Here is a 55,021-nt window from a genome sequence, read left to right on the forward strand (position 1 = left end):
TCAAATTTGGTTTTCCAATGGCTTATACAGCTACGATGCTGGCCTGGTCGGTCTATGAATACAAGGATGGTTACGTGCAGTCCGGCCAGTTGGATGAGATTCTGGATAATATCCGCTGGGCTACCGACTATTTTGTCAAAGCCCATACAGCTCCAAATGAGCTATGGGGACAGGTAGGGAACGGAACGGCCGACCATAATTGGTGGGGAGCAGCGGAAGTGATGCAAATGCAGCGGCCCTCCTACAAAATTGATGCAACTCATCCCGGCTCTGATCTGGCGGCAGAAACCGCAGCGGCGCTGGCTTCGGCATCGATTATCTTCCGGGATTCGGATGCTGTCTATGCGGACAAGCTGTTACTGCATGCCAAACAGCTGTATCAATTTGCGGACACTTACCGCGGCGCCTATTCGGACAGTATTACCGACGTCAAGCAGTATTACAATTCATGGAGCGGTTATGCCGATGAATTGAGCTGGGGCGGTGTATGGCTCTATTTGGCGACCGGTGAGCAGACGTACTTGGATAAGGCAGTAGCCGCAAGCAGTCTGTGGGGAACGAACCAATCGGGATTATGGGGTTACCAGTGGACACAATCCTGGGATGACAAGCATTACGGTGCGCAGCTGCTGCTGTCACGGATTACCGGGGATGCTAAGTTCATTCAATCTACGGAACGCAACATGCAGTATTGGACAACTGGCGTAGGCGGGACTAGCGACCGGGTCGCCTATACACCTGGAGGATTGGCACATCTGGATCAGTGGGGAGCCCTGAGATATGCCGCCAACCAGGCATTTTTGGCGTTTGTTTACGCGGACTGGGTAAGCGACCCTGTCAAAGGCGAAACGGCCCGTTCTTTCGCGGAACGGCAGATTACGTATATGCTGGGCGACAACCCGCGGAACAGCAGCTATGTGATCGGATATGGCAACAATTCGCCGCAGCATCCGCATCACCGGACCTCACATGGTTCATGGAGCGACAGCCAGTCTACTCCGGCAGATCATCGTCACGTTTTATACGGAGCGCTGGTCGGGGGTCCATCCAAGACGGACACGTATACTGATTCGATCAACGACTATGTCTCGAATGAAGTGGCAACCGACTACAATTCCGCCTTTACAGGGGCGCTGGCCAAAATGATGCTGCTCCACGGGCAAGGGCAGCAGCCGCAACCACAGTTTCCTGCGGCAGAGACCCCTGAGGATGAAATGTTCGTCGAGGCTTCCGTAAATGCCAGCGGCAGCAATTTTGTAGAGATCCGGGCGCTGCTCAACAACCGTTCCGGCTGGCCGGCACGGGTCAGCAAGTCGATGTCCTTCCATTATTATCTGGACCTCAGCGAAGCAATTGCCGAAGGGTACGGTCCGGAGGATATTACGGTCACTGCCGGTGGCTACAACCAGGGAGCAACGGTATCCGCACTTCAGCCTTATGATGAAGAACATCATATTTATTACACCAAGGTTGATTTTACCGGCACTGCGATCTATCCGGGCGGTCAATCCGCTTACCGGAAGGAAGTCCAGTTCCGGATTGCCGCTCCGCTCAACACGCTCTTTTGGGACAATACAAATGACTATTCATTCAAAGGCGTGGCAACGGGAGGAGCGCTTCCGGTAAAAACGGCGTATATACCGGTATACGACGCCGGGGTGCTTGTGTTCGGTGAACTGCCTCCCGGAGGCGGACATCCGGGTGAACCGAATGTGCCCGCAAGGCCTTCCGGTGTAGCGGCTGTTGCTGAGAACGCCAGCGTAAAACTGTCATGGAACACAGTCAGCGGGGCAACGGACTATACAGTTAAACGGGCTGTAACGAGTGGCGGGCCTTACACTGTAGTTGCAAGCACAACAGGGGCTGTGTACTCCGACAACGGGCTGGTTAATGGTACTACCTATTATTATGTAATCACCGCCTCGAACAGTGTTGGCGAGAGTACGCCATCTCTGCAGGTTAGTGCCCAGCCGCGTGAAACACCTATTCCGGCAAAAGGTGATTTAAGGGTGGAATACCGTACTAATGACAACAATCCCGGGGACGGACAGATGCGCCCGCAATTCCGGATTGTGAACACGGGAACTGCTGCGGTACCGCTGAGTGGTCTTAAGCTCCGCTACTATTTTACCGTGGACGGAGACAAAACCCAGCAATTCCACTGCGATTATGCCGTTGTCGGCAGCGGAAATGTAAGCGGTTCCTTTTCAAGACTTAATCCGGCCCTAACCGGAGCGGACTACTATCTGGAGATCACTTTTGCTGAAGGTGCCGGAAGCCTTGCTCCCGGAGGGAACAGCGGAGAAATTCAGGTGCGCACCAATAAAGAGGACTGGACGAATTATAGCGAGGGCAATGACTATTCCTACAGTGGAACGCAGCTTGCCTTCGCCGAATGGGAAAAGGTGACACTATATCGTGACGGAACACTTGTGTGGGGTTTAGAACCATAATTTATCTACAGAGAGGGAGCTAGCCAAAATGATGAAATTGAGCTTAAGCAAGAAGCCTATTTCCGCTATAATGGCCTCGATTCTGTTTCTCTCACTCATAACCGGATTGTTTACTGGTAGCCCCGGAACTGCAAAGGCAGCTTCGGCGGAGGAGACCCGATTTCTGCAATTATATGCTCAGCTAAAGGATCCGGCGAACGGCTATTTCTCGGCTGAAGGCATTCCCTACCATGCGGTAGAGACATTGATGAGCGAAGCGCCTGATTACGGGCATATGACCACCTCGGAAGCTTACAGCTACTGGATGTGGCTCGAGGTGCTGTATGGCCATCATACTGGCGACTGGAGCAAGCTGGAAACGGCTTGGGACAACATGGAGAAATACATTATCCCTGTTAATGAAGGCGACGGCAAGCAGGAGCAGCCGACGATGAGTTATTACAATGCGAACAGCCCGGCTACCTACGCTTCCGAGCATGCGCAGCCGGATCAGTATCCAAGCCAGCTTAGCGGAAAGTACACGGCAGGCAAAGACCCGCTTGATTCCGAACTGAAAGCAAGCTATGGCAACAACCAGACCTATCTTATGCATTGGCTGGTGGATGTGGACAACTGGTACGGCTTCGGCAACTTGCTGAATCCTACACATACAGCCGCTTATGTAAATACATTCCAGAGGGGCGAACAGGAATCGGTGTGGGAAGCTGTCCCGCATCCGTCCCAGGACGACAAATCATTCGGCAAGACAGGTGAGGGCTTTATGAGCCTGTTCACTAAAGAAAGCAATGCGCCTGCAGCACAGTGGCGTTATACCAATGCTACCGACGCAGATGCACGTGCAGTTCAGGCTATGTACTGGGCCCAGGAGCTTGGCTATAATAATTCAGTTTATCTGAATAAAGCCAAGAAAATGGGGGATTATCTCCGTTACGGCATGTACGACAAGTATTTCCAAAAGGTCGGCAGCGCAGCTGACGGCACACCGGAAGCGGGAACCGGTAAGGATTCCAACCAATACCTGCTTGCCTGGTATACCGCTTGGGGCGGCGGGCTTGGTTCAACCGGCAATTGGGCCTGGAGAATCGGCGCCAGCCATGCGCATCAGGGTTACCAGAATGTCGTGGCAGCCTATGCGCTTTCCAATCCGGACGGCGGTCTGGTTCCGGCATCAGCAACAGCAGGGCAGGACTGGAGCAATTCGCTGAAGCGCCAGCTGGAGTTCTACACCTGGCTGCAATCTGCCGAAGGCGCGATTGCCGGCGGAGCAACGAACAGTTACGACGGTGCTTATAAGGCTTATCCTGCCGGCACAAGCACCTTCTACGGCATGGCATATGATGACGCGCCTGTCTACCATGATCCGCCGTCCAACAACTGGTTCGGAATGCAGGCCTGGAGTGTTGAACGTGTGGCCGAGCTGTATTACATTCTGGCTGCAAGCGGCGACACAACCTCCGAGAACTTCCAGATGGCCAAGCAGGTGGTGGAGAACTGGGTGGACTGGTCCACGGACTATGCCTTTGCAGGCAGCCGGCCGGTTACGGATGCAGAGGGCTATTATCTGGACAGCCAGGGCAACCGCATTCTTGGCGGTGATAATCCCCAAGTGGCTACAGTTGCTGCTCCGGGAGAATTCTGGATTCCGGGCAATGTGGAATGGCAGGGGAAACCGGATACCTGGACCAGTTTTGCAAGCAGTGACGGCAACAGCAATTTAAAGTCAGTCACCAAGAGCCCGAGCCAGGATACCGGTGTACTCGGCAGCTATATCAAAGCGCTCACCTTCTTTGCCGCAGGTACTGAGGCAGAAAACGGCAGTTATACCGCGCTTGGCGGGAAGGCTCAGCAGCTGGCTAAATCCTTGCTGGATACAGCCTGGGGATATAATGATGGTGTCGGAATAGCAACTAAGGAGAGCCGTGGCGATTATGCCCGTTACTTCACCAAGGAGGTCTATTTCCCAAGCGGCTGGACGGGTACCTTTGGACAAGGCAATACGATTCCGGGAACAGCGACAGTACCTTCCGATCCTGCCAAAGGCGGAAACGGTGTCTACGCCAGCTATACTGACATCCGGCCGGATATTGTGAATGATCCCGATTGGCAGTACCTGCTTAACAAATATAATTCGTCATATAATACGGCCACTAAGCAATGGGAGAATGGAGCCCCTGAATTTACGTATCACCGCTTCTGGTCCCAAGTGGATATGGCCACGGCCTATGCCGAATATGACAGGTTAATCAACAACAGCAGCGGTCCGGTCGAGCCCGTTGCCCCGAAAGCGCCCTCCAAACCGGCTGTTGTTGCCGGCGACGGTGTTGTACAGCTTAGCTGGAACAATGTAACTGCTGCCGACAATTATACGGTTAAGCGGGCCACTGTCAGCGGAGGTCCTTACAGCGATGTATCAGTAGTTACCCAGGCCACTTACAGCGATATCTCTGTAGTCAATGGAACGACCTACTTTTATGTTGTCAGTGCGGCTAACAAAGTAGGAACAAGCCCGAATTCACCCGAGGTCAGCGCCAAGCCAGCAGCGGTTCCTGAGCCGCCTGTGGGGGATCTGATCGTGCAGTATCGGACCAATGATACGAATCCGGGCGATGCCCAGTTCCGTCCGCAGCTGCGGATTGTGAACAGCGGGGACACTTCGGTTGCACTTAAGGATGTAAAGCTGCGCTACTACTACACGGTAGACGGCGAGAAGGCGCAGCAGTTCAATGTAGACTATGCCGCTATAGGCAGCGGCAATGTGCAGGGAACATTCGTGAAGCTGACTCCCTCTGTGACAGAGGCAGATTATTATGTGGAGATCTCCTTCACTGCGGGTGCGGGCAGCCTAGCTCCCGGAGCCAACACCGGTGAAATTCAGCTGCGGATCAACAAAACCGATTGGAGCAATTATAACGAGATCGGCGATTATTCTTACGACCCGGCCAAAACCTCGTTCACTGACTGGGCACGTGTACCGCTCTACCTGAATGGAACGCTGGTCTGGGGATTAGAGCCTTAAAAGTGCAGTAGAAGGTAAAATGAAAAGCCGCAAATCCCCAATACTCCGGGACATTTGCGGCTTTGTTATTAATATCACATTTCATGTACGAAACTGTGAAAATATATGACAAAAAAATCTAATCGATGAGTCGAATTTTGTCGTATTTGTCATGTTACTTAACACAACAAAATTTTTTATGGAAAAATCATTGATAATTTACCATAAGTCAATTAGAATAAACTCTAACATTCAGGGATTAATTCCAATATAATCCTAAAAGGCAATTCGCAGTTGATAGATAGGGTTACTGTATATCACATAGGTGCTCCTTGCTAAAAAAATCCTAGTGTTAGGGTGATGAACTTGAGTGAAGATTTGCTGCGTATTGAGAATTTAACGACATCCTTCAAGATTGCAGACGAATATTACGCTGCGGTTGATGATGTGACGCTCACGGTGAAGAAGAACGAAATCCTCGCCATCGTAGGAGAATCCGGATCAGGCAAAAGTGCGTTGGCTTTCTCAATAATAGGGCTGCACACCAAAGCAAAAATTGATGGACATGTGTATTACAAAGGTCAGGATATTGTCAAAATGTCCCCAGGCATGCTGAATAAGGTCCGCGGCAAGGAAATGTCGATGATTTTCCAGGACCCCTTGGCTGCACTAAATCCGCTTATGATTATCGGACGGCAGATTGAAGAGGTACTTCTCCTTCATGATTCCGGCCTCTCCAAGAAACAAAGAAAAGCAAAGGTCATCGATTTGTTGACCAAGGTTGGAATTCCCCGTCCCGAGCATACATATCAGCAATACCCTTATGAATTATCCGGCGGAATGCGGCAGCGGGTGGTTATTGCCATCGCAATCGCCAACGGACCACAGCTGCTAATCGCCGATGAACCAACAACCGCACTGGATGTAACGATTCAACTGCAAATTCTTGAACTGATCAAGAAGCTCAAAAATGATATGCAAGCGGGAATTATCCTCATTACCCATGATCTGGGCGTAGTCAGTGAAATGGCAGATCGCGTGGCTGTTATGTACGCCGGGCAAATTGTCGAAATTGCTGATATTTATACGCTGACCTCCAACCCGCAGCATCCTTATACAAGATCTTTATTTAATTCGATACCTACGGTCAAGGAAGCGAAGTCCAGACTGCATGTGATTCAGGGAATCGTCCCGTCGCTCAAAAACTTGCCGCGTACGGGCTGCCGTTTCTCTGCCAGAACCCCATGGATTGATGAATCAGCCCATGAGGAGAATCCACAGCTGCACGAAATCGCTCCGGGTCATTTGGTCCGCTGCACCTGCTACAGACATTTTCATTTCCCCGAGAGCGTTGAGGAGGCTGACAGCCATGGCACTGCTTGAAGTTAAGGATTTACAGGTTCATTTCCCGATTAGAGGTGGCATATTCAGCAGAGCGGTCGGTGAGGTAAAGGCGGTCGACCGGGTCAATTTCACCATTGAGGCCGGGCAGACTTACGGATTAGTCGGTGAATCCGGCTCAGGTAAGACAACGACAGGAAGAGCGATTATCGGGCTGAACGAGATTACGGGCGGCAGCATTCTTTTTGAAGGCGCCGATTTAGCCCTGAAGAACTCACGCAAGCTGAACAATGTCCGCCGCGACGTTCAAATGATCTTTCAGGATCCCTATTCATCGCTCAATCCCAAGAAGCGTGTGCTCGACATCATCGCTGAGCCGCTGCGTAATTTCGACAAACAGTCCCCCCAGGAAGAGAAACGGAGGGTTCAGGAGCTGCTGGAGCAGGTCGGCCTGAGTCCGGACAACATTTATAAATATCCGCATGAATTTTCCGGCGGACAGCGTCAGCGGATCGGAATCGCCAGGGCGATTGCGCTGAAGCCCAAGCTGATCATCGCCGACGAGCCGGTGTCCGCGCTGGATGTCTCGGTTCAGGCACAAGTGCTTAACTTTTTACAGGACATCCAAAAGGAATTGAATTTAACCTACCTATTTATCAGTCACGATCTCGGAATCATCAGACATATGTGCGATCATATCGGCATTATGTACAAGGGACGTCATGTTGAGCAGGGGACACCTAAGGATATTTTTGACAATCCGCGACATATTTATACGAAACGTCTGATTGCCGCAATCCCGGACATTGACCCATTGCAGCGTAACGAACGGACCCGGTTCCGCAAGTCCGTAAGTGAGGAGTACGAGGGAGCCTACCGGAATTATTTTGACAATGACGGTTTAGCTTATCCTTTACAACCCATTTCCGATACCCATTTGGTGGCCATGCCCGAGAAAGGTTGAGACGTATGTGGAAGATTATTGCACGAAGAATATTGATTATGATCCCTCAAGTATTTCTGCTCAGCATTCTGGTATTTCTTATGGCCAAAGCCATGCCCGGAGATGCGCTCACCGGTATGCTCGATCCGAACATTGATCCGGCCGCCATTGAAGCGATGCGGGAACGGCTCGGCCTGAATGATCCGTGGTACATCCAGTATTGGGATTGGATCACTAATGCCCTGCAGGGAGACATGGGCCAGTCCTTCCGCTTTAAAATGCCGGTAACTGAGCTGATTGGCCAGCGGCTGATGAACACGGTGTGGTTATCTGTGACGACTCTGGTCATTACCTATTTAATTGCAATACCGCTCGGCATCATTAGCGGACGTTTCAATGACACCTGGGGCGACCGGTTGATTACAGGATATACCTATGTCGGTTTTGCGGCCCCCTTGTTTATCGTAGCCTTGGTTATGCTCTGGATGTTTGGTTTCTACTTTCATTGGTTCCCTACCGGAGGAAGCGTATCACCGGGCGAGGTCCCCGGGACGATGAGTTACATTCTGAGCAAGTTATATCATTTGCTGCTTCCGGCCATATCCATCGCGCTGATTACTACCGTCGGGACGGTCCAATATCTGCGGAACGAAATCATTGATACAAAGCAGAAGGATTTTATCCTTACGGCAAGAGCAAAAGGCGCCTCGGAATCACGGGTGTACAACCGCCACATCTTACGCAACTCCCTCCTGCCGATTGCCGCTTTTTTCGGGTATGAGCTTACGGGATTGATTGGCGGTACCATCTTTGTAGAGAGTATTTTCAGCTATCCCGGCATGGGCCAGTTGTTCCTGAGCTCCATCGTTATCCGTGATTTCACCGTTGTAACGGCACTTGTGCTGCTGTATGGGATTGCTCAAATCATCGGATCCCTGCTCTCGGACATCATATTAGGCATTGTTGATCCCCGTATCCGGATTAAATAATGATCAGAACTTGTTGAGGTGAATGTAATGGCAAAATCAAGCGCTGAGCTGTCGCTCCCGCAGGATATGGAGAAGAGCCCATCCGGATGGAGAATCCTCTGGAAGGAAATTTTCAGAGATAAACTGGCTTTGGTCTCCCTGATTTTTCTAGGTGTAGTTGTATGCGGAGTATTTGGCATCGCCCTGTTTCTGGATCAAAAGCAGATTGTAACCGTCGATCTGTTCGCCTTATATGAGAAGCCTTCGGCTAAATTCTGGCTGGGCACCGATTACGGCGGACGCGATGTGTTCGGCCAGCTCATTATCGGTACGCGCAACTCGCTGAGTATCGGTATTATGGTCACTCTGATGACGGGTGTTATCGGTATTCTGGTAGGTCTGATCTCCGGCTATTTCGGTGGATTCGTCGATAATATCTTTATGCGTTTCGTGGATTTCTTTATGATCCTGCCGATGCTGATGATTGTCATCGCGTTTGTTACGGCGGTTCCCAAATATAATACCTTGTCCTTTTCACTGATCATGACGGCATTTCTATGGATGGGCATCGCGAGGCTAATACGCTCGAAGACACTGCAGGAGAGGGAACTGGAATACGTCCAGGCCTCAAGAACGCTGGGCTCCTCCCATCTTAAGATTATGTTCAACCAGGTACTGCCGAACTTAAGCTCCATCATTATCGTTACGATGACGCTGAATTTGGCCGCCAACATCGGCCTGGAGTCGGGACTCTCGTTTCTCGGCTTCGGTTTTCCTGAAAGCACGCCTAGTCTGGGGACGCTGGTCAGCTATGCCCGAAATCCGCAGACGCTGCAATCGAGATGGTGGATATGGTTACCCGCATCACTGCTGATCCTGGTATTGATGTTGAGTATAAATAATGTCGGTCAGGCGCTTAAGCGTGCGACGGATGCAAGACAAAGAAAAGGATAATAAGGGAGGAAGAAACAAGAATGAGAAAAAGAAACTCTGGCAAGACCATGCTCTTCACATTGATGCTTGTCCTGACGCTTGCGGTTACGGCCTGCGGCTCAGGCAACAACGAAGCGGCTGAGCCTTCGGCAACAGCCAAGACAGATGCAGCTGCTACAACTGCTCCAACTGCAGCACCGGCAGCAGAAGACGGGCTGTACAACATCGCAGATTTCAGCAATGTTAAGACGAACCAGGGTGAAGCCATTGAAGGCGGCACACTCAACTTTGGCCTTGTATCCGATACTCCCTTTGAAGGAACTTTGAACTACAATTTCTCCTCCGGTGTTCCGGATTCTCAGGTGCTGGACTGGTTTGACGAAGGCTTGCTGACCTGGGATAAGAACTATGTGTATACCAATGACGGGGCGGCTACCTATGAAGTCTCTGAAGATGGACGTACCTTCACTTTTACCATCCATGACAATGTAAACTGGCATGACGGCAAGCCTGTTACTGCCGAAGATTGGCTGTTTGCCCATGAAGTTATTGGTAATCCGGCCTATGATGGCCCTCGTTACGGCTCTGATTTCACTAATATTGTAGGTATGGAAGACTACCATGCCGGCAAATCAAAGACCATTTCCGGAATCAAAGTACTTAGTGAGAAAAAACTGGAAATCACTTATGTGAAATCCACTCCATCCCTGCTGACAGGAAGTATCTGGATTTATCCGCTGGCTAAACATATTTTCGGAAATATGGATGTAGCCAAAATTTCCGCTTCCCCTGAGGTCCGTCAAAAACCAATTGGTTTCGGTCCATTTAAAGTAGAAAGCATTGTACCTGGTGAATCCGTAGTATTTGTCAAGAATGACGACTACTGGCGCGGCGCTCCGAAGCTGGATAAGGTTGTCCTGAAAGTAATTCCACCGACTACGGTTGTGCAGGAGCTGAAAGCCGGAAATATCGATTTGGTCGACAGCTTCCCGATTGACCAGTTCCCTGATAACTCTAAATTGTCCAACGTTGAATACCTTGGAGCAATTGACCGTGCCTATACTTACATTGGCTTCAAGCTTGGCAAATGGGACGCAACCAAAAAAGTGGTTGCTCCAGATCCGAAGGCGAAGATGGGCAATGTAGCTCTGCGTAAGGCGATGTGGCAGGCGGTTGATAATGATGCTGTAGGCAAGAAATTCTATCATGGTCTGCGCTGGAACGCGACTACGCTGATTCCGCCATCCCATCCCGAATTCCATGATGACAGCAATCCTGGGGTAACGTTTGATCAGGAAGCAGCAAAGAAAACACTGGATGATGCAGGCTATAAACTTAACGGAGAATTCCGTACCAATCCGGACGGCACACCGCTGACGATCAATTTCATCTCCATGACAGGTTCGGATATCGCTGAGCCGCTGGCCCAATATTATGTGCAGTCGTGGAAAGCCATCGGTCTGAATGTAACGCTGGAAATGGTGGAGTTCAACACCTTCTATGACCGCGTAGGTTCCAATGGTGAAGATGATCCTTCTGTTGATGTATACCAAGGCGCTTGGACAGTCGGTATCGACGTGGATCCACAAGGACTGTATGGCCGCGACGCTATCTACAACTTCCCGCGTTACGCAAGTGAAGAAAGCGACCGCCTAATGAAAGAAGGCGTATCGGAAGCAGCATTTGATGTAGCGAAGCGCAAAGAAATCTACAAAGAGTGGCAGCAGCTGATGGTTGACGAGATTCCTGTATTCCCAACCCTTTATCGTGCAGAACTCGTTCCGGTTAATAACCGCGTTCTGAATTACGCTATTGGCGATGGAACGGGTATTTACAAAAATGAGCTTGCACTGTCCGCCGACAAGGGGATTGCTGCACAGTAATTTTCGGGGATTTAGCAACCTGTAATTCAAAACCTCCTTGCGGCTTTTACAGTCGCAAGGAGGTTTTTGTATACACATATGGCTAAACGCTATCGCTTTAGCCATATAGAAACGGCTGCCGACCTTGGTATGGTCAGCAGCCGTTTTTAGGTGCGTTCATTCGGTTCTTATTGCTGCGGCTGCGGTACTACCTTCTCTGCAGCTTCAATCGTGCCTCCGCCAAGGCATTCCTCGTCCAGATAGAAGACAACAGCTTGGCCCGGCGTGATCGCCTTTTGCGGCACATCGAAGGCAACATGCACGGTACCGTCTTCCTGTGCTGTCAGTGTTACGCCCTGATCAGGCTGGCGGTAGCGGAACTTGGCGGTGCACTTCAGCGGTGCATCCGTAAGGGTAAGGCCGTCTATCCAGTTGACCCCGGAGGCGATCAGACTGGTGGAGTAGAGGCTGTGGTGCTTGTCCCCTTGGACTACATACAGGATGTTGCGGTCCAGATCCTTCTCAGCCACAAACCACGGCTCACCATTGCCGGAGCCGCCAATTCCCAGCCCCTGGCGCTGGCCCAGCGTATAGTACATCAGGCCCTCGTGGCGGCCCTTCACCTCGCCTGTGGCGATATCGACCATGTCTCCGGACTGGGCAGGCAGATACTGGCTTAAGAATTCACGGAAGTTACGCTCACCGATGAAGCAGACGCCGGTGCTGTCTTTTTTCTTAGCTGTGTACAATCCGGCTTCCTCGGCGATTCTCCGTACTTCAGGTTTTGGCAGATGTCCGATCGGGAACATCGCTTTGGAAAGCTGGTACTGGCTCAGCGCGTTCAGGAAGTAGGTCTGGTCTTTATTGCTGTCCACGCCGCGCAGCAGCTTGAACTTGCCGTCTTCTTGAATGACCCGTGCATAATGCCCGGTAGCCACGTAATCGGCGCCCAGTTGTAGTGCCTTATTCAGGAATTCTCCGAATTTGATCTCGCGGTTGCACATCACATCCGGATTTGGTGTGCGTCCGGCCTTATATTCATCGAGGAAATAGGAAAAGACTTTATCAAAGTACTCCTTCTCGAAGTTAACGGTATAGTAAGGAATATCGATCTGCTCACACACGCGGCGGACATCCTCTGCGTCAGTCTCGGCCGTGCATACGCCAAACTCATCGGTGTCGTCCCAGTTCTTCATGAAGATACCGATGACGTCATAGCCCTGCTGCTTCAGCAGAAGTGCCGTAACGGAGGAATCGACCCCTCCGGACATGCCGACGACGACACGTGTGTCCTGGTTTGCCTTTGTCATCGTAATCACCATTTTCTATGCAAAAAATACCGGTTATGATACAAACACCCGGCTCATTTTGTATTATAACACACCTGTCCAGCTTAAACTGCCCGTGAGGACGGGAAAATACAGCAGAAAAGACGTTAAAATTGACAATTTGTCCACCACTGGCGAACATTCATGTGAAAAGTTACGTTTTTGGCTCCAAATATGTCCATAAATATGATAACATAAGCTGAGAGCAAACATCGGAATACCTTGATATGACATATCTCATGTCGTAACAATGGATTATGATTCTATCAGCAACTAAACCGAAAGAGGTGCCCCTTGAAGATATCGACAAAAGGACGTTACGGATTAACCATTATGATGGAGCTTGCCCTGAAATTTGGCGAAGGTCCAACCTCACTTAAAAGCATCGCCGAGAAAAACGGACTATCCGAGCATTACCTGGAACAGCTCATTGCCCCACTGCGCAACGCAGGGCTTGTGAAGAGCATTCGTGGTGCTTACGGCGGCTATATCCTTTCACGCGAATCCATCACCATTACAGCCGGCGATATTATCCGTGTGCTGGAAGGCCCCATATCGCCAGTTGATTTTACAGAAGAAGATGATCCGGCAAAACGCGACCTCTGGTTGCGCATCCGCGACAGCATTGCCGATGTGCTGGATTCCACCACATTGTCCGACTTAATCAACTATAAGGAAGAAAGCAAGGCTGACAACTATATGTTTTATATCTAACAGGAACTAAAATTCCGTTGATTTCAAAGGGATTTTTGAAAAACGTTACCCACAAATTACCCACACTTTATTGATTAATAGCCCATTCAAAGTCGTCTGCGATTTCAAATTGACGCTGCTTTGTAACGTGGAGATAGATCAGTTCAGTTACCTTAGAGTTACTCTTATGCCCAATGCGAGCCTGAATTTCTGGCAGACCTACGCGCGGATTAGATGCGAGAAGCGAGACATGAGTGTGACGCAGACTGTGCGGTGTAAGATTAGGTGGAAGCCCGGCCATCTCAAGTACCGCACTCATAATTTTTCCAACACCGGTGACCGCGATTGGATAACCTGGTAAGGATGGACACCAGAACAAAAAATCATCATTCGGGTTGAAAAACTTCGCGGACAAGCGTTCTTCTTGCTGCCACTCTTTCAGTAGCTCAAGTGCCTTAGCTACGGTGTCTCCGAAACTTATCACTCGTTCACTTTGATCATTTTTTGGCGGAATGAAAGAGTAGTTTCGTACACTTGAACCGTATAGCTGTTTGTTTACATCAATTGTTCTTTTCTTCATATCAATGTCTTCCCATTGGAGACCGGCTGCTTCGCTGATTCTCAGGCCCGTGTAGGCTAAGACAACGAACAAAGCCCATATGTTGGTCGTGAGAACAAATTTGCTCAACTGCATAAAAGCTTTTAATTCGTTCTTCTCAAGAAATTTGGGAAGGACTTGTTTTTTTTCTCCCCTCTTTCTCTCCACTTTCTTTTCTTTGGGAATAACGGCATCGTTAGTTGGATCAGATTCTATAAGTCCGTTTCTTTTGGCGTGCTCGAATATAAGTGAAGCTGCAGTATGAATTGTCGTGATCGTACTGCGGCTTTTTCCATTTGACTTCAAATTGTATAGGAAGTCCTGATATTGACTCGGTGTCAATTCATTCAAGGCAAGCCCTCCAAACTCCGCCAAGACAACTTTCATTCCGTATTGCCTGCTCTTTATTGTGTTGCCCGTCGGCTCACGCTCCAGAATGTACTGCTTTAACCATGTCTTACTCCAAGCGCTTAAGGTGAGGACTTCCATATGCTTCAGCTTTTTTTGAACCTTCTGAGCTTGAATCAAGATTCCAAAGTCAACGGCTTCCTGAATAGTATCGAAGCGCGGAGACTCTTTCATTTTACTACTTTTAATCTCCTTCCCATTAACAATCTTTGTAGTAGGTACTCTGTAACGGTAAGTGTACTTTCCATCGCGTTCGCGGATACTCTTCGGAAACTTATTTACCTTTTTCATCCAACAACCCCCTTTAATCAAACATATGTTCTTGTTTCGGGTATATTTAATCAACCTTTCGGCTGGAAAGCGCGGAGGCTACTAGAAAAATTTATGTAGTTCGAAAGGAACGGAGCAACGGTGTAAATAGGTTTCCCTACTTTCGTCTGGATCAGGAATAACCCCATGTGTCAGTAAAGCGATGGCAAACCTATTTGCCTGCGTCTCAAATTTTCCGGCATGAAAAAAAGAATGTTCGTCTAAAAAAAATCGATTGATACCTTTATGCAAGCGTGCATGACCTAATTCATGAGCACAAATGAATCTTTCCCAAGACTCATCCAAGTCCTCATGAATTATGATATACCTCCGCCATAATTTCTTAATATAAATTCCACGCGTACCCCTGCCGAGATCTTTGTACCAGATCTCGATATTTAGGTGTTCGGCGATTTCAAACGGATCATTTGTTCCAAACTTTTGTACAAGACCCTTCACTATTTGTTGCAATTGGCTGCACCACCTCGATTATTCATCAATGGGTTTTCGTCTGTTTTTCTTTTTCGCATCCCAGAAGACTGCTTCTACTACACGAAGGATTTTTTCGCGGTCCTCCTTGTCCATAGGTAACCCGTCGAACATTAACTCTCCATCCTCTTCAAGCATTTTTCGAAAATCCCGTTTATCTTTTGAAGTGGCCCATCCGGGAATCGGTGCGCTATGTCCAAGTAGCTCATTTGGATCAACCTCAAAAAAATCAGCTATCTTGATGATCATTGGTGTTCTGGGATTCGCAATATCCTGCTCCCATGAATTGTAACGAGCACGCTGTATACCTAATCTTTCAGCGACTTCATACTGGCTTAATCCTGTTCTTTCTCTTAATTCAATCAGTTTTTTACCGATCGCCAAGTGGTTCGCCTCCAAAAAATAAATTATCCATTTCTCCCTTGACGGATAATTAAATTATCCGTATAATCAAATTACCGAAAGGAGGTACAGCCTGAATGAAAAAGAAACGCGTACGATTCACTGAGCTCCGTAAGCAAAAGGGTACTCAGGCAAAAGTCGCAGAAGCTAACAACATTTCCAACGTTTACTTGCGTATGATTGAAAATGGAACATTCACTCCGGGAAGAGACTTGATGTTCCGACTCGCGAATTATTTCGAAGAGCCCGCTGAATCTTTGTTTCCTGACTTCTTTGAAAAGCTAGAAGTGTAACAAAGCGATAATTAAATTATCTGTCTTTGATTATAGATAATTAAATTATCACGGTCAATATTTAATTTTTTATTTATTTAAATTGGATAATTAAATTATCCAAAATTGAGGTGATTATAAATGCTTAACATAGATTCATTAAGACCAACTCTGGATGTTTTAGATGCCGCTGATTACTTGAAGGTTAGTAAGTACACGATTATTAACCGGATAAAGGAGGGAAAGCTCAATGCTTATAAGCAAGGAAAGCATTGGAAAATCAAACGGGAGTGGCTTTTGGAATACGAAGAAAGCCTTGTATCAGGTAATGAATGGAGTACGCATCAAAAAGATACGAAACAAGCTTAGGAGGTGGCTTGTGTAATGAAAGAAATAGAATTCATCGATGTCATGAAAGACTGCTTTAATCGTGGGTGTACTCCAGAACAATTGCAAGATTTCATCGACCGATGCCGCCGTCAGCATATGGACAACTTGGGAATGCTCCGAATCATAGATGATCTGGAGGTAAGATATATAACCTCTATGGATTTACCGGAAGGAGTGACAACATGAATCAACTGCAGATAATCAACAAAAGCGGCCGGCTGCTTGTAGATAGTCGGGACGTAGCTGAAATGGTTGATAGACCTCATAACGATTTGATGAAAAGCATCCGCAATTATATGGAACATCTTACTAAGGGAGCTTTCTCCCTCAGTGAATTCTTTATCGAATCAACCTACCAGGACGGCACTGGCCGGACATTACCTTGCTTCTTGCTCACTCGTAAGGGGTGCGACATGGTAGCGAATAAGATGCCTGGTGAAAAAGGTACTTTGTTTACCGCGGCATATGTTTCGCGGTTTGAGGAATACGAGCAGGCCGGAAGAAAAACGGACTTATCAAATTTCAGTCCATTGCTGCAGATGCTCATCCAAACTGAGCAACGACAGAATGAACTTGAAGAACGGCAAGACAATACGGATCGGCAGTTTGCCATCGTCAAGGAGACACTGCTTGCCCGGGATGAAGATTGGCGGAACAAGATGACTGGCCTGCTTAACGGGGCTGTAATGCGCCGTGGGACGTCCTATAGGGATATGCGGACTCTTAGTTATCAAATGCTTGAGCAACGCGGGCATTGCGACCTGGACCGTCGTCTGACGAATCTCAAGGAGCGCCTGCGGGAATCGGGAGCTACTAAAACCAAAGTTGAAGAAGCAAACCGACTGGATGTAATCGAGGCGGAACCGCGGTTGAAAGAGATTTACACCACTATCGTAAAAGAGCTCAGTATAGGAGCCATGAATTAAGGAGGGATTACATTGGCAATCGAACTGGTCCCGTATGTGACTAGAAGTGGTTTTCTTGCAAATGAAATCAGAATTACCGCTGCGGATGTAACGACCGGCGAAGTGATTGAAAGAAACCTTAAATTGACGTTTAAAGAGGATTTTCGCGGCATCTGGCTTGAAGGCACTGATGAATTTGGGGATCCGCAGGCAATCGTGATTTTGAATAAGTTCGGTAAATTCTTGCTGAATGAAGCAATTGCGGAACAACCGAAATCATGGGAGGACGAGGAATCTTGGACAAAAAACTCATTGAGCGCGATTTAAGAGAGGAAATGACGTATTGGCTTCAGGTGCAGCAGGACGCACACTTGCGCGGCGGTGAAGTGGACCTGAAGATCGCCGAATATGCTTCAAAAGAGCAGCGCCGGCTGAGAGACAAGCTTCTTGATCTTTGGGATGGCGAGGTCCGTAAGCAGCACGAGCGCACAGCGTTAATCTTTGCAAATGAAAAACAGTCCACCGGATCCTACCCCGGCAGACTGAACACTGACTTTACTAATTATATTACCGACAGTTTAGCACGAAATGAGGGTGAACGCAATGCATTCATATGCAGACATATATCGTAAGCATGAGCACCCTTCAGTAACTCCTTACACCTTACCTCTCTATGATAATTATTTCTTCACACGGGATGAAGGAGTTATCTGGAGTAATTCATACCTTTCGGCTGTCGTAAAGGTGATCGCCTATATTCATCCACAAACAGAAATAGATTTTGATCGCATTGAGCTCACTGATGCACAATTAAGGGTCATTGAAATTGCCAAGGAGATACGTAAACGCAGGGATCTTATGCGCAGGCCTGATAGGTTTTGTTATGACGTAACGCCTTTCTTTTACAAAATGGAGATGCAACGCCTGCAAGATCAATTGGCAGCCTTAGCAGAGATAGAGCCATTGCTGATAGACAATCCGGAGGAATCTGCTTGTCCGGCCTGTGACAGCGTCATGGCGGCAGGGGAAAGAGTCCTCCGGCTACCGGCCGGAATCACATGCTGCAATTATGACTGTTACGCAGTTATTCTATCCAGGGAGCATGAACATGGACATTGATGTTAAGTGGCATATCAACAAAATTAAGAAGTTAAGAGCTCAGGCCAATCAGATCGACGGCGACGCTCCCGGTGCAGACTCATTAAAGATTGAACTTTTAACGGAAGCTCATATGCTCATGGGGCGTGTAGCGGCGATACGAGAGGGCGAATACTGGCGTATTTATGCCCTCCGCAAGTCTACGTATGCTCGCGCGAAGCTAGAGCCAGGACCTGGAGATAAAGCGACGCGCGCCGAGATTGCAATTGAGGAATTAAGGATGTTAGAGGCTACTGCTCAGGAAGAAAGAATAATGTGGAAAAACGAGCATGAAGCAGTGTTACAGCAGCTTTTTGAACTTCATCTAAGGGCTAATCGGGAAAAAAGAAATATAGGAGGTGGGATTTGATGAAGTGCGTTGTTCAAAACCCCTCAGAACGCCATCGATTACGCAAGGCTTTGAATGTGCAGTACAGGAAGCAGGCAGATGTTATCCGATTATATGGCATCCCTTCAGCTCAAATAGCAGGTCAGATTAAAAAACTTCTTGAGGAATTGAAAGCCTATGATGAAAAACCATCAAAGCCTGAAAAATCAAGGAACCCCCGAAGATTAAAACGGCCGTGGTATTGTTCAAACCCAGAATGCGACAATACAATTCCTGACGGGAAAGAGAAAATTATGCTTAAAAAGAGACATTATTGCAGTCATAAATGCGCTTTTATGGATACCGGGATTCTCCCGGAAATTCCCGGAAATCGTCAGAACATCAAGGAAAGTAAAGGAAGCGTTGGCGATGGCTGAGAAACGAATGATTTCAAAGGTAATCTCTATATCAGAAAAAGTGAATGATCTTCCGGACTATTTCGATATGTTGCTGTTCACTTGGATGATTCCACATGCTGACGATTTTGGACGGCTTGCTGGAGCGCCTATAAAAGTAAAAGCGCTAATCGTACCTTTGCTTGATAAATCCAAGGCAGAGATTGGGGATTCATTGCAGCGGCTTAGCGATCAAGGACTGATCCGCTGGTATAAGGTCAATGAGGAGCAGGTCATTGAAATTACACAATTTGAGAAACATCAGCAAGGTTTGCATAAAAGAACTAAATCGAAATTCCCTGACTTTCCGGGAAATTCCGGGAATGCCCCAAACATTCCTCTTGAACTGAATAGAACTGAACTGAAGGGAACTGAAGAGAACTTAACTGAAGGGAACGGAACAGAACAAGAACAGAAAGGAACTGAGCCCGGTCCCGCGGCTCCACCCGTTTCCGAAGAAGATGAATACCTTTATGGTGGTGGTCCTCTTCCCCCGATCTCTGATGCTTTCAAGATGTTCGAAAATGAAGGATTCGGCACCATCAGTGATGTGATCAAAGACCAACTTAATGATTTTATTAAGGACTATAGCGAACGTTGGCTCTGCGAAGCAATGAAAAAATCCGTTTTTGCTGGAATACGGACTATGAGCTATGTGCAAGGCATTCTCAAACGTTGGAAGGCTTTTGGAATAGATGAACCTTGGACGAGGGACAAACCACCTGAGCAAACAGGCAACAGAGGGAACCGCGGGGGTTACAGTGGCAAACCTCAGATCGAAATCGTTAAGTCTTCAACGGATGGCCCCACTCCTGAAGATATCGCTTTACAAAAAAAGCTAATGGCGGAGCTGCAGGCAAAGAAAGAAGCGGAGGAGAAGCGCCGCCAAGAAAAACGGGATAGAGGGGAGAGGGATGACAGATGAGAAATCAATGCGCAGTCCCCAACTGCTGTAAGCCGGCATCCACTTATTGGGCGACAGTTCCAGTATGCAGAGACTGCCGGGAGGAAATCTGGTACGAGCAAATTTCTTATTATGCTGGCAACTGCTGCAGAGCGAACGTGAAACATTCATACGGATTCGGCATAAAACTCCGTTTTGGAAATACAACAAACGGGATTTGAAGCTGCAAGCTTGATAGAGGAGGGATGGCAGTCTAATGACAGAATATGAGGTCGGTAAGAAATACAAGAAAATCGTCACATTGGCTAAAGTCCATAAAGACTTGCCAAGTGTCCTTATGATCGACGACAAGCGTTATGTTCTTCAGACGCACCAGCCTACAGAGGGGAGTGGTAAGCATGGGCGTAAGAACAAGAAAGAAGCAAATTCCCACTAGTTACGGGAACCGCGGAATGGTGTTTGAGGGTCACATTGACCTCAGTAACGAAATGTACGAAGCCCAGGACAGGGCTGTTATCAATAAGCGTCCTACCCCGGTTAAAGTGCTTGAGCGAAAAGGGCAATACATTACTTTGGCGGTATTCGAGAAGCCTTCCACCGTTGATTATGACGGGATCTACCGCGACCGCCGGATTGATTTTGAAGCCAAGGAAGTAACGGACCTTACTCGGCTAGACCTAAATAGGATTGAGAAACACCAGTATGAACACCTGGAAAAGTCGTATAAGCATGGATCAATCGCCTTTATCCTAGTCAGCTTTGTACGTAATCGGAAAATGTATCTCCTACCCTTTCCCGCCTTAAGAGCATTCAAGCAGGCATCCCAACGTCCAGGTGGCCGCAAGAGTATATCAATAGACGATTTTGAAATTGAGGGTTACGAGATACGGAACGGTCGCGTTCCAGTCGATTACCTAGCTGCTGTTGATAAACTTTGGTTCCCGGCAAAAGCGTAGGGGCCGGATATGATCCGGGACCGCGCACCGCCGCAGCCAAAAATAGAACTGGTGTGCTCATGAAGCTAAATTATAACATACGGAGGTCAGACAACATGAAGAAAACGGATATCAATATTGGAATGTTAGCAGGTGGAGGTGTAGGGGAACGGGTTAATCTTGAATTTCAAAAAGTAGCCGAGAATATACAAGATCCTAACACGGACTGGAAAGCAACCCGCAAAGTTACTATCACAGTTACTCTGAAACCTGATCAAGAAAGGGAAATTGCTCTTGTCAGTGTTGATGTGAAACCAAGCTTGGCTCCGGCATACGGCATTGCTACAAAACTCATGTTTGGGATAGAGGGTGACGGAACTGTTGTAGCTGCGGAATTGGCTTCTGGGGTCAAGAATCAATTGATGATGGATAATGACGGTGATCTTGCGGACGACACCGGGGAGAAAATCAAAAATAACGAAGCCGAAAGCAATGTTTCATACCTACAACGTAAATTCCAAGGGGGCGACTAATCATGATTAAAGAAGCACTGCAATACCTTATCGGTCTGGGAACACAAGAAACAGTTTATGAGAACGGCCAAACATTTTCTAACCAACCACTGACTTTACTTAGACAGCCAACTCCAGCCGCATTAACAGTAAGAAGCCTGTCGGGCTTTGTGGATTACTTGAAATCTGATTACGATCAACCCGGAGCGCTGATGGTCCATGTGGAAAGCCCGACTAAAGTTACGGCGTTCAGTGGTTTTAATAATGACCAAGCCCGGAAAACGTACATTGAAGCCGAGGCTCTACTGCCAACAATTCGCTTCGGACAGTGGACAGAAGTCGAGGAGTTCAATATCCAACTGCAGTCACTGTTCCACCCGAATGATACCCGTGCGGACTTACTGAAGGTGGTCGGGAACATCAAGGAAGAAGCGGTGCAATCTCTGGGTGATGATGGAGTATCTCAACAAGTTACTGCAAAGACGGGGATTGCCACAGTCGCTACTGTTCCGGTCCCGAATCCTGCCGTTCTTATGCCATATCGGACTTTCATAGAAGTACAGCAGCCGCAGTCATTGTTTGTTTTTCGGATGAAGACGGGACCATATGCAGCGCTGTTTGAAGCGGACGGCGGCGCCTGGAAGGTTGAAGCAATGGATACAATCAGGGCTTACCTGCTGAATGCTCTTGAAGAAGAAATTAAAGACGGCAAGATCGTTCTTATCGCTTAATCAATTATATCGGGGCGGCTACAGCTGCCCCACCCTTAAAGGGGAGATCATCATGCCAGATCAGAAAGGGAGATATACCAGGAATGAAATGATGGATACCGGAGTTGCCTGCTTTGTACCGGACGCGCCGGGCGCTTTAACTGGAAGGTGGTTCGGTGAGCCACCATTGGATGGAATCATCCTGACTCGAAGACGCTGCGCCGCGCTGGGAGCCCCAGTGCAGGACCGCGAGTATCCCGTTGCTTTTATATACCGGATTGAAATCAAAGACGATTACAGATATGTGCCTTTTTATCTTAGACTGCCTGAACAATTGGACCTGAAGAAGAGCACCTATTATGAAGACCGATGGTTAAAACGGCAAAGGCCGGTGATAATAACATGAAGGATTTTAGCTGGAGATTAGCAACGGTCAGAGAACTATATGCAGTGCTACATGATGAAGGAGCTCATATAATCTACCGGCGCCAGGCAGCAGAAGAGATAAGCCGGCGAACCGGACGGAGATATGCTCTAGTGAATTTCAAAATTAAACCAAAATATAAAACCTACATCAGGAGGTGGGAATAGTGGAGCCTCACCGAACTTTCCCCAAGCCGCAGAAGCAAGAAAAAGTAAAAAAGTACAACAGCCTAGGGCGGGGGCATCAAGGACGAAAGCCTGTACCTGAGCATAAGCAGAAGCTTTTTGAAAATCACAGACCGGGAAAGAGCTCAGCCAGTCGTGCAGAGTTTCCGGCTGCAGTAGTAAAGGAACTTATCAAAGAATCAGAAGGTATCTGTCAGTGCTGCAAGGCGGCTCCGGCAACAACTACCCATCATGTTATGCCGCGGGGACGGCGGGGCCGAGGAGTCAAAGCGAACGGGCTCAGGCTGTGTGGAATATGTCACGACATTATCCAAACGGACGAAGAGCAGCTGCAGTACTGGATTTCAGTCCATTATGATAAATTCGGCGAATACTTTTGGTATGACGAACAGGATTGGGAAGAGCACTGCCAGAAACTGGCCGGCATTGAACGGGCGGAGCGAGAGCGAGCAGAGCAGCGTCATAAGCTTGCACCGGTTGTGGATCTGATATCAACGGCAGCTGGCCGGGATCTGAGGGCAAACGAGTGGCGGTTTATCGAAATGATGTCAGTAAACGAATTGCAGACCTTCACCGGTTTATTGACGGACTCTCTTAATGGCTATGCTGCGCAGGGAGCTTTTCATCCGCATGACCGATTTGAGGATTAATTTATTCATATAACAACGTAAGAAACAAATAAATCCCGCAACCTTTTGGCTGCAGGCATAAAGAATTTGGAACTCACTGCTGGTCATATTTAACTCTATCTTCATAACCCTTGATGTAGTCAAGCCCAGATTGAGTTATTCCATTGCTGTTTGCATAACCGGCTTCGTGAATATGTTTTAGTGCAATATTAAAGTCTCTTTCATCAATTCCTATTTGCTTGAAGTAAAGTTCTTTTTCTTCTTCAAGCAATTTCAAAATTTGATACACGGGGTCTGAACGTAACAATTAATTCAACATCCTTCCTCAAATTCATATGGAGATAGCTTATTCACAGGTTAGTTTGTTGGTGACAAATTTTTAGTTTAAGGGAGGCATAACCAGTATGAGCAGAGTAAAAGCTTCCACAAGCAAAAAGATCAAACAGAGAGTCAAGGAGCTGACGGCTCCTACGGTTGTACCGGGAAATACCTATATCTTCGCTCCGGCAGGAAGACAGCAGGTAGAACGATTGGTGCTTGAAGTGACGGAGAAAACAGTGAAATACATGCGACCCTCAGGTCCGACCACTTGCCAGTTAACTACGTTCCAGCGGCTGTACAAACTGCATGGCGCCGGAGTTATTGAAGGGGAGGCGGCAAAGGCATGAAGGCTATAACCATAAAACAGCCCTGGGCAACGCTGATAGCGCTTGGCGAGAAACGATTTGAAACCCGGGGCTGGCAGACGAAGCACCGCGGTGAACTGGCGATCCATGCCGGCAAGCAGGTGGACCGTGACGCCTGCCTCGAACCTGAAATCAAAGCGGCATTAGTCAGGAACGGAATTTTAAGTATAAGCATGCTGCCCACTGGCTCAGTAATAGGTACGGCTAATCTCAAAGGCTGCATTCAGTCGGTAGAGACATGGACAGATGGGTACATCCTCGAAAACGGTGAGCGAGTATATTCTCCGGAATACGATTTTGGGGATTTCACCCCCGGGCGTTATGCCTGGGAACTAGGGAACGTAAAGCAGCTGCCGGAGCCGATCCCAGCCAAGGGTCAACTCAGTCTATGGAACTGGGAAGGGTTACAGCCATGAGCATGACACCAGAAAGGATAGAAGAGATCAAAGCACTGTTTGAGGCAAGCGAACTAATAGATTGGCACACATTGCGGAAAGTCACAAAGGAGTTGCTGGCTGCTCTAGAAGAGGCAGAGCAACAACTCCGGAGAACGCAGATAACATCGTCCGTACATGAAGGGAACTCTGATTCCTATTTCGCTGAATGTGAACGACTCAGGGGTAAGTTAGCAGAGGCACAACAGACCATAGCCCGGCAACGGGAGGCACTAGGATGGTATGAGCTTGGTAAGCCGGAATTAGCCTGGGCAGCCCTAGGAAATAAGGAAGGGAAGAAACAGCCATGACACAGGTACAGCACATCCCATTTGAGAGGGCAGAGGCGGCATATATCACGATGATGGGGGCACGAGAATAGGAGGTCGCCATGCTGAACCAGATCATTAATGCAGATTGCTTCGATGTTTTCCCGGATATAGAGACAGGCAGTGTGGATATGATTCTTTGTGATTTACCGTATGGCACCACCCAGAGCCCGTGGGATTCGGTTCTGCCGTTTGATCGGTTGTGGTCGGCATATGAAAGGATCATCAAGGATAACGGGGCAATCGTGCTATTTGCTAAAGCGCCGTTTGATAAGGCTCTTGCCGCCAGCAACATGAGATTATTCCGGTATGAATGGATCTGGGAGAAGAATAAGGCAACCGGCCACTTGAATAAAGGGATGATGCCGCTGCAGGCTCACGAAAACATTCTGGTATTCTACAAACGTCCACCGACTTATAGCGCTCAAATGAGCCAAGGACACAAACCAATGAATGCAGCGACTAACAACCACAGATCATCAGTTTATGGTAATGGTGTGCCATGGTCCAACCCGGCAGGTTCAACCGATCGTTACCCGCGCAGCGTGCTTTATTATCCAGTAGTGAACAACGATGATCCAGAGCGCATACACCCGAATCAGAAGCCTGTAGAGCTGTGTGAATACCTCATACGCACCTATACCAATCCGGGAGAAACAGTATTAGATAACTGTGCTGGCAGCTGTACAACGGCCCTAGCAGCTGTGAGGACCGGAAGGAATTACATTGCCATTGAACGGGATGAACGGCATGCTGCAGACGGGTTGAGTCGGTTAAGGAATATGCAACTAACATTATTCTAAGGAGGCGAATGACTTGGAAAAGTGGGTCATTAAAACAAATCAAGGGAGATACGTAACCATACCTTTTATTTTAACGAGTGGCTTCCGAAGTTATCTCAATAATTCACCAACTGCTAAGGATACAAGACGATATTCAAGCGCTGATGAAGCACAAGAATATTATGAAAAATACCTAGCAGGCAGACAGTACTATGTTGACAAGTATACGTTTCAAAACGGAGAAGCGTTATCAGGTATAGAAAAGGTAGCATATGATGCGCTTGGCCGACAGGCCCCCGTAACGACCGAATAGGCGCGAGCCGTAAGAGATCATTCAGATCATTAAGGGAGTAGGAGTAACCCTCCTCTCCCAAAGGCAGAGTAGAGGCAAAATGCAATTAAAATAGGAGGATGGAAAATGAGTGATCTGTATAAGAGTATGTGTATACAACAGGGGTACGTCCCACCTACTTGTATGCTAGATGGGACAATGGTTTGGCTATTGACTAACGATGGCAAAGACCCATGCAAAGGTTGTAACGCAGATAGAGAAATCTGCAAAGGAAGAAGTAGAGAATAATGAACAATCCGAAGACACGGTGAAGGAGGTTGTATGTATTGTGCGTAAAATCATCTGCAAATTAATAGGACATAAGATAGTCAATAAAAAAGGCCATTGGCACAGCTATTGCCTGCGCTGCGGAAAAGACAAGGTTTGGGGACTGGATTAAAGATAAAGGGACAGAGAGGGTATACAGCCCTCCTCTCCCACTAAGGGAGGATACAGAGCGTGGGTGAAGCTAGACGGATAAAGCAAATCACGACGGCAGCGTTGAGGTCCGCCGAATATGCAAAAAGATGCAACATTGATCAAGCACATGCTGCCCGCAGACTTGCTGCATTGGACAAAGCAGATAAGCAATTCCACAAAGCAGAACGGTGTCCGAAGTGCGGTAAATATGAACTGGTAGTTGACTCTACTGATTATGAATATACCAACAACGAAGAGTGGATATGGTGCTCTGAATGTGGATTTACTCACGATATCTCCAAGAAATATGAACCACTCTTAAACTGGGCTCAGTTTGATACGGTTGCAGCGGAAGCTGATATGTTCCGAGCTGATGGATTCCCTGATGATTGGATTGAGGATTCGTGGAATCAGACTATTGCTTTAGAAAAATGGATTCAAGAAGTGGAGGAAGCCCAATGACACAAACACCGAGGGACTGGCAAAAGGATATGGAGATGTGCAAGGCAGCAACACCGGGAAGATGGGGATGGTATGAACCGACACGCTGCATTTATACCGCCCGGAAGGATCGGGACGCACTGGATTTGAAGTATCCACCCCCAACCGGCAAGGCTGCAGAAAAACCATTTGTGATTAGAGGTACAGTCGAATGAGCATGCGCACTGAAGAGGTAAGAGACGCATTGAATGCCGGCCAGCGACAATTCCGGTTAGATACTGGTGTAACTGCTGAGGTACTGGCTCATGGCTCCACTTGGGTCAAATATCGGACGCAGCAGATGAAAGCACCATTTCTTAGCCTTAGCATCATTATCTTTGCGGCATCGGTTGTAGATACCGGCACAGAAAAAAGCCCTGACTCAGCATCAGGGCAATAGGTAGCATCTTTTATCCTCAACAAATTATATCACAACTAGGGAGGGCATACATTGTGGAGGATATAGAAGTGAGTTACCGCAATACCCGAAAAATCCTGAATGAGTGCAAAGGGTCCGCGCAGGTGATTAAAGATAAGCTGGAAACCCTCGTAGCCAAAATGAGAGAGGCCAAGGAAGATTATTCGGAGGTCGAAACAGAGTTGGATGCTGTTAATTCTCACATATCAAAGCTGAATAGTATGTTATCCGATGTTCAACTTGCCATTGATTGGCTGCGGCTGGGGCATAATCCGGGACCGCGCCGGGGAATTCATCGGTTATCCATGGACCAGTTAACTATCCCAGTAGATCCATTGCGGATGCAATCATACGCTCAGCCGGCAGCATGCGGCAGTCCGACTACCCTGACCGATTCAGAGCGAAAGCAGATTGATGATGCTATGTCCGTACTCTCGCAGCGGGAGAAGCAGTGCTTCACCCTTAAGCATGGCCTCTGCCTCTCTTTGAAACAAATCGCCGATGAGCTACAGATATCGAGAGGATCCGTTCAAGAGTACATTGAAAATGCGGAGCGGAAGTTGAAAGAGCCTATCCAGACGAGTTTATTTCTGATAAGTAGCTGAAATGCGCTTTTTATCCCTTACACTTGCCAACTATATATAGGAGGAACCTATAAACGGTTCGACTCTTATAGTTAATGGCGTATAAGAACAGACCAAGACTCTTACGAGTATCAGCGCTTCCGCGCATGGCATCGGGTGAAGATGAGTCACACGCCAGCCGATGAGCTCACGGTAAATTGAGCTCATCAATTATGTTATTATAGAGTCAACATGATACCGGGAGGAAAGAAAGATGGACTCCGAAGTAATTGGAAAAGCAATGGACCTCTTTGGTAATGATTATGAACTGATTAAGGATAGGGCGAACGAGTATTCAATTTCTACAGGCAATAGAATGGTTGATGTCATGAATGTGTTGATAACCATCGCAGTGCGCAGAGGACCGGAGCTAGTGATAAGTGAAAGTAATGTACGGGCATTGATAAGCGAAGAGGCATTGCGCCAACTAATCTAAATAAATGAATTTAAAGGTCGCCAATAGGCGGCTTTTTACTTATAAATGTAGTGGAGGAAGAGAGTTATATGAGATATGACGATCCTAGCAGGTCTTGTTGGACAATCATGAGGCATTTGGAGGCAACATACACGTGTAAACATCCGGTCATAGATCGAACTGTCGTGCAAGTGAGCTTATCCCTTGTCTGCATCATTTAATTGTTCGGTCACCGTACCGAAGGTCGAGGAATAAAAAAAATACATACTCCACATACTACGATACATTAAATCTAAAGGGGTGGAAGGCATGGCTCAAAATTTACCTAGTAGTTTAGACGAATTAAATGCTGAAAGTTACATTGCAATTGAAGTTCCTGCAAATACGAACAAAATGCTTTCATTTTCAATTAATGCAGATATAAATCAAGCTATTGGTATCTATGGTCCTGAAAAATTCAAGTACGCAGAAAGATTCAGTAATGCTAATTTTGACAATTTAGTTTTGCATGGTTTTAATGATATTTTTGCGACTTACTATATCGCTGGGTTCGCATTTCATCCGACTCCAATACCTGAAGGGAAATGGCATCAAAGTAAAGTCAGGGAACATGAGCAGGGTGTGAAGATAGGATTTGACGACTTTGTTGAGGATGGAGATTTTGATGACCTTGTTGTAGATATAACAGGAGTTACTTCATCATAAATAAGCGCTAAATCAAAACCAAGCAGGTGTTTTTCAGAAGGGTCGCTAAATGGCGACTCTTTTGGTTATACCCATAATCTAAACCCCAAAAGCTGCAGAGGTGACGGTGAAGTAAGGTACATGGGTTGAGAAGGTAATATGTTCCTTTGAGTCGAAGTAAGATTCAAAGGAGGTGGCGATATGGAACAAAAGGGCCAGGTGCTTGAAGTTGATTTTATGGATATTCATAAAATGGAGAACTTCGGGCAGGGATTCTCCATAAAAGGATTCTTGGAGCAGGAACAATTTTTGGATGGGATCAACTTGAGTATTGTGAATGAGGTTACGATACCCGCAAAGATTGAAACGAAATACCCTACTTTGAAGGAAGATATCATTTCAGCAATTAAAGAAATCCAAAGCGCATAACGAGCACCTTCGGGTGCTTTTTTTTTTGCCTTAGATGACCTTTTGTGAGCTGATTTCAGCGTGTATACTGGCGGACGTCCGGGTTTGTGAGCATGAAGCCGGAGAATAGTAGGGCGGCATAAGCCACCCAGCGTGCTGACGGGTTAGACTTAATGTATTGTTCTCGTTTTTTTGCGCGATTCAAATGATTCAGAAGCTATCGTTTCTCCAATAACATGCTGTGATAATTTACTTTTAGATTTTGCTGAATCCGCTTTTAATACTTCATCAATGAGATTTATGATGATTGTATATGTATTACATTTTTTTGAAGCTTCAGTAACTTTCTTTATTAGCGAGCTGACTATTAGAAGCAGACATAAGGAAATTCCTAATAAGATTAAAGCTAAAATACGAAAATATGTGTCCTGAGCATCGCCAAAGGAACTGATTATGCTTAATGAACCAGCAAAAATAGAGACTGCTATAGCAAGTGTAGCTAAGAGGTTACTAATAGAAGGAGAACTGGCTAATTGACCTTCATAATAAATCTTTGTATTAATCATCTCTTCTTCGCCTATCTCGTCTTTTAATATTATTAAGTGAGTTCTGGCAAATCTAATATCATTAGGAGTTTTATCCTTTTGTTTTCTTAAGTACGCTTCAATTTCATTTATCTTTTTGTATGACACAATCATGGCCTCCTATTGTTATAAGAACTTTATCGGCCAAAAAAAGTAAATTGTTAACAATTTATCTCCGGGGGTGGTGACATGTAGTGGCAAAAAAAAGAGACCCGAAGAGGGCGGAAGCTGAACAAATATGGCTCGACAGCGGCGGCAAGCGGGATATCGTTGAAATTGCCGCTAGCCTTGGGGTACCGGCTGGAACGGTTCGAGGCTGGAAGAGTAAAGACAACTGGGAAGCCACCTTGAACGGCGAGAAGGAATCGAAGCCGCCTGAGAAGTCCAAGAAAAAGAAGCGGAACGTTCCCAACATAAATACGGAACGTTCCGTAAACCAATCGGAGCGTTCCAATCAAAAGCGGAACGCTCCGATTCGTGAGCAGCCACCGCCGCAGGTTGATGAAGCGGATACGGGTGAACCGGATGAAAGCGGACTGACCCCAAAACAGCGTATATTTGTTCTTGAGTATCTGCGAACCTTCAACGCAACCCAAGCGGCCATTGCTGCAGGCTACTCCAAAAAGACGGCATATGCGATCGGATGGGAAAACCTAAGGAAACCTGAGATACAGGCGGCTATCAAGCAGGCCAAGGAACAATTCACTGACGAGCTGGGTTTGGACATCAAGCGGATCATTGCCGAGTGGATGAAAATCGCCTTCGCGGACACCGGAGATTACGTTAATTTTGGAAGTCGGGAGTTTCCTCTTCACACTAAAAAGGGCGATCCGGTTTTAGATGAAGACGGAAAGCAATTGACTGGAATTCAGAATTTCGTAAACCTGGTCAATTCTGATGCCGTAGACACAAGTGTCATTTCAGAGGTGAAAGAAGGCAAGGACGGATTCAGTGTAAAGCTCTACAACAAAATCGAAGCACTGAAGCAGCTTGGAAAGTACAAAGATTACATGGATGAAGAAACTCAACTGCGTGTTCAGAAATTGCAGATTGAGTTGTCTTCTATGACCGATGGCAACAAGGATGAGGTCGTATTCATAAAGGATGATCTCCATGAGTAAGGTTATCAGCCTGCAGGAGACAATCGGGAAGGGATACGCGAAATTCTGGCATTTCAAAGGCCGTTATCGGGTAGTGAAGGGCGGCCGCGGTTCCAAGAAGAGCGTAACAGCAGCGTTATCTATCATTGCAAAGATGATGGAATACCCGCTGGCTAACACTCTGGTTCTTCGTAAAACCTTCAATACTCATAAGGACTCCACCTGGGCGCAGCTTAAATGGGCAGCTAACCGGTTAGGAGTAGCCAACAAGTGGCAGTTCAAAAAGTCACCACTGGAAGCCATATATAAGCCGACAGGGCAGAAGATTCTATTCCGCGGCCTTGATGATCCGATGTCAATCACTTCTATTACGGTGGACACCGGATATTTGTGCTGGGCATGGTTCGAAGAAGCCTATCAGATCATGAATGAAGATGATTTCGATAAGGTGGACATGTCCATTCGCGGGCTGCTGCCAGAAGGCTACTATAAGCAGATCACGATCACGTTTAACCCCTGGAATGAAAAGCATTGGTTGAAGCATCGCTTCTTCGATACCGAGAACCCGGATACATTCACGGACACTACAACGTACCGCTGCAATGAGTTCCTGGGTGATGAGGACCGCAAACTGTTTGAGTGGATGAAGAAGCACAAGCCGAAGCGGCACCGAGTAGAGGGAGACGGAGACTGGGGTATTGCTGAAGGTGCTATATATGAAGATTGGCGGGAAGAGGAATTCGATTACCGGGTTATCGCCAAACAGAAGGGCTACAAGGCAGTATTCGGGCTCGACTTTGGTTACACCAATGACCCTACCGCTCTTGTATGTGCTCTGGTCAACAAAGAGGAAAAGAAGCTGTATATCTACGATGAACACTATGAGCACGGCATGCTGAATGATGATATCGCCGACATGCTAAAGGAAAAAGGCTACTCGAAAGAGCGGATCATTGCAGATACTTCAGAACCAAAGTCCATAGCTGAAATTCGCGGGTATGGGATCGGGAGAATCAGAGCTGCTGAAAAGGGCGGGGACAGTATCAAGGTGGGTATCCAGACAATCCAGCAGTATGAAATCATCGTTCATAAATTCAAATGCCCGAATGTCAGCATAGAGCTATCAAGCTATGTATGGGAGCAGAATAAGGCCGGCAAGTTTACGAAAAAGCCTGTCGATGACTTTAACCATGCCATGGATGCGCTGCGGTATGCCATGGAACAGATCCGTAAGCCGGATGCATTCTCATTTGACTAACAGGAGAGGAGGAAACTATTTGAGTACAACACAGGAAGTATTCCGGATCATTGAAGCCGGCGCAGCTGCTGCCATGACAGACGAGCAGATCATCAAGCAGGAGATTGATGACTGGCTGAGCTCACAGGAACGTAAAGATATGATTATCGGCGAGCGGTATTACCGGAATAAGGGCGATATCCTGGAGCGCAAGAGGATGACAATTGGTGAGGGTGGAGCTCTAGTAGAGGCCACAAACCTCGCTAACAATAAGATCGTCCATGGATTCTTGCGGAAGCTTGTAGATCAAAAGGCAGGCTACCTACTGAGTAAGGAAATGAGCATCCAGACGAAAAATACGGAATACGATGAGGTGCTGACAGGCATCTTCGATAAAGGATTCAAGCGACTGCTTAAGAGTCTACTTAAAGAGGCTATCAAGAAAGGTCGGGCCTGGCTGCACATCTACTATGACGAAGAAGGAAATTTCCGGTTTAAGAAGCTGCCGTCTGAAGAGATCATCCCACTATGGAAAGACGCTGCCCACACAGAGCTGCAGGCGCTTATTCGAGTGTATGAGGTTGAGGCTTACCAGGGTAAAAATAAAACCACCATTCAAAAAGTGGAGTTCTGGCATTCTGGAGGGGTTAACCGCTATGTGATTGGCACAGGCAGCCATCTATCTACAGCCGGCACAAGCGGGCTCATCCCAGATGTAGAACTGGGAGATATCAGCAGCCATTTCACTGTAATTGATGAGAGCGAACAGGGCCAGGCATTAAACTGGGAACGAATTCCCTTTGTGTGCTTTAAGTATAACGAAGACGAGCTGCCGCTGATCAGCCTCTTGAAATCACTGGTTGATGATTACGACAGCAATAAATCCGATAACAGCAATAATTTAGAGGATACGCCAAACAGTATATTTAAGCTCAAGGGCTATGATGGTACAAATCTTGGGGAGTTCCGCCGCAATCTAATGATCTATCGTGCAGTAAAAGTTACTGGTGAAGATAATTCAGATGTCGAAACCATGGATATCAATATCAACACTGAAGCTTATAAACTCCACATGGAAATGACCCGGTCCGATATATACGAATTCGGCCGCGGAGTGGATACTCAAGCAGATTCATTTGCTACAGCCCCAAGCGGAGAAGCACTGAAGTTCCTCTATGCTGATTTGGACATGGATGCCAATGATATCGAAAATGAGTTCCAGGCGGCGCTTGAGCAGCTGCTGTGGTTCGTTAATACTCATATTGTGAACACTGGCGGCACTGATTTTTCTGAGGAGACAGTTAATTTCCTGTTCAACCGGGATATCGTCATTAATGAGTCTCAAGTTATTACGGATGCGAAGAACAGCACTGGAACGATCTCTCAGCAGACCATTGTGGCTAATCATCCATGGGTGACGGATGTGAAGGAAGAACTGAAGCGCATGGAGGCTGAGGAAAAAGCGGCCATGGATCGTGCGGAGGAATATGGAGGCTTACCAGGAGATAAAGCAGGTTCCGAAACCGGGGCTGATGAAGAATGAGATCAGAGGCCTACTGGTCCAAGCGGATGGAACAGCTTAATGAGTCGCTATTGAATAAGGGCGTCCCCTTTACGAAGGCCATGCAGAAGGAATACCGTAAGGCGCAGATATCCATCCAGACCGATGTAAACAATTTCTATCAGCGGTTTGCCGAAAATAACGGTATTGTCAGCCTGTCCGCTGCCAAGCAGGTGCTCAAAGCAGGCGAGCTCAAGGAATTCCGCTGGACCGTTGAGGATTACATTGCCCGAGGTAAAGAGAATGCCATTGATCAGCGATGGATGAAGGAACTGGAGAATGCCAGCATCAGGGTGCGGGTGACCAGGCTAGAATCGATTCAGCTGCAGATGAAACAACATATCGAAGAACTGTCTGCAAAGCGCCTGACAGGCACCACGGAGCTACTGGGAAGCGTCTATAAGGATGGTTACTACCGCAGCATATTTGAGTTGGAAAAGGGCATCGGCATCGGAGCTTCTTTTGCGAAGATCGATAAGCGGCAGCTGGAAGCCATCCTATCAGCACCTTGGGCGCCGGATGGCAGCAATTTCAGTTCCCGGATATGGACTGATCGTGTAAGGCTGAATGGGGAATTGCGGAATATCTTTACTCAAGGGCTTATTCGAGGGGATACCTCTAAACAGATGGTTCAGCAGTTGCAGGATCGGCTAGGAGTATCTGCTAGGAATGCCGAAAGACTGATCCTTACGGAGTCAGCTTATTTCGCTGGTCAGGCCAGCCTCGCCGGGTTTAAGGAATTGGGAGTAGAGCAATATCGCTATACTGCCACACTGGATAAACGGACATCGATTACCTGCAGGGACCTTGACGGTAAGGTGTTTGACGTATCCGATGCTCAACCAGGTGTTAACTTTCCACCTATGCATGTATACTGCCGTTCAACCACTATTCCGCACTATGATGACAATATCAAGGAGCGGGTAGCCCGGGACGATGACGGCAAGACCTACAAGGTGCCGGAGGATATCAATTACAACGACTGGGCCGAGAAATACGCTCCAGAAGCCGCTGAACCGGTTACCGTAGAGACTCCGGCCAAGAAGGCGCCGGAAACACCGCTGCCTACCATTGATATTCCTGGAGTCCCGACAAAGGAAGTGCCGATACCGCAACAACAATCCATGTCCTTGCCTACAATGGATGATTTCGAAACCGGAGTTGAGGAGCCGCGGCGGGGTGTAGTAAACCGGAAATATAATCCGCGTGCCAGCTATTTCGCAGCCCTTCCTGATCTGACGGATGATGTTCTGGAGAAAGTAGCAGATGTGAATCGCGAGGTTGCCCGAAGCGGATACAAGCAAGCTAAAGAAATCGTTGTGATGTTAGATAAGACAACCGGCGAAGAAATTGCCCGCCTATCAGGTTCTGTTAATAAGGTAGAATTCACTCCGGAAGTAGATCGGAAACTCCGGGCAGCTCCGCCGCGATCTGTTATCTTGACCCATAACCATCCACGCGGCACACGAGTGAATATAATGGACTCCACGAATTTGGCGGATTACCTCTCACTTCAAGCAGTGATTGCCGTCGGGCATAACGGAGGAATAAGCTTTGTTAGTGCTACGGAATCCAGCGCTGATGGCGTGGCGCTTCGTAGCGTACTTCGATCAATATTCTTAGAGGTAGAGACCTTGTTACAAAAGGATAAGAAGTATGTTACAATGTCAAAAACAGCACAAGCTGAGTACTTTGATTACCAGGTGCTGCTAAGACTCACAAAGAAAATGGGGTGGGTATATGAAGAAGACTTCACGGCAACAAAAACCGATCCGCGAATATGATGACGTTCCACTGAGTCCGGATTTTAGTAAGACCGGCGATGAATTTGTTGATCACTTGATGAAGCAACTTCCACCGTTGCCCGATCATCTGAAGGATAAAAACAAAGATCAATCATAAAAAGCACTCTCCAATATGCGAGGGTGCTTTTTATATTGGGCCACGGTTGAGACTACCGTGGCCTATTTGCTCGTTGGCCGGAGCATCACGGCCTAATCCTTAGCTGGAGAGCAGCTATAAAAATCATTGGAGGCTGATTATAGATGGAATGGCTAAAAGAGTTGTTGAAGAAGTTGGGCATCGAGGATACTGAGGTCGAAAAGATCGACGCGGAGGTTCGAAAGACACTGCCGCTACACTTTGTGCCTAAGAACCAGTATAACGATATTTCAGAGGCAAAGAAGCAGGCCGAGAAAGACCGGGATACAGTATCAGGGCAACTGGAGGACTTGAAAAAGTCTGCCGGCGATAACGAGACGCTGAAGGCCGAAATCACGAAGCTGCAGGACGCTAACAAGACCGCAAAGGCAGAGTATGAGGCCGATCTTATGAAAGAGAAGCTCAATAACGCTATCACGGCTGCTTTGAATGGTAAGGTGCATAACGAGACACACGTCACTGGCCTGATCAACAAGGAGAAGCTAGTAATCGGTGATGATGGTAAGGTGGTCGGTTTGGATGAACAGATAAAGGCTCTACAAACATCTGATGCCTATTTGTTTAAAACCGAGGATAAGCCCGGCGGAGGTTTCAAGTTTAAAGGAACCTCTCTAGTGGATGGCAAGGATCAGTCCAAGGATGATAAGTCTGATGAGAAGGTCGGTAGTTTCGGTAAGCAATTGGCTGAGTCTGCAAAAGGTAATGAAGGTCTGGATGCTGCCCGGGATAGCTATTTCAAATAAGAACGGAGGATAAATAGAGATGAGTAAATTTGTCGAAACAACTTACGGGAATAAGAAAGAAATTCTGAAATTCCCTGATCATTATGTTGCGATTGCAGTAACAGTGAGCGATGCCGGTGTTACTGCTAACGCTGATGGAAAAAAGATTGTTCCCGCAGGACGAATCCTTGGCGGAGGGGTACTGGCTGATGATACAGTACTGGCTGTAAAAGCGACCACCACCACGGGAGTATCCAATGCGGAAGGTGTCTTGCTTAATGACACGGACGTCACTGGCGGACCGGCTCCAGGTGCGATGCTGATTCATGCTTTCATCAATAAAAATAAAATCCCGACTGCACCGACTGCTGAAGAACTTACAGCGTTGAAGCAGATCGCATTTATCGACTAAGAAAGGGAAGGTGAAAATTAACTATGCCTAATATTCAAGATTTGGTAAGAGCTCCTGAGATTGCAGCCTATTATGCTGCCCAGCCCTCTAATGCAATACCTTATTTGGGAGCGACGCTTTTTCCATCTAAAAAGAAGCTCGGACTTGATCTGGGTTGGATTAAAGGAGCCGGTGGTTTGCCTGTCGCACTGATGCCTTCGGAATTTGATGCAAAGGCAACGCTACGGGATCGTATCGGTTTCGGTAAAGTAGAAACTGAGATGCCATTCTTCCGCGAGGCTATGATTCTCAAGGAAAAGGATCGTCAAGAATTGCTCAAATTGCTTGAGACCAATAATAGCGAATATATCAAAGGCCTGATCGAACAGATTTTTGATGATAGAACTGCATTGGTTAGCGGTGCTGAGGTCAATGCAGAACGCATGCGTATGCAGTTGCTCTCCTCCGGAAAAATCCGTATTACTGCTAATCGCCTCGATTACGATTATGACTACAAAATGAAAGTCGGTCATAAAACTACAATGACGGGCACGGACAAATGGGATAATCCTGCTGCTAACATTGTTGCTGATATCAAAGAAATGCAGGATACCATTGAGGATGAGCAAGGTGTGCGTCCAGCAAAGGCGATCACTTCACGTAAAACATGGAACAACATTCTTGCTAATGAGAAAATTCGCCTGGATATGAATCCCCTCGGCGGCCAAAACATAATCATGACGGATGCACTCATGCGTCAGTACTTGGAGACGAAATTGGGCATTACGATTGCTGTTTACAATAAAAAGTATGCACTGCAAGACGGCAGCTCGCATCAATACTACCCCGATGATTACTTCACACTTATTCCAGATGGGGCTTTGGGTAAAACGTGGTTTGGTACCACTCCTGAAGAAGCCGATCTCATGAGCGGTGCAACCAGCGCAGAAGTCAGCATCGTAAATACTGGTGTGGCTATCACGACAATCAAGCAGCCTCATCCGGTCAACGTAGAAACAATCGTATCTGCGATTACTCTTCCTTCGTTTGAAACAATTGATAATATCTTTATTGCTAAGGTTGTTTAAGGAGGGGCTGATGCCTCTCCTATTTATTTTGAAAGGGTGATGAGAGTGTCTGAGGAAAAGAGAATCGAGATTGCGCTGGCTACTGGAGCGAAGTACAATCGGAAATTCTACAGAGCCGGAGAGAAAATATTGATCCTCCCGGATGAAGTGGAATCGCTCATCAAGGATGGAGTGATCCGCCGTGATGATGTACCGGAATTCGAGGAGGAGGACAAACCTTTGGATAAGATGAAACTGGAAGAACTCAAAGGATACGCCTTCGAGCACGCTATTGATTTAGGCGATGCGACCAAGAAGGAGGATGTACTTGCGGTAATTCTGAAAGCAGGTGAATCCAATGCCAATGGTGGAGCATCTTAAATATTTACCGCTGCTGAAAGTTCTACTGTCAATTCCCATTGAAGATACCATCAGGGACGTTAAGTTGCTCTTTGTACTGGAGACCATTGTCCAGGAGATAAAAACCTACTGCAATATTACAGCCATCCCTGAAGCATTGGATAATGTGCTGCTGCAGATAGCGGAAGATTATTACCGGACCAAGTATCCCACCGAGTTCGAACAGACAGCACCGGCCGTCACCAGCATCAAGCGTGGGGATGTTACTACAGCGTTCGGATCTGCCAAGGCAACGGTTGTTGTCGGCAGCGGTGCCGCATTTGTGCGGAACTATGCGGCCCAGTTGCAGGCGTTCCGCAGATTGAGGTGGTAACGATGCAATTCGGTAATGTCCCTGCGGAGCGGGCGGCCATTGAGAGCACCTATGAAGGGCTCGCAACCGTGACGGAAAAGAAGGATGTCAAAGACCCAGTATCGGGTAAAACACGGCAGCAGCCGGTTGTGGTGCTGGATCAAGAGCCTTGTGCATTGTCCCAATCCTCCCTGCCGGCAGCAACGCAGACGGTGACAGTGAACCAGGTGAATTATGATGCCAAGCTGTTTATCTCCCCGGATGTATTCATCAAGCCCGGCAGCCGAATCAAGGTCCTGCAGAACGGCATGGTATTCGAGGGAGAACAAGCCGGCAAGGCGTTCCGATATGCGACCCATCAGGAAATCAAACTGAAAGAGATCCTGAACGCATGAGCGGGCTCGGGAAGTTTGACTTCAGCGATGTGAAGAAGCTTCAGAAGAACCTGCAACGGATGCAGAAGGAGTTCCCGGCATTCATGGAGGACTGCATCCGGGAGTTAGCCGGGCGGCTGCTGGCAAAGACCATAGCGCGGACTCCTGTACTGACTGGAGACTTGCGGCGTGGCTGGCAGATCGGTCAGGTGGTAAAGCTACCGGGTGGCGGTGTTCATGTTGAGATCACGAATAACGTGGAGTACGCGCTATATGTGGAATTCGGCCACGTCACCCGACTCCGCACTGGCTGGGTTAACGGTAAATTTATGCTGACTTTATCTGAGCAAGAGCTTGAGAGGGAGCTGCCGGGGATCTTGGAACGCAAGCTGAAAAAATACATGGAGAAGCACATGGGGCGGTGAGCATGCAGGATATCAAGAATGCACTCATAAAAAAGCTTTCGTTATTTACTCCGGAGCTACCGGTATATGACGAAGCCGTGGAGCAGGGCATGCAGCAGCCGTGCTTTTTTGTGCTGCTCATGGAGTCCAGCCAGAACCGGGAGATTAGCCGGAGGTACCGGAGGTTCAATTCATTCGATGTTCATTACTTCCCGCACAAAGACGCTGCTGCTCCCCGGGAGGAATGTGAGCTCATGGCTGAGCGGCTTTACTCAGAAATTGAGTATGTGAGGGGCCTTGAGGGTGGTTATCGTGGTACCGGTATGCGGCATGAAATCGTGGACGGAGTTCTGCATTTCTTCGTTCAGTACAACTATCATGTAATCCGGACAAAGGATCCGGATATCAAAATGCAGAGTATGACACAAGGAGGCGGTCTGAAGTGAAAGAGCAAAATTCAAAAGCGGCAACAAGCACAGATAGTGTGCCAGCCGTAGAGGCTTCTGTGACTTCGTATACCAAAGAGCAATTCTTAGGGTCAGCTAAGTACTCCTATCAAGATAAGGACGTGCTGGCTGCCCTGCTGGATCAGGATAAGCTGTACACTGCTGACGAAGTGCAGCAAGTGATTGATGATTTTAAGAACAAGGAGGCTGAGTAGATTATGGCTGGAGGTACTTGGACCTTACAAAATAAAGTCAGAGCGGGCGTCTATATTAACGTGGAATCATCCGGTGGAACGCTGGGTGCTGCGGGTAGCCGGGGCATTACCAGTTTGGCGCTGTCTCTGCCCTGGGGCGCAGCAAAGGTAATTACACCAATTGTAGCGGGAGAAGACACACTGACTCGGCTTGGATATGATTTGACAGCCCCGGAGCTACTGCTGGTACGGGAAGCGCTGAAGCGGGCCCGGACTGTGCTGCTGTACAAACTTAATGAGGGAACAAAGGCAGCGGTCACGGCGGGCGCATTGACGGCCACGGCCAAACATGGTGGCCTGCGGGGTAATGCCCTGAAAGTGGTTGTCCAGACGAATATTGACGACAGCGCCAAATTCGATGTTAAGACGCTGCTAGATAATGCAGTGGTGGATAGCCAAGTTGTAGCCAATATTGCAGGGCTAAAAGCAAATGACTGGATTGTATGGAGCGGTACAGGGGCGCTTACTGCTTCTGCTGGTGCACCACTGATTGGCGGTGCGGACGGTACTGTGACCAATGCGGACCATACTGCTTATCTTGCCGCGCTGGAGCTGTATGACTTTCAGACAGTGGCTTTACCTTCTACGGACAATGCCCTCAAGGCGGTATACGCAGCCTTCATCCGCCGGCTACGGGATAGTGAGGGGAAGAAGGTACAAGCCGTTCTGGAAAACTACCCTACGGCTGACAATGAGGGCATAATCAGCGTGAAAAATGGCGTAGTGCTCTCTGATGGAACAACGCTGACACCAGTCCAGGCAACGGCGTGGGTAGCGGGAGCGACGGCCGGAGCAGAGATGAATGAGTCTCTGACCTATGCGGCTTATGACGATGCGGTGGATGTGGCACCAAGGTACACCAATGCACAGATCGAAGCGGCCTTAACTGCCGGTGAATTTCTCTTCACTCCGTCAAATAACCGGGCTGTGGTAGAACAGGATATTAATACGTTTTTGAGCTATACGCCTAAGAAAAATAAATCCTTCCACAAGAACCGGGTTATCCGGGTCCTGGATGGATTTGCTAACGATACGAAGCGGATTTTCGAGTCCTCTTACATTGGCAAGGTCAACAATAACGTAGACGGCCGAGCGCTATTCCGGAAAGAGCTCGTAGTATATGCGGATAATCTGCAGAGTATTGGTGCAATCCAGAATTTCGATGCTCAGACAGATATCACGGTGCTGCCGGGAGTGGATTCGGACGCCATCTATGTCGAAGCCAACATTCAGCCGGTTGACTCTATCGAAAAAGTTTACATGAAAGTGCAGGTGAAATAAGATGGAATTTTTGAAAGCCGGAGATACAATCAGCGGTCAAGAGGGCCGGGCATATGCTACGATTAACGGTCAAGTTGAAGAGATGTTCTATATCAAAACAATAGAAGCAAAAGCTGAAAAAAATAAGGCTGAAGTGAAAACTCTCGGTCGTCGCGGCACACAGCATAAAACTACGGGATGGTCTGGCACTGGTAATATGACAATTTACTATGTGACAAGCCTTTTTCGAAAGCTGATGATCGATTATATCAAAACCGGTAGGGATACCAACTTTGATATTACGGTAGTTAATGAAGATCCGGGGTCATCAATCGGTTCACAAACAGTAACTCTACTGGGTGTCAACCTAGACAGCGTGGTCATGGCTTCCCTAGATACAGAATCGGAAGCCCTGGAAGAAGATGTGGATTTCACATATGAAGACATCGACATTGGTCAAATGTTTAACGCACCAGCTAACTAAACTAAATTTCAGGAGGATAACATACAATGAGTGAATTTTCAGCGTTCTTTGCACAGTCAGCAGCGGTTGAGGCGACAGAGGAATTTGTGGTGTCTAAGCGGTTTAAGGATAAGGATGGCAAGGCAATTCCGTGGAAGCTGTCGAGCATCACAGAGGACGCGAACCTAGAACTGCGGAAGGCATCCACCAAGAAGGTAAAGGGCCGCAACGGGGTATATACTCCTGAGTTTGATTCCAACGATTATCTGGCCAAAATGGTAGGGGCATCGGTTGTGTATCCGAATCTCAAGGATGCGGAGCTTCAGAAATCCTATGGGGTGCGGGGAGCTGAGGCTCTGATCCGTAAGATGCTGCTTCCTGGTGAGTTTACCGTGCTAGTCGAGCGTGTACAGGCGCTCAACGGCTACGATCAGGATATCAACGAATTGGCAGACGAAGTAAAAAACTAATCAAGGAGGGCGATTCTGAGGCGAACCTATCTTACTACGCCCTCCATGAACTGCACATTTTGCCACATGATCTTATGGCGATGAGTCCTCGGGAACGGGCTGGGATTTATGCCATGATATCGGTACGGATCGATAAGGAAAAAAACAAATAATAATAGACCCGTCAGCCTCCCTTTGGTATATTTATTTGTAAATATTACCTATGGGGGTTGACATGAAAAAGTTTTGGAGTGGTCTATTTATTGTCTGTCTGATGCTAGTCTTTGCCAGTTGTTCATCGTCCAAAGAAGCTGATAATCTCTCAATGGATAAATTTATTGAAGCCTTTAATAACTCTGGGGAAGATATAAATCACGATGTGGATTCTGGAGTAGAAAAAGGAGTCGATAAAGAGAAAAAGCCAATGTATGAGATGATCGATGCAAAGGACGGAGTTATTTTTAACATAGGAAACAAAACGGTCAAGATATATGAATACGAATCAAATGCCAAGGCTAAAAAGGCTGTAGAAAAGTATGATTCGATAATGGAAGACTGGCCGGTCAAAGGTAACTTTGTGCTAGAAACCAACAACGAAAAAGCCGAAGAAATTTTCAACAGCGTAAAATAATACAAGCAAAGAGGCATCCCATACCGGGGTGCCTTTTTCGTGCCAAGAAAGGAGGAACCTATGTCAACCCTTGAAGCCAGTATTAAACTGTATGAGGATTTTACTCAGCGGCTAGCCACTGTGGATAAGGCTATGAATGCCACGATTGCCATTATGGAACGGCTGCGTACTCAAATGCAGATGGCGGTGATGTTGCAGATCGGCGTAGGCAATGCCGTGACAGAGTTGGAGCGGATCAAGGAGCTGATTGCAGCGCTTGGCGCAGGCAATGCCATTCAGTTGTCAGTTAACTCGGAGCAGGTGCTTCAGCAACTCCGGACCGTTCGGCAGCAGATCGGCTCTGAATTCGGTTCGTCAATACTGGAGGTCCGATTGGCGTCCTCTGACTTTGCGGCGCAACTGGCGACTATACAATCTTCTTTGCCAGCAGTTCAACTTTCCGTGGCACTGGATACGGCTGAGGCTGTGCGATCGGCTTCCGCAGCCAGAGAAGAGATCAAACGAGGGCTGGGCACTATAGAAGCCGCATTGAGGATCGAAATTCCCGATATATCCGCTCAACTGGTAGCGCTTCGGGCAGCTATTCCACCTATTCAAATTGAAGCTACCCTGAACGCCGGAGAGGCTCTACGTGCAGCGTCTTTGCTTGGAGTTCAACTCATGACCCGGATCGGAACGATCACGGCTGAAGTGAAAGTGGAACTGCCAGAGGCTGCTGCCGTAAGGGGACAATTGCAATCACTGATCCACAGCATGGGCAGCCATACTGCAACGATTCGAATCAGTGTCACGTTGGACACGGCCCATGCACTGCATCAGGCCACGCTGTTACGTTCGCAGATTGAAGCGAGAATCGGCACCATTACGGCAAGACTTAACTTGACGTTGCCGGCTACACTAGATTCCTTGTTGCGGACCTTGATTACAACAGTGGACCGGCTGCGGCAATTGGTAAACCGCATGTTAGGTAGTCGGGGCGGCGGAAGCGGAGGCGGCGGTCGTGGTGCTCCCGGAGGTCACGGCGGAGGCGGTGGAGGACTTGGCTTGGGAGGAATGATTGCAGGGTTTGGCGGTGCCATGGGAATTAAAGCTCTTGGAGAGGCAACGATCGGCGGGGCTATGGAGCAGCAAAAGATGGTGGATATGTTTATCGCCCGTACAGGAGATGCTGAGATCGGTACGGCCATGTTTGAGAAGTTTAAGGCAGATGCCTTGAAAGCAGGGCAGGATGTCAATAAGTCGCTGCAAAGCACACTTTCATTCTTCTCTACAACCCAGAATACCGATCAACTGGAAAAGTTGAATAATTTTGCACTCCGGATGAATGCATTTGACTCGGCTGGAAACGGTATTGAGGGAGCGGCCTTTGCTCTTAAAGAGGCAATGAGTGGTGATATCGTTTCTCTGGCGGAACGGTTCAACATGTCGAAATCGGATATCCGCGGCTTCAAAATTGACGAGCTAGGCAAGGCAGGGGATATGGACGGCTTTATTAAAGCTTTTGACAAACTTCTCGAAAAGCAGAAAATGGGTCAGGCCGCCTTTGACCAAATGATGGCCAGCCCCGCAAAACAAATGGAGACACTGGGCAATAATGTCCGTTCGATGTTCGCAGACGCGGGCGGAGCAGCAATGCAATCCTTAACACCGCTGATTACTCAGCTCAACGCCGCATTTCAAGCAGGTAAGTTCCAACCATTTTTCGATGCGCTGAGTTTGGGTCTGGACAATGTGGTGCAGGGCGTCATGAAATTACTGGACTGGATTACGAGTGTTTATACTTACTTCTCGGAGAATTGGTCCTGGATCGAGCCGATTATTTCCGGAGTAGGTGCGGCAGTCCTGTCACTGTATGCGGCCTTGAAGCTGGTAGCCATCGGACAAGCGATTGTCAACGCGGTCATGAATGCTAATCCTTTCGTCCTCATTGCTACGCTGATCATCGGTCTGATTGTCTACTACTATCGGTTGTGGCAAACGAATGACCAGTTTGCTGCAGGGATGATGCGGGCTTGGAATTCGATTCTCGGCTTTTTCGATCAGATTCCGTTGTTTTTCATGCGGGTAGGCTACGGGATAGCTGATGCGTTCAGTTATGCCAAAGTGGCTTCGCTTCAAATACTGGAGGACTTGGCAAACGGAGCAATTGACCGTATCAATAGTTTGATTAAAAAACTTAAAGAAATTCCCGGTGTCTCTTTAGATGTAATTGGACACGTCGAATTTGCCGCAGGAGAAGCAGCTAAGGAAGAAGCTGCCCGTCAAGGTAGAGATGCTTCACTAGCTGCCAAAGAATCGGCCCTGGCCTCCAAAGCTGCTGATCGAGAAGCAGATGTGCAAAAATTCCTGCAGGACCGGAACGATAAACGAGCTGCCGCAGAGAAGAAAGCCAAGGCAGAAGAAGCCGCCGCTAAATCAGGTGCTGGTAAGCCTTACAACTTTGACGACTGGAATAAACGAGCCGATGCTGCCCGAACACCATCAGTACCTGACGACAAGAAAGGCAAAATTGCAAAAGTCGATAAGGTCGGCAAGGTGGAAAAGCCGATTGATATCAGCAAAGATGACATAAAAATTATGCGTGATGTCGCGGAGATGAAGAACATCCAGAACTTTGTCACGCTGACACCTACCATCCAAGTTAAAACAGGACCTGTGACAAATCAGGCGAATGTCGATTCCATAGTCACAAAAATTACGAAGAAACTCAATGAGGATATCGCCAGCACTGCCAAAGGATTACTTAATTAAAGGGAGGGGATAGGTCTTGAAAAGATGGCAGAAAAAAATAAATATTTTGTTGCTAATAATGCTGACGGCAGTTCTTACTATGAACGTTTGGAGTGGATTCAAAACTGCGAAGCTCAACCAACGCTTTGAAACATCGGTTGAGCTTCATGAGAAAAGCACAAAAGAATTTATATCTTATCTGGATGATTTGAAGAATCGGGTTCAAGATCGTCTTGATCAGTAGGGATAAACGGCTTCAAAAAGATCATGAATTCATCGAACTTCTCTATGAGTTCTTCGTGTTGTTTTTCTTGAATCATTTGAGTCTTATCATCTTGAATTTGATTTTGGTAGTCTTGCACAAGAGGATATATTGCACTCCAAATTGTAAGAATGAACAATATCAGTTGCGACCAACTCCAGGTAGTCTGCAATTCGTCTTCAAGAGGCTGAGCTTCTATAGCGCTTGTTGAATCGGTATCTAAGTTATCTGATTCGCCTGGAATAAAAGAGGCCAGTTCATCAATCTTCTGATATACCGGTTCGGGAATTTCTTCTGTTGAATCTGAGATATCTGATAATGACTTGAGAGTATTCCCCCAAGAGGTGGCATAATTTCTCATTGCTTCACCCGCAATGAAGGCGGAACGGATTGTTTCGTGATCCCAAGCATTGAGATATTGAATAACGGGTAGCAAGGTTTGTTGAGCATTTATAGTATTAGTGAAATCAACCTTGAAAAGTCTGTCAAACATCGCACTCTGCTCGTGCATTTTTGCAAAAGGGCCCGTCATTTTTTCAAACATTCTCTGTTGTTTTAGGATTTGCAGCATTGCTGGCGATGGTTCGAATATCTTTGAGAATTTCTCATTCATTCGTCTTATTCTTTCAAAAGCGTCATTTTCCAAAAATAGAACCTCCTTTCTGAGTATGTTGTACGTCCGAACAACTACCAATATTCGACAGAAAGGGGGTTATTCCTCTAAAGAACGGAGGTGAGCCTGTGGCCGATGGCTACAGCATTGAACTCAGCTTTAACAACCGGGCCATTTGGTTCGAGATTCCCGTGCTGCCGGAGGAAATAGAAATCTCAGGCGAGGGAGACGGCGAAACCTATTCAATTACAGATCTGGGCCAGATCAATGTGATTAAGGCCCCGGGACTTAAAACGATTAACTTTGAAAGCTTTTTCCCTGCGATCCAGCCAGGTGGAACGGTGCCCAGTTATGTTACCTCCGCCAATTGGGGGGAGCCTGCCGATTATATTCAGCTAATTGAGGACTGGATGAATAAGCGTAGGCCGATCCGGTTTATCTTTACATCGCTGGGGCTAAAGATCAATCTAGCGGTGAGTATTGAGATTTTCAATTATAAAGAGGTTGCCGGGCGCCCGGGTGATTTTGAATATGAGTTGGAGCTGAAGGAGTACGTTTTCTACGCCGCCAAAAAAGTGACGCTGAAGACGAAACTAACGGCCAGTGGTACCGGCGCCAAAACCACCACAAAGAAAGAGCCGGCCAAGCGGCCAGACGAACGGGCAAAGTCGAAGACGGTTAAAGTGAAGTCTGGTGACACGCTCATGAAGATTGCCAAGCGGGAGCTGGGCGAAGGGAACCGGTGGAAAGAGATCCAAAAACTAAACGGGCTGACGGACGCGCAATTGAAGACACTCAAAATCGGCAGCGTCCTGAAGCTCCCGGGGTGATCGAATGGAATTATTGATGGACAATAAGGACGGTAACCTATGGGACCTCTCGGAGATTGTGTCAGAGATAACCTGGAGCACCTACCGGATCGGCAAGCCGGCATCCTTGGAATTTACGATTATTGACCGTGGCATCTACCAGGATAAAGGATTCAAAATCAATAACGGAGATGTGGTCCGGTATACGGACGAAGGGCAGAAAGTCTTCTATGGGTACATTTTCAAAATTGATGAAGGTCGCGGCGAAGAAATTGAGATCCTGGCCTATGATCAGATCCGGTATTTGATGAACAGCGGAACATACGTATTTTCGAAGCTAACGGCCACACAGGTCGTTCAAAAGATTGCCAAGGACATGCAGCTTAAAACCGGCACGCTTGAAAACAGCGCCTACGTGATCCCATCACAGATTCGGGACAACAAAACCTATATTGATATGATCTGTATGGCGCTGGATGAGACATTGATAAATAACGGGACCAATTTTGTCTTTTATGACGACTTCGGGATTCTGACCTTGCGTAATATCGCTGGCCTGCGTTTCCCGCTGGTGATCGGTGACGATTCACTCATGACGGACTACTCTTACTCCCGGAGCATTGACGACGAGACCTATAACCAGATAGTCCTCTACCGGGATAACAAAGAGACAGGCAAGCGTGAAACTTATGTCACCAAGAACAGCAACTCTATTAAAAAATGGGGTTTGCTGCAGCTGTATGAGAGTGTGGACGAGAACCTGAATCAGGCTCAAATCAATGAGCAGCTGGCGCAGTTACTTTTTGCTAAGAATCGCGAATCCCGGTCTTTCAGCGTCGAAGCACTTGGAGATTACCGGTTGCGGGCAGGGTGCTACGTCAATTTATACATTAAGAAAATGAGCATTAATAAATTCTTCCTGGTCGATCAGTGCACTCATAAAAAATCCGATGGCGTGCATACCATGGACCTGGAATTGAGGCTGGTGTAAATATGCTTGATGCCATTAAGCGTGCGGCGAAGGATGCGGTGGATGCAGCCGGGCCTGTGGTCGTGCACCTGGGAGTCGTAACAAAGATAAATCCTCTAAGAGTTTTAGTCGATAGCCGGCTGGAGCTTTCAGAGGATTTTTTAATTGTGCCGGAATCATTGACGGAGCTGAAGGTCACTGTAGGAAATCAGGATGTTGTAATCCGGAAGGCGCTCGCTGCAGGTGATAAGCTGCTGCTGATCCGCATGCAGGGTGGTCAACGTTACGTGATCATGGATAGGGTGGTGAGTGGATGATTCCACAGAGCGACATGGTGCTGCTGAATGAGGATATGGAAGAGACACCGCAGCCAAGTCTTACCTACAAGATGGACCTCATAAATGGGCGTATAGGAGCCGTGGCGGTGGATGGGTTGGAAGCTGTGAAGCAAGCCGTTTTTAAAATTCTGTCCACCACCCGTTTTGAACATTTGATTTATAGCACTGACTACGGCAATGAGGCAGATGTCGGAGCGGTTCGGGGGCGGGCCGTGTTTGAGACTGAAATCGAACGCTGGGTGAAAGAAGCCCTGAAGCAAGATGACCGGATCATATCCGTAACTCAATTTAGATTTACCTATGATCTGGACACAGCTCTGGTGCAATTTTTGGTAGAAAGTGATTACGGAAATTATACGGATGAGTTGGAGGTGTAGCGATGTACGAGGACCAGACCTTTGAAACGATCCTGCAGCGGATGCTAGATCGTGTCCCCGCGGATATTGATAAACGGGAAGGGAGTATTATATACGACGCCTTGGCCCCGGCAGCCATGGAGTTGGCACAGATGTATGTGGAGTTGGATGTGAATGCAAATTTGAGGTTCGCGGATACGGCCACCGGCGATTACCTGGACAAAGCGATTGCCTGGTCAGGCGTAACCCGTAAGGCTGCAACCAAAACGCAACTGAGAGGGCTATTTTATGACTCTGCTAATGCCCTAATGGACATACCTATCGGCAGCCGGTTTGCCATAGGGGATGTCAACTACAAGGCGATTGCCCGCCTGGCGCTTGGAGATTACCGCATGGAAGCTGAGACGGCGGGAGCTGCCGGCAATCAAACCTTCGGGAGTCTGCTGCCGATCGATTATATCAATAATCTTGCGCGGGCTGAGCTTACGGAAATACTCATCCCAGGAGTGGACCGGGAAACGGATGCGTCTCTATATGAACGCTATCAAGAGCGAATCTCCAAGCCAATCACTAGCGGCAACCGGTATCAATACGAAGAGTGGGCCCGGGAGATCAGCGGGGTAGGCCGGGCGAAAGCCTTCCCTTTGTGGAACGGTCCCGGGACGGTAAAGGTAGCGCTGCTGAACAATGATATGCGGTCACCTTCGGCGGCCGTTGTTGCTGCCGTCCAGGATTACATTGATCCAACACAGGACGGTATGGGGAACGGCGCTGCGCCTATCGGAGCTGTTGTTACGGTAGTCGGCGCTATAGAAGTGCCTATCAATATATCAGTAAGCGTAACTTTGGCTTCTGGGGCAACCACCTCACAAGTTAAAACTCAGCTGGAGGCAGCCACTAAGGCGTATCTGGCCAACCTGGCCTTTATGGATACTCTGGTCCGTTACACACGAATACAAAGCCTTATCTTAGACATACCGCCAGTGATCGACTATACCAATCTCAAGGTAAATGGCGGCACCATCAATATTGAGATCCCAGCGGATGCAGTGCCGGTACTGGGTACGGTGACGGTGACAGCCATATGAGCGGCGAGGAACGGTTAAAGAGTTACCTGCCGGGTTATTATAGCGGGATTGTTGAGATGGATGAGCTGATGAACACTGAGGGGCCAGAGTTTGATCTGCTCGGCGCGCGAGTAGAAGAGTTGCTTAACCAAGCGTATCCGGAATACGCAACTTGGGCGCTGGAGAGGTATGAGAATGAGCTGCAGATTGTCGTGGATAGCAACAAGCCGGACGAGCAACGGCGGTCCGTAATCATATCCAAAATGCGGGGTTACGGTAAGGTGTCGGGCGAAATGATCAAAAACGTAGCACAGGCTTATGACGGCGGTACGGTAGACGTTGCTGTTGTGCCGGCAGAGTACAGGATCATCATTACCTTTGTTGATACCCTGGGGATCCCGGCCAACCTAGATGATCTTAAGCAGGCCATAGAGGATCTTAAGCCGGCACACATGGCATTGGATTATAAATATCGTTATCTCCTTATCAGAGAAATCCATAATGTCATGACTATTAATCAACTGCAGCTGCACAAGCTTACCGATTTCGCGCCGTTTTTAGATCAAATATGAAAGGAGGCGCCTCATGCCAAGCAATACACCAAATTTAAATTTATACAAAAAGAACCCGGAAACAGACGGCGACGATACATTTAACATTGTAACAATGCTTAATGAAAACTTCGACAAGATCGATGCCCATGCCGGAGACAACACCCGCCACATCGCAGCAACCGAGCGTAACACATGGAACGGCAAAGAGACAACAGCCGGATCACAAGCAAAAGCAGACGCAGCCAAAGACGCTGCTATTACTGCGGCAGCAGCCGATGCTACAGCTAAAGCTAATGCTGCAAGGGACGCGGCAACACTGGCAGCAGATGCGGCAGCCGACGCAGCAGAGGCAGCGGCAAAGGCTGCGTCAATCCCGACAACCCAAAAAGGCGCTGCTGGTGGCGTGGCAGTATTGGATGATCAACAGTTTGTGGCTGCAAAGGGTTTGAGGCTCACGGAAAGTTTCAAACAACAAGTGTTAAAATTTAATTTTGATGATGGCATCCCCAATCAAAAAGTTAATCTTCGTTTTACGCAGGCTCATGGGTTTTTCGAAATCACAATCGCTTCGTCTTTCGCATATCAGAATGCAATGGGTAAGTTAACCAAACGATTTAATGGCATATATACAGCAGAGGGCGCGGCGCATGAATGCTATTCAAGATACACAGATGTAACGGGCAACTTGAAACACAATATCTCTATGGGAGATCCTGTATGGGATAGCGTATCGGGTTATTGGAAAGTGTCCATTGAGGCAAGGAATACGGCGGGCAATCCGTTTACTGTGCTTTTTTCATCCTTGGCTGGTGGGGACGCGACGGTTGCATCATTGAGCGAAGTGTACACAGGCGAAGCAACAACACTGCCTTTGGCAGTACAAGTTATTCCTGACAACACAGAAACAGAAAATGGTTTTAAGATTTGGAACTCCGGTAATGATGGAGCGGGCAGTGGATTAGATGCTGATATGCTGTCCGGCATCCACGCCAATGAGTTTACACGGGTGAACGCTTATACCAACTTTGCAAATGGGAACGGCAATGCACCTATTACCACCGCAGAGTTTATAACAATCCTCACAAACTTGGGGGCATTTAACCAAGGGCATTGGGTAGGGCGCGGTAGTTGGGATTATGCAGCTAATGCAATTATCACTGACACCGGAGTCGGAAACATTCACTTAGCTGGCGCTGTGGTTGAAACCTTTGGCTATCCGTCGGGGTACACTATCCGCATTACCACGCCGACGACGGCAGGAGTAGAGAACGCCCTTGTAAACTCTGAATTTATCTACGTCAATAACGGCGCATCATACGCCCCGGCCTGGAGAAGAAGTTGGAACAGCGCAAATATGCCTTCCTACACCTCTGATTCAAATGCCAATACCCTTGTTGCGCGAAATGCAGACGGTAACTTTGCAGTAGGTAATGCTGTCTATTTTGGAGACAATGACGGTTTTGTATACGACGATTCATCTAATGCCATGTATGTCCGACTCGACGGTAACAATTATGGGTTGTACCACCAAGGAAACGACACAAATCTTATGGTAACCAGAAATTTACCTAGTACGAACTTAGACGATGCTGTGATCCCAGGGACCTACTTTTTGGGAGCAAATAACATATACACAAATGGCTCAGGATTAGACTATGGTTTGATGAAGGTATATCGAAACCCAGTAGGGTATGTTGTACAAGAGGTTACTGGCGTAGGCATGGCGGGCCAGAGATACAGAACTCGCGCAGAAACTGGATGGTGGAATGCTTGGATGATGGTTCCCGTTGCTGATGCATCTAGCGGCAAATACTGGAACATAGGAAATAAGCGTTGGAATATCACTGATGTACAGGTCGGACCTTCTGGGGATAACACAAAGACCATTGCAGAATGGACTCCTACGGTGAAAGCTAATTACAGCGTGAAAATCTACATGAAAGTACAACAGGGGTGCAGCATAATAGCGCAAATTGAAAGTGCAGAAGGTATAGACGTTTTGCTTCCTTATCAATATTGCCCTGCGGACACGTATCGTTTCCCTATTTCATTCTTTGTTGCAGCACCGGGGACTCCTATAAAGGTTGTCGTTGGCGCTAGTGCATCAAATGCCGTTTACGTATCCGCAGTTATAGAGGAGGAATAAGAGTATGCGATTAATAACACCGGGGAACACCACCCCGGATAGAGTTGTAGCTGGAAGCAGGTACAATTCAGGAATCAACTGGAATGTGCTAGGTACAATGCCACTCAAGACAGTCGCGAATGGAGACGGGACAAGCGCCAATCATCACCTAGCTAAAAACGTAGCATCAACTCCAGGAACACTATGGTTAAGGCCAGTAATTCCAACAGACCCACCCGTAGCATTTGAGGGGGACCTATGGATACAGGCAAATGAACCAAATTTCAATCCCGCATACTGGAGGGCAGACGTAACTATGTTCGGCATGCAAGGAACAATACCAGTTCGTGGATCGGGAGGGACTGTAACACCTGGACCCACGGCACAAACCAAGTCGGCGGGGTACTGGTCCTCTGACATCACCATCGCTGGCGTAACCGTTCCAGCTAATAAGGTGCTAGTGGGTACAACCATCGCTGGGACCGGTGGAACAATGCCAAACAAAAGTGCCGAGAACATTCACATGCCCGCAAGTGCTGCAACCGTGTGGTCTGGCGACAGGGTTTTTTTGCAGCCACCACCAGGTTACTACGACGGTAGTACATGGGTTACGTATGCTTCCCCACAATTGATTCCTTCTAACATCCGCAGCGGGACTAGTATCCTTGGGTTGACGGGAACTATGGTAGAGGGCAGACGCTCTGCGGAAGGGACGTTCATACACGGGGACGGGATGACTGCCACTGTTACTGGACTGGGATTTACACCTAGTACAGTAGAAATTGCATGGACAGAGGATCAGCACACCTTTCGTATAGGACGTTCGTACGGAGCTTGGTATGCTTCACAGGTCACGGGGAATGCCACCCAGCCGTATTATATTAACTTTGCTAATAGCACAGTATTTAGTGGAGGTTTTACAAGTGATATGTTATATGGCAATGGGCGACAAATCACATGGCGAGCAACAGAATAAAAAAAATAGGAGGGAATTAAAATGGAAATTGGAACTAAAATTTATTACGACAAAGCGACAGGAAATGTAATTCTTAACACTGGTGAAAGGGCCGGGGCTGTTGTTAAAACAACCCGCGAGCAAGATTTTGCATCTTATAAGGTCCTAAGTGAGCGCGTAGAGGAAACAGTAGGATTGATTGAATTAGAGTATGGTCAATACGCTACTGAATTTTTAGAATCAAGAGGGAGAATTCGCGTGAATCCAGAAACGGAGGAACTGGAGTTTTTCTACGGTCCCCTTGATCCAGTAGAAACACCAGTCTACCAGAAACCCTTAACCGAGCAGATCAAGGACCTGACAACAGAGCTATCCAGCACACAAATGGCTCTTGCTGATAATTACGAGCAGCTGCTCTCTGCACAAACTGAGGCCGTAAGTGCGCAATTGGCATTAACCGAGCTGTACGAGCTGGTTTTACCCCTGACTGGAGGTGCTAAATAAATGACACAAGTATATGCAAGCTTGATCCGCAAGGGACTTAAAAAGCTGGAGCAAGTACCGGCTGTAATCCGTGAGGATGTTGCCGTGCTGCTGGGCGACAATGCGTAACTGGTTGGCGGGGCTGCTGGTGTCCGGCGGTCTACGTCTCATGAGGGGAGGTGATACCATGTCTGTTATTTATGCGCTGCTGATTATTAAGGGCCTCAAAACTTATGCTCAAGTACCAGCCAAGCTGCAGCCGGAGGTTAAGACCTACCTGGCCGCAAGCGACCTGGACGAAAACGGAGATCCATTGCCAGCTAAATAGATTTAAGGATGGCGCCCAATGAGGCGTTTTTATTTTGCCCTCGGAGCCGATCCGGGGGCTGTTTACATTGAGGGGGAGAGACGTTGACTAAATCACAAATCGCTGCATCGACAATCGGTGCGGTTCTTGTTCCGGTATTTGATTTTATGTATGGGGAGGCGGATGCAGTCGTAACGATCATGGCTGCACTTTTGTTTTTTGTAGTAATGGACTGGCTTTCGGGCATCCGAGCTGCGAAGAAAGATAATACCTACGCCAGCAAGTACGGCATAGATGGTATTTTTCGGACGTTCTTTATGCTGCTGCTCCCGGCCGGT

The 55,021-nt window shown here is 47.7% G+C and carries 74 protein-coding genes (1 of these 74 cut by a window edge); 67 read left to right on the plus strand and 7 right to left on the minus strand.

Annotated elements, in window-relative coordinates; translation table 11 throughout:
- The 7 genes from ACQ76X_RS28150 to ACQ76X_RS28180 form a co-directional block, all read left to right on the plus strand.
- The coding region (locus ACQ76X_RS28150) for a glycoside hydrolase family 9 protein (protein WP_438497107.1) at positions 1-2,453 on the plus strand (2,453 nt) is incomplete at its 5' end.
- Between the two features lie 31 nt (positions 2,454-2,484).
- Positions 2,485-5,469, plus strand: a complete 2,985-nt coding sequence (locus tag ACQ76X_RS28155; RefSeq protein WP_438497214.1) for a glycoside hydrolase family 48 protein — start codon at positions 2,485-2,487, stop codon at positions 5,467-5,469.
- Positions 5,470-5,814: 345 nt separating this feature from the next.
- Positions 5,815-6,831 carry an ABC transporter ATP-binding protein gene (locus ACQ76X_RS28160; RefSeq protein WP_342436878.1) on the plus strand — a complete coding sequence of 339 codons (1,017 nt, stop codon included), beginning with the start codon at positions 5,815-5,817 and terminating at the stop codon, positions 6,829-6,831.
- Complete coding sequence (locus tag ACQ76X_RS28165) at positions 6,818-7,753, plus strand: ABC transporter ATP-binding protein (protein ID WP_438497108.1); 936 nt, start codon at positions 6,818-6,820, stop codon at positions 7,751-7,753. Before ACQ76X_RS28160 ends, ACQ76X_RS28165 begins: the two co-directional genes overlap by 14 nt.
- Before the next feature lie 5 nt (positions 7,754-7,758).
- Positions 7,759-8,721, plus strand: a complete 963-nt coding sequence (gene opp4B / locus ACQ76X_RS28170) for an oligopeptide ABC transporter permease (RefSeq protein WP_076109147.1) — start codon at positions 7,759-7,761, stop codon at positions 8,719-8,721.
- A 27-nt stretch (positions 8,722-8,748) separates the two neighbouring features.
- A complete protein-coding gene (locus tag ACQ76X_RS28175) occupies positions 8,749-9,654 on the plus strand; it encodes an ABC transporter permease (protein ID WP_076109146.1) in 906 nt (301 codons plus the stop codon).
- Positions 9,655-9,674: 20 nt separating this feature from the next.
- A complete protein-coding gene (locus ACQ76X_RS28180; protein WP_438497109.1) occupies positions 9,675-11,516 on the plus strand; it encodes an oligopeptide ABC transporter substrate-binding protein in 1,842 nt (613 codons plus the stop codon).
- A 167-nt stretch (positions 11,517-11,683) separates the two neighbouring features.
- On the opposite strand, the gene mnmA is transcribed toward ACQ76X_RS28180, so the two are convergent.
- Positions 11,684-12,805: a tRNA 2-thiouridine(34) synthase MnmA gene (gene mnmA, locus ACQ76X_RS28185; protein ID WP_076109144.1), complete on the minus strand. Its 1,122-nt coding sequence runs from the start codon at positions 12,803-12,805 to the stop codon at positions 11,684-11,686.
- A 312-nt stretch (positions 12,806-13,117) separates the two neighbouring features.
- On the opposite strand from mnmA, the gene cymR reads away from it, so the two are divergent.
- Positions 13,118-13,537 (plus strand): cysteine metabolism transcriptional regulator CymR, encoded by a 420-nt coding sequence (gene cymR, locus ACQ76X_RS28190; RefSeq protein WP_038595549.1) that lies wholly within the window; start codon positions 13,118-13,120, stop codon positions 13,535-13,537.
- A gap of 67 nt (positions 13,538-13,604) precedes the next feature.
- On the opposite strand, the gene ACQ76X_RS28195 is transcribed toward cymR, so the two are convergent.
- The 3 genes from ACQ76X_RS28195 to ACQ76X_RS28205 all read right to left on the minus strand — a co-directional run bounded on the left by ACQ76X_RS28195 (position 13,605) and on the right by ACQ76X_RS28205 (position 15,704).
- Entirely contained in the window at positions 13,605-14,813 is a 1,209-nt protein-coding gene (locus tag ACQ76X_RS28195) for a tyrosine-type recombinase/integrase (RefSeq protein ID WP_438497110.1), read from the minus strand.
- A gap of 81 nt (positions 14,814-14,894) precedes the next feature.
- On the minus strand, positions 14,895-15,302 hold the full coding sequence (locus ACQ76X_RS28200) for an ImmA/IrrE family metallo-endopeptidase (protein WP_438497111.1): 408 nt from the start codon (positions 15,300-15,302) through the stop codon (positions 14,895-14,897).
- Positions 15,303-15,320: 18 nt separating this feature from the next.
- Positions 15,321-15,704: a helix-turn-helix domain-containing protein gene (locus tag ACQ76X_RS28205; protein ID WP_438497112.1), complete on the minus strand. Its 384-nt coding sequence runs from the start codon at positions 15,702-15,704 to the stop codon at positions 15,321-15,323.
- Positions 15,705-15,799: 95 nt separating this feature from the next.
- Here ACQ76X_RS28205 and ACQ76X_RS28210 point away from each other — a divergent pair, with 95 nt between their 5' ends.
- The 16 genes from ACQ76X_RS28210 (at position 15,800) to ACQ76X_RS28285 (ending at position 23,529) form a co-directional block, all read left to right on the plus strand.
- Positions 15,800-16,015: a helix-turn-helix transcriptional regulator gene (locus tag ACQ76X_RS28210; protein ID WP_438497113.1), complete on the plus strand. Its 216-nt coding sequence runs from the start codon at positions 15,800-15,802 to the stop codon at positions 16,013-16,015.
- A 120-nt stretch (positions 16,016-16,135) separates the two neighbouring features.
- Positions 16,136-16,363 carry a helix-turn-helix domain-containing protein gene (locus ACQ76X_RS28215; RefSeq protein WP_438497114.1) on the plus strand — a complete coding sequence of 76 codons (228 nt, stop codon included), beginning with the start codon at positions 16,136-16,138 and terminating at the stop codon, positions 16,361-16,363.
- A gap of 15 nt (positions 16,364-16,378) precedes the next feature.
- Positions 16,379-16,570 carry a hypothetical protein gene (locus ACQ76X_RS28220; RefSeq protein ID WP_438497115.1) on the plus strand — a complete coding sequence of 64 codons (192 nt, stop codon included), beginning with the start codon at positions 16,379-16,381 and terminating at the stop codon, positions 16,568-16,570.
- The gene (locus tag ACQ76X_RS28225; RefSeq protein WP_438497116.1) at positions 16,567-17,310 is read left to right on the plus strand and encodes a Rha family transcriptional regulator; all 744 of its coding nucleotides are present in this window, start codon (positions 16,567-16,569) and stop codon (positions 17,308-17,310) included. Before ACQ76X_RS28220 ends, ACQ76X_RS28225 begins: the two co-directional genes overlap by 4 nt.
- Before the next feature lie 12 nt (positions 17,311-17,322).
- Positions 17,323-17,616, plus strand: a complete 294-nt coding sequence (locus tag ACQ76X_RS28230) for a hypothetical protein (protein ID WP_438497117.1) — start codon at positions 17,323-17,325, stop codon at positions 17,614-17,616.
- Positions 17,586-17,921 (plus strand): hypothetical protein, encoded by a 336-nt coding sequence (locus tag ACQ76X_RS28235; protein WP_438497118.1) that lies wholly within the window; start codon positions 17,586-17,588, stop codon positions 17,919-17,921. The genes ACQ76X_RS28230 and ACQ76X_RS28235 overlap by 31 nt, the downstream gene beginning before the upstream one ends.
- The gene (locus ACQ76X_RS28240; protein WP_438497119.1) at positions 17,893-18,408 is read left to right on the plus strand and encodes a hypothetical protein; all 516 of its coding nucleotides are present in this window, start codon (positions 17,893-17,895) and stop codon (positions 18,406-18,408) included. Before ACQ76X_RS28235 ends, ACQ76X_RS28240 begins: the two co-directional genes overlap by 29 nt.
- Complete coding sequence (locus ACQ76X_RS28245; protein WP_438497120.1) at positions 18,398-18,796, plus strand: hypothetical protein; 399 nt, start codon at positions 18,398-18,400, stop codon at positions 18,794-18,796. Before ACQ76X_RS28240 ends, ACQ76X_RS28245 begins: the two co-directional genes overlap by 11 nt.
- Positions 18,796-19,191 carry a hypothetical protein gene (locus tag ACQ76X_RS28250; protein ID WP_438497121.1) on the plus strand — a complete coding sequence of 132 codons (396 nt, stop codon included), beginning with the start codon at positions 18,796-18,798 and terminating at the stop codon, positions 19,189-19,191. Before ACQ76X_RS28245 ends, ACQ76X_RS28250 begins: the two co-directional genes overlap by 1 nt.
- Positions 19,184-20,134, plus strand: a complete 951-nt coding sequence (locus ACQ76X_RS28255) for a DnaD domain protein (protein WP_438497122.1) — start codon at positions 19,184-19,186, stop codon at positions 20,132-20,134. Before ACQ76X_RS28250 ends, ACQ76X_RS28255 begins: the two co-directional genes overlap by 8 nt.
- A 235-nt stretch (positions 20,135-20,369) precedes the next feature.
- Positions 20,370-20,549, plus strand: a complete 180-nt coding sequence (locus ACQ76X_RS28260) for a hypothetical protein (RefSeq protein WP_438497123.1) — start codon at positions 20,370-20,372, stop codon at positions 20,547-20,549.
- A complete protein-coding gene (locus tag ACQ76X_RS28265) occupies positions 20,512-21,069 on the plus strand; it encodes a Holliday junction resolvase RecU (protein WP_438497124.1) in 558 nt (185 codons plus the stop codon). Before ACQ76X_RS28260 ends, ACQ76X_RS28265 begins: the two co-directional genes overlap by 38 nt.
- Before the next feature lie 95 nt (positions 21,070-21,164).
- The gene (locus tag ACQ76X_RS28270; RefSeq protein ID WP_438497125.1) at positions 21,165-21,581 is read left to right on the plus strand and encodes a replication terminator protein; all 417 of its coding nucleotides are present in this window, start codon (positions 21,165-21,167) and stop codon (positions 21,579-21,581) included.
- 2 nt (positions 21,582-21,583) lie between these two features.
- Positions 21,584-22,291, plus strand: a complete 708-nt coding sequence (locus ACQ76X_RS28275; RefSeq protein ID WP_438497127.1) for a hypothetical protein — start codon at positions 21,584-21,586, stop codon at positions 22,289-22,291.
- Positions 22,292-22,343: 52 nt separating this feature from the next.
- The gene (locus ACQ76X_RS28280) at positions 22,344-22,676 is read left to right on the plus strand and encodes a hypothetical protein (RefSeq protein WP_438497128.1); all 333 of its coding nucleotides are present in this window, start codon (positions 22,344-22,346) and stop codon (positions 22,674-22,676) included.
- A gap of 184 nt (positions 22,677-22,860) precedes the next feature.
- On the plus strand, positions 22,861-23,529 hold the full coding sequence (locus tag ACQ76X_RS28285) for an HNH endonuclease (protein ID WP_438497130.1): 669 nt from the start codon (positions 22,861-22,863) through the stop codon (positions 23,527-23,529).
- A 73-nt stretch (positions 23,530-23,602) separates the two neighbouring features.
- On the opposite strand, the gene ACQ76X_RS28290 is transcribed toward ACQ76X_RS28285, so the two are convergent.
- Entirely contained in the window at positions 23,603-23,815 is a 213-nt protein-coding gene (locus tag ACQ76X_RS28290) for a hypothetical protein (RefSeq protein ID WP_438497131.1), read from the minus strand.
- A 97-nt stretch (positions 23,816-23,912) separates the two neighbouring features.
- Here ACQ76X_RS28290 and ACQ76X_RS28295 point away from each other — a divergent pair, with 97 nt between their 5' ends.
- The 13 genes from ACQ76X_RS28295 to ACQ76X_RS28355 all read left to right on the plus strand — a co-directional run bounded on the left by ACQ76X_RS28295 (position 23,913) and on the right by ACQ76X_RS28355 (position 29,539).
- Complete coding sequence (locus ACQ76X_RS28295) at positions 23,913-24,176, plus strand: hypothetical protein (RefSeq protein ID WP_438497132.1); 264 nt, start codon at positions 23,913-23,915, stop codon at positions 24,174-24,176.
- A complete protein-coding gene (locus ACQ76X_RS28300; protein ID WP_438497133.1) occupies positions 24,173-24,610 on the plus strand; it encodes an ASCH domain-containing protein in 438 nt (145 codons plus the stop codon). The genes ACQ76X_RS28295 and ACQ76X_RS28300 overlap by 4 nt, the downstream gene beginning before the upstream one ends.
- Positions 24,607-24,939 carry a hypothetical protein gene (locus ACQ76X_RS28305; protein WP_438497134.1) on the plus strand — a complete coding sequence of 111 codons (333 nt, stop codon included), beginning with the start codon at positions 24,607-24,609 and terminating at the stop codon, positions 24,937-24,939. Before ACQ76X_RS28300 ends, ACQ76X_RS28305 begins: the two co-directional genes overlap by 4 nt.
- An 80-nt stretch (positions 24,940-25,019) precedes the next feature.
- Entirely contained in the window at positions 25,020-25,760 is a 741-nt protein-coding gene (locus ACQ76X_RS28310; RefSeq protein ID WP_438497136.1) for a DNA-methyltransferase, read from the plus strand.
- Positions 25,761-25,773: 13 nt separating this feature from the next.
- Positions 25,774-26,052, plus strand: a complete 279-nt coding sequence (locus tag ACQ76X_RS28315) for a hypothetical protein (RefSeq protein WP_438497138.1) — start codon at positions 25,774-25,776, stop codon at positions 26,050-26,052.
- Positions 26,053-26,251: 199 nt separating this feature from the next.
- A complete protein-coding gene (locus ACQ76X_RS28320; protein ID WP_438497140.1) occupies positions 26,252-26,470 on the plus strand; it encodes a hypothetical protein in 219 nt (72 codons plus the stop codon).
- 59 nt (positions 26,471-26,529) lie between these two features.
- On the plus strand, positions 26,530-26,952 hold the full coding sequence (locus tag ACQ76X_RS28325) for a hypothetical protein (protein ID WP_438497142.1): 423 nt from the start codon (positions 26,530-26,532) through the stop codon (positions 26,950-26,952).
- Positions 26,949-27,146, plus strand: coding sequence for a hypothetical protein (locus tag ACQ76X_RS28330; protein WP_438497143.1), 198 nt, complete (start codon positions 26,949-26,951; stop codon positions 27,144-27,146). The genes ACQ76X_RS28325 and ACQ76X_RS28330 overlap by 4 nt, the downstream gene beginning before the upstream one ends.
- On the plus strand, positions 27,143-27,370 hold the full coding sequence (locus ACQ76X_RS28335) for a hypothetical protein (protein WP_438497145.1): 228 nt from the start codon (positions 27,143-27,145) through the stop codon (positions 27,368-27,370). The genes ACQ76X_RS28330 and ACQ76X_RS28335 overlap by 4 nt, the downstream gene beginning before the upstream one ends.
- Before the next feature lie 53 nt (positions 27,371-27,423).
- Positions 27,424-27,993: a sigma factor-like helix-turn-helix DNA-binding protein gene (locus ACQ76X_RS28340; protein ID WP_438497146.1), complete on the plus strand. Its 570-nt coding sequence runs from the start codon at positions 27,424-27,426 to the stop codon at positions 27,991-27,993.
- A 232-nt stretch (positions 27,994-28,225) separates the two neighbouring features.
- On the plus strand, positions 28,226-28,447 hold the full coding sequence (locus ACQ76X_RS28345; protein ID WP_438497147.1) for a hypothetical protein: 222 nt from the start codon (positions 28,226-28,228) through the stop codon (positions 28,445-28,447).
- 288 nt (positions 28,448-28,735) lie between these two features.
- The gene (locus ACQ76X_RS28350; RefSeq protein ID WP_438497148.1) at positions 28,736-29,131 is read left to right on the plus strand and encodes a hypothetical protein; all 396 of its coding nucleotides are present in this window, start codon (positions 28,736-28,738) and stop codon (positions 29,129-29,131) included.
- A gap of 180 nt (positions 29,132-29,311) precedes the next feature.
- A complete protein-coding gene (locus tag ACQ76X_RS28355) occupies positions 29,312-29,539 on the plus strand; it encodes a hypothetical protein (RefSeq protein WP_438497149.1) in 228 nt (75 codons plus the stop codon).
- Between the two features lie 149 nt (positions 29,540-29,688).
- Here ACQ76X_RS28355 and ACQ76X_RS28360 read toward each other — a convergent pair whose 3' ends face one another.
- Entirely contained in the window at positions 29,689-30,210 is a 522-nt protein-coding gene (locus ACQ76X_RS28360) for a hypothetical protein (protein WP_438497151.1), read from the minus strand.
- Positions 30,211-30,296: 86 nt separating this feature from the next.
- Between ACQ76X_RS28360 and ACQ76X_RS28365 the strand changes: the two genes are divergently transcribed.
- From ACQ76X_RS28365 to ACQ76X_RS28450, 18 genes are all read left to right on the plus strand, one after another.
- Positions 30,297-31,223 (plus strand): terminase small subunit, encoded by a 927-nt coding sequence (locus tag ACQ76X_RS28365; RefSeq protein ID WP_438497152.1) that lies wholly within the window; start codon positions 30,297-30,299, stop codon positions 31,221-31,223.
- Positions 31,216-32,460 carry a PBSX family phage terminase large subunit gene (locus ACQ76X_RS28370; protein WP_438497153.1) on the plus strand — a complete coding sequence of 415 codons (1,245 nt, stop codon included), beginning with the start codon at positions 31,216-31,218 and terminating at the stop codon, positions 32,458-32,460. The genes ACQ76X_RS28365 and ACQ76X_RS28370 overlap by 8 nt, the downstream gene beginning before the upstream one ends.
- Before the next feature lie 19 nt (positions 32,461-32,479).
- Positions 32,480-33,982: a phage portal protein gene (locus tag ACQ76X_RS28375; protein WP_438497155.1), complete on the plus strand. Its 1,503-nt coding sequence runs from the start codon at positions 32,480-32,482 to the stop codon at positions 33,980-33,982.
- Positions 33,979-35,784 carry a minor capsid protein gene (locus tag ACQ76X_RS28380; RefSeq protein WP_438497156.1) on the plus strand — a complete coding sequence of 602 codons (1,806 nt, stop codon included), beginning with the start codon at positions 33,979-33,981 and terminating at the stop codon, positions 35,782-35,784. Before ACQ76X_RS28375 ends, ACQ76X_RS28380 begins: the two co-directional genes overlap by 4 nt.
- Positions 35,785-36,045: 261 nt before the next feature.
- A complete protein-coding gene (locus tag ACQ76X_RS28385; RefSeq protein WP_438497157.1) occupies positions 36,046-36,684 on the plus strand; it encodes a phage scaffolding protein in 639 nt (212 codons plus the stop codon).
- Between the two features lie 19 nt (positions 36,685-36,703).
- A complete protein-coding gene (locus ACQ76X_RS28390) occupies positions 36,704-37,075 on the plus strand; it encodes a hypothetical protein (protein ID WP_438497158.1) in 372 nt (123 codons plus the stop codon).
- A 23-nt stretch (positions 37,076-37,098) separates the two neighbouring features.
- A complete protein-coding gene (locus ACQ76X_RS28395; protein WP_438497159.1) occupies positions 37,099-38,142 on the plus strand; it encodes a major capsid protein in 1,044 nt (347 codons plus the stop codon).
- A gap of 45 nt (positions 38,143-38,187) precedes the next feature.
- The gene (locus ACQ76X_RS28400; RefSeq protein WP_438497161.1) at positions 38,188-38,502 is read left to right on the plus strand and encodes a hypothetical protein; all 315 of its coding nucleotides are present in this window, start codon (positions 38,188-38,190) and stop codon (positions 38,500-38,502) included.
- Positions 38,480-38,854 carry a hypothetical protein gene (locus ACQ76X_RS28405; RefSeq protein ID WP_438497162.1) on the plus strand — a complete coding sequence of 125 codons (375 nt, stop codon included), beginning with the start codon at positions 38,480-38,482 and terminating at the stop codon, positions 38,852-38,854. Before ACQ76X_RS28400 ends, ACQ76X_RS28405 begins: the two co-directional genes overlap by 23 nt.
- Before the next feature lie 2 nt (positions 38,855-38,856).
- The gene (locus ACQ76X_RS28410) at positions 38,857-39,228 is read left to right on the plus strand and encodes an ABC transporter ATP-binding protein (RefSeq protein WP_438497163.1); all 372 of its coding nucleotides are present in this window, start codon (positions 38,857-38,859) and stop codon (positions 39,226-39,228) included.
- A complete protein-coding gene (locus ACQ76X_RS28415) occupies positions 39,225-39,632 on the plus strand; it encodes an HK97 gp10 family phage protein (RefSeq protein ID WP_438497164.1) in 408 nt (135 codons plus the stop codon). The genes ACQ76X_RS28410 and ACQ76X_RS28415 overlap by 4 nt, the downstream gene beginning before the upstream one ends.
- Positions 39,633-39,634: 2 nt before the next feature.
- On the plus strand, positions 39,635-40,057 hold the full coding sequence (locus ACQ76X_RS28420; RefSeq protein ID WP_438497166.1) for a phage tail terminator family protein: 423 nt from the start codon (positions 39,635-39,637) through the stop codon (positions 40,055-40,057).
- The gene (locus tag ACQ76X_RS28425) at positions 40,054-40,272 is read left to right on the plus strand and encodes a hypothetical protein (protein ID WP_438497167.1); all 219 of its coding nucleotides are present in this window, start codon (positions 40,054-40,056) and stop codon (positions 40,270-40,272) included. The genes ACQ76X_RS28420 and ACQ76X_RS28425 overlap by 4 nt, the downstream gene beginning before the upstream one ends.
- 3 nt (positions 40,273-40,275) lie before the next feature.
- Positions 40,276-41,592 (plus strand): phage tail sheath family protein, encoded by a 1,317-nt coding sequence (locus ACQ76X_RS28430; RefSeq protein WP_438497168.1) that lies wholly within the window; start codon positions 40,276-40,278, stop codon positions 41,590-41,592.
- Between the two features lies 1 nt (position 41,593).
- The gene (locus ACQ76X_RS28435) at positions 41,594-42,055 is read left to right on the plus strand and encodes a phage tail tube protein (RefSeq protein ID WP_438491020.1); all 462 of its coding nucleotides are present in this window, start codon (positions 41,594-41,596) and stop codon (positions 42,053-42,055) included.
- 26 nt (positions 42,056-42,081) lie between these two features.
- Positions 42,082-42,504: a phage tail assembly chaperone gene (locus tag ACQ76X_RS28440; RefSeq protein ID WP_438497169.1), complete on the plus strand. Its 423-nt coding sequence runs from the start codon at positions 42,082-42,084 to the stop codon at positions 42,502-42,504.
- 214 nt (positions 42,505-42,718) lie between these two features.
- On the plus strand, positions 42,719-43,114 hold the full coding sequence (locus ACQ76X_RS28445; protein WP_438497171.1) for a hypothetical protein: 396 nt from the start codon (positions 42,719-42,721) through the stop codon (positions 43,112-43,114).
- A gap of 60 nt (positions 43,115-43,174) precedes the next feature.
- Complete coding sequence (locus ACQ76X_RS28450; RefSeq protein WP_438497173.1) at positions 43,175-45,865, plus strand: hypothetical protein; 2,691 nt, start codon at positions 43,175-43,177, stop codon at positions 45,863-45,865.
- A gap of 167 nt (positions 45,866-46,032) precedes the next feature.
- Here the strand turns inward: ACQ76X_RS28450 and ACQ76X_RS28455 are convergent, their stop codons facing one another.
- Complete coding sequence (locus ACQ76X_RS28455; RefSeq protein ID WP_438497175.1) at positions 46,033-46,752, minus strand: hypothetical protein; 720 nt, start codon at positions 46,750-46,752, stop codon at positions 46,033-46,035.
- A 95-nt stretch (positions 46,753-46,847) separates the two neighbouring features.
- On the opposite strand from ACQ76X_RS28455, the gene ACQ76X_RS28460 reads away from it, so the two are divergent.
- The 12 genes from ACQ76X_RS28460 to ACQ76X_RS28515 form a co-directional block, all read left to right on the plus strand.
- Positions 46,848-47,549 carry a LysM peptidoglycan-binding domain-containing protein gene (locus ACQ76X_RS28460; RefSeq protein WP_438497176.1) on the plus strand — a complete coding sequence of 234 codons (702 nt, stop codon included), beginning with the start codon at positions 46,848-46,850 and terminating at the stop codon, positions 47,547-47,549.
- A gap of 4 nt (positions 47,550-47,553) precedes the next feature.
- Positions 47,554-48,519: an XkdQ/YqbQ family protein gene (locus ACQ76X_RS28465; protein ID WP_438497177.1), complete on the plus strand. Its 966-nt coding sequence runs from the start codon at positions 47,554-47,556 to the stop codon at positions 48,517-48,519.
- Positions 48,520-48,521: 2 nt separating this feature from the next.
- Complete coding sequence (locus tag ACQ76X_RS28470; RefSeq protein WP_438497178.1) at positions 48,522-48,815, plus strand: DUF2577 domain-containing protein; 294 nt, start codon at positions 48,522-48,524, stop codon at positions 48,813-48,815.
- Entirely contained in the window at positions 48,812-49,213 is a 402-nt protein-coding gene (locus ACQ76X_RS28475) for a DUF2634 domain-containing protein (RefSeq protein WP_438497179.1), read from the plus strand. The genes ACQ76X_RS28470 and ACQ76X_RS28475 overlap by 4 nt, the downstream gene beginning before the upstream one ends.
- 2 nt (positions 49,214-49,215) lie before the next feature.
- A complete protein-coding gene (locus ACQ76X_RS28480) occupies positions 49,216-50,280 on the plus strand; it encodes a baseplate J/gp47 family protein (RefSeq protein ID WP_438497181.1) in 1,065 nt (354 codons plus the stop codon).
- Positions 50,277-50,831, plus strand: coding sequence for a putative phage tail protein (locus ACQ76X_RS28485; RefSeq protein ID WP_438497182.1), 555 nt, complete (start codon positions 50,277-50,279; stop codon positions 50,829-50,831). Before ACQ76X_RS28480 ends, ACQ76X_RS28485 begins: the two co-directional genes overlap by 4 nt.
- 13 nt (positions 50,832-50,844) lie before the next feature.
- Entirely contained in the window at positions 50,845-52,959 is a 2,115-nt protein-coding gene (locus ACQ76X_RS28490) for a pyocin knob domain-containing protein (RefSeq protein ID WP_438497184.1), read from the plus strand.
- Between the two features lie 295 nt (positions 52,960-53,254).
- Positions 53,255-53,914: a hypothetical protein gene (locus ACQ76X_RS28495; protein WP_438497186.1), complete on the plus strand. Its 660-nt coding sequence runs from the start codon at positions 53,255-53,257 to the stop codon at positions 53,912-53,914.
- 21 nt (positions 53,915-53,935) lie between these two features.
- Positions 53,936-54,397, plus strand: coding sequence for a hypothetical protein (locus ACQ76X_RS28500; protein ID WP_438497187.1), 462 nt, complete (start codon positions 53,936-53,938; stop codon positions 54,395-54,397).
- Positions 54,398-54,505: a CD1375 family protein gene (locus ACQ76X_RS28505; protein ID WP_438497188.1), complete on the plus strand. Its 108-nt coding sequence runs from the start codon at positions 54,398-54,400 to the stop codon at positions 54,503-54,505. It begins immediately after the preceding gene.
- Between the two features lie 58 nt (positions 54,506-54,563).
- Positions 54,564-54,704 carry a CD1375 family protein gene (locus ACQ76X_RS28510; protein ID WP_438497189.1) on the plus strand — a complete coding sequence of 47 codons (141 nt, stop codon included), beginning with the start codon at positions 54,564-54,566 and terminating at the stop codon, positions 54,702-54,704.
- Positions 54,705-54,787: 83 nt separating this feature from the next.
- On the plus strand, positions 54,788-55,021 hold the 5' portion of the coding sequence (locus ACQ76X_RS28515; protein WP_438497190.1) for a phage holin family protein. The gene runs 225 nt beyond the window's last position; only the first 234 of its 459 coding nucleotides appear in the window; its start codon is at positions 54,788-54,790; the stop codon falls past the right edge of the window.

Origin of the sequence: Paenibacillus sp. IHBB 3054 (assembly GCF_051594305.1) — a bacterium.
Lineage (GTDB): Bacteria > Bacillota > Bacilli > Paenibacillales > Paenibacillaceae > Paenibacillus_AQ.

Coding starts and splice junctions, on each gene's coding strand:
- ACQ76X_RS28410 (WP_438497163.1), top strand. CDS start 38,857: ATGCAATTCGGTAATGTCCCTGCGGAGCGGGCGGCCATTGAGAGCACC.
- ACQ76X_RS28500 (WP_438497187.1), top strand. CDS start 53,936: ATGGAAATTGGAACTAAAATTTATTACGACAAAGCGACAGGAAATGTA.
- ACQ76X_RS28245 (WP_438497120.1), top strand. CDS start 18,398: ATGGACATTGATGTTAAGTGGCATATCAACAAAATTAAGAAGTTAAGA.
- mnmA (WP_076109144.1), bottom strand. CDS start 12,805: ATGACAAAGGCAAACCAGGACACACGTGTCGTCGTCGGCATGTCCGGA.
- ACQ76X_RS28510 (WP_438497189.1), top strand. CDS start 54,564: ATGTCTGTTATTTATGCGCTGCTGATTATTAAGGGCCTCAAAACTTAT.
- ACQ76X_RS28395 (WP_438497159.1), top strand. CDS start 37,099: ATGCCTAATATTCAAGATTTGGTAAGAGCTCCTGAGATTGCAGCCTAT.
- ACQ76X_RS28435 (WP_438491020.1), top strand. CDS start 41,594: ATGGAATTTTTGAAAGCCGGAGATACAATCAGCGGTCAAGAGGGCCGG.
- ACQ76X_RS28220 (WP_438497115.1), top strand. CDS start 16,379: ATGAAAGAAATAGAATTCATCGATGTCATGAAAGACTGCTTTAATCGT.
- ACQ76X_RS28380 (WP_438497156.1), top strand. CDS start 33,979: ATGAGATCAGAGGCCTACTGGTCCAAGCGGATGGAACAGCTTAATGAG.
- ACQ76X_RS28430 (WP_438497168.1), top strand. CDS start 40,276: ATGGCTGGAGGTACTTGGACCTTACAAAATAAAGTCAGAGCGGGCGTC.
- ACQ76X_RS28390 (WP_438497158.1), top strand. CDS start 36,704: ATGAGTAAATTTGTCGAAACAACTTACGGGAATAAGAAAGAAATTCTG.
- ACQ76X_RS28370 (WP_438497153.1), top strand. CDS start 31,216: ATGAGTAAGGTTATCAGCCTGCAGGAGACAATCGGGAAGGGATACGCG.
- ACQ76X_RS28270 (WP_438497125.1), top strand. CDS start 21,165: ATGAAGAAAACGGATATCAATATTGGAATGTTAGCAGGTGGAGGTGTA.
- opp4B (WP_076109147.1), top strand. CDS start 7,759: ATGTGGAAGATTATTGCACGAAGAATATTGATTATGATCCCTCAAGTA.
- ACQ76X_RS28210 (WP_438497113.1), top strand. CDS start 15,800: ATGAAAAAGAAACGCGTACGATTCACTGAGCTCCGTAAGCAAAAGGGT.
- ACQ76X_RS28450 (WP_438497173.1), top strand. CDS start 43,175: ATGTCAACCCTTGAAGCCAGTATTAAACTGTATGAGGATTTTACTCAG.
- ACQ76X_RS28330 (WP_438497143.1), top strand. CDS start 26,949: ATGACACAAACACCGAGGGACTGGCAAAAGGATATGGAGATGTGCAAG.
- ACQ76X_RS28470 (WP_438497178.1), top strand. CDS start 48,522: ATGCTTGATGCCATTAAGCGTGCGGCGAAGGATGCGGTGGATGCAGCC.
- ACQ76X_RS28495 (WP_438497186.1), top strand. CDS start 53,255: ATGTTCGGCATGCAAGGAACAATACCAGTTCGTGGATCGGGAGGGACT.
- ACQ76X_RS28420 (WP_438497166.1), top strand. CDS start 39,635: ATGCAGGATATCAAGAATGCACTCATAAAAAAGCTTTCGTTATTTACT.
- ACQ76X_RS28300 (WP_438497133.1), top strand. CDS start 24,173: ATGAAGGCTATAACCATAAAACAGCCCTGGGCAACGCTGATAGCGCTT.
- ACQ76X_RS28490 (WP_438497184.1), top strand. CDS start 50,845: ATGCCAAGCAATACACCAAATTTAAATTTATACAAAAAGAACCCGGAA.
- ACQ76X_RS28195 (WP_438497110.1), bottom strand. CDS start 14,813: ATGAAAAAGGTAAATAAGTTTCCGAAGAGTATCCGCGAACGCGATGGA.
- ACQ76X_RS28165 (WP_438497108.1), top strand. CDS start 6,818: ATGGCACTGCTTGAAGTTAAGGATTTACAGGTTCATTTCCCGATTAGA.
- ACQ76X_RS28405 (WP_438497162.1), top strand. CDS start 38,480: ATGCCAATGGTGGAGCATCTTAAATATTTACCGCTGCTGAAAGTTCTA.
- ACQ76X_RS28465 (WP_438497177.1), top strand. CDS start 47,554: ATGGAATTATTGATGGACAATAAGGACGGTAACCTATGGGACCTCTCG.
- ACQ76X_RS28320 (WP_438497140.1), top strand. CDS start 26,252: ATGGCAAAGACCCATGCAAAGGTTGTAACGCAGATAGAGAAATCTGCA.
- ACQ76X_RS28415 (WP_438497164.1), top strand. CDS start 39,225: ATGAGCGGGCTCGGGAAGTTTGACTTCAGCGATGTGAAGAAGCTTCAG.
- ACQ76X_RS28155 (WP_438497214.1), top strand. CDS start 2,485: ATGAAATTGAGCTTAAGCAAGAAGCCTATTTCCGCTATAATGGCCTCG.
- ACQ76X_RS28255 (WP_438497122.1), top strand. CDS start 19,184: ATGGCTGAGAAACGAATGATTTCAAAGGTAATCTCTATATCAGAAAAA.
- ACQ76X_RS28260 (WP_438497123.1), top strand. CDS start 20,370: ATGACAGAATATGAGGTCGGTAAGAAATACAAGAAAATCGTCACATTG.
- ACQ76X_RS28310 (WP_438497136.1), top strand. CDS start 25,020: ATGCTGAACCAGATCATTAATGCAGATTGCTTCGATGTTTTCCCGGAT.
- ACQ76X_RS28350 (WP_438497148.1), top strand. CDS start 28,736: ATGGCTCAAAATTTACCTAGTAGTTTAGACGAATTAAATGCTGAAAGT.
- ACQ76X_RS28265 (WP_438497124.1), top strand. CDS start 20,512: ATGGGCGTAAGAACAAGAAAGAAGCAAATTCCCACTAGTTACGGGAAC.
- ACQ76X_RS28240 (WP_438497119.1), top strand. CDS start 17,893: ATGCATTCATATGCAGACATATATCGTAAGCATGAGCACCCTTCAGTA.
- ACQ76X_RS28480 (WP_438497181.1), top strand. CDS start 49,216: ATGTACGAGGACCAGACCTTTGAAACGATCCTGCAGCGGATGCTAGAT.
- ACQ76X_RS28505 (WP_438497188.1), top strand. CDS start 54,398: ATGACACAAGTATATGCAAGCTTGATCCGCAAGGGACTTAAAAAGCTG.
- ACQ76X_RS28250 (WP_438497121.1), top strand. CDS start 18,796: ATGAAGTGCGTTGTTCAAAACCCCTCAGAACGCCATCGATTACGCAAG.
- ACQ76X_RS28345 (WP_438497147.1), top strand. CDS start 28,226: ATGGACTCCGAAGTAATTGGAAAAGCAATGGACCTCTTTGGTAATGAT.
- ACQ76X_RS28215 (WP_438497114.1), top strand. CDS start 16,136: ATGCTTAACATAGATTCATTAAGACCAACTCTGGATGTTTTAGATGCC.
- ACQ76X_RS28175 (WP_076109146.1), top strand. CDS start 8,749: ATGGCAAAATCAAGCGCTGAGCTGTCGCTCCCGCAGGATATGGAGAAG.
- ACQ76X_RS28180 (WP_438497109.1), top strand. CDS start 9,675: ATGAGAAAAAGAAACTCTGGCAAGACCATGCTCTTCACATTGATGCTT.
- ACQ76X_RS28225 (WP_438497116.1), top strand. CDS start 16,567: ATGAATCAACTGCAGATAATCAACAAAAGCGGCCGGCTGCTTGTAGAT.
- ACQ76X_RS28335 (WP_438497145.1), top strand. CDS start 27,143: ATGAGCATGCGCACTGAAGAGGTAAGAGACGCATTGAATGCCGGCCAG.
- ACQ76X_RS28475 (WP_438497179.1), top strand. CDS start 48,812: ATGATTCCACAGAGCGACATGGTGCTGCTGAATGAGGATATGGAAGAG.
- ACQ76X_RS28355 (WP_438497149.1), top strand. CDS start 29,312: ATGGAACAAAAGGGCCAGGTGCTTGAAGTTGATTTTATGGATATTCAT.
- ACQ76X_RS28280 (WP_438497128.1), top strand. CDS start 22,344: ATGCCAGATCAGAAAGGGAGATATACCAGGAATGAAATGATGGATACC.
- ACQ76X_RS28485 (WP_438497182.1), top strand. CDS start 50,277: ATGAGCGGCGAGGAACGGTTAAAGAGTTACCTGCCGGGTTATTATAGC.
- ACQ76X_RS28440 (WP_438497169.1), top strand. CDS start 42,082: ATGAGTGAATTTTCAGCGTTCTTTGCACAGTCAGCAGCGGTTGAGGCG.
- ACQ76X_RS28385 (WP_438497157.1), top strand. CDS start 36,046: ATGGAATGGCTAAAAGAGTTGTTGAAGAAGTTGGGCATCGAGGATACT.
- ACQ76X_RS28275 (WP_438497127.1), top strand. CDS start 21,584: ATGATTAAAGAAGCACTGCAATACCTTATCGGTCTGGGAACACAAGAA.
- ACQ76X_RS28305 (WP_438497134.1), top strand. CDS start 24,607: ATGAGCATGACACCAGAAAGGATAGAAGAGATCAAAGCACTGTTTGAG.
- ACQ76X_RS28295 (WP_438497132.1), top strand. CDS start 23,913: ATGAGCAGAGTAAAAGCTTCCACAAGCAAAAAGATCAAACAGAGAGTC.
- ACQ76X_RS28445 (WP_438497171.1), top strand. CDS start 42,719: ATGAAAAAGTTTTGGAGTGGTCTATTTATTGTCTGTCTGATGCTAGTC.